57 protein-coding genes, 4 tRNA genes and 2 rRNA genes are annotated in these 47653 nt (G+C 50.4%); 7 read left to right on the top strand and 56 right to left on the bottom strand.

The annotated features are described in order from the left end of the window. Positions 1–629: 629 nt before the first annotated feature. Genes FCL42_RS20525 through FCL42_RS20540 form a run of 4 tightly spaced genes read right to left on the bottom strand, consistent with a single transcriptional unit; the run spans position 630 to position 4191 of the window. Positions 630–1172 carry a TlpA family protein disulfide reductase gene (locus tag FCL42_RS20525; protein WP_136865304.1) on the bottom strand — a complete coding sequence of 181 codons (543 nt, stop codon included), beginning with the start codon at positions 1170–1172 and terminating at the stop codon, positions 630–632. Between the two features lie 4 nt (positions 1173–1176). Beyond that, positions 1177–1659, bottom strand: a complete 483-nt coding sequence (gene nrfF / locus FCL42_RS20530) for a heme lyase NrfEFG subunit NrfF (protein ID WP_136865305.1) — start codon at positions 1657–1659, stop codon at positions 1177–1179. Further along, complete coding sequence (locus FCL42_RS20535) at positions 1659–2216, bottom strand: DsbE family thiol:disulfide interchange protein (RefSeq protein WP_136865306.1); 558 nt, start codon at positions 2214–2216, stop codon at positions 1659–1661. Before FCL42_RS20535 ends, nrfF begins: the two co-directional genes overlap by 1 nt. Before the next feature lie 10 nt (positions 2217–2226). Continuing rightward, positions 2227–4191: a heme lyase CcmF/NrfE family subunit gene (locus FCL42_RS20540; RefSeq protein ID WP_136865307.1), complete on the bottom strand. Its 1965-nt coding sequence runs from the start codon at positions 4189–4191 to the stop codon at positions 2227–2229. A gap of 404 nt (positions 4192–4595) precedes the next feature. Here FCL42_RS20540 and ccmI point away from each other — a divergent pair, with 404 nt between their 5' ends. After that, positions 4596–5837 carry a c-type cytochrome biogenesis protein CcmI gene (gene ccmI / locus FCL42_RS20545; protein WP_136865308.1) on the top strand — a complete coding sequence of 414 codons (1242 nt, stop codon included), beginning with the start codon at positions 4596–4598 and terminating at the stop codon, positions 5835–5837. Positions 5838–5902: 65 nt separating this feature from the next. On the opposite strand, the gene FCL42_RS20550 is transcribed toward ccmI, so the two are convergent. Then, positions 5903–6199 carry a c-type cytochrome gene (locus tag FCL42_RS20550; protein WP_136865309.1) on the bottom strand — a complete coding sequence of 99 codons (297 nt, stop codon included), beginning with the start codon at positions 6197–6199 and terminating at the stop codon, positions 5903–5905. Between the two features lie 315 nt (positions 6200–6514). Here FCL42_RS20550 and ccmA point away from each other — a divergent pair, with 315 nt between their 5' ends. Genes ccmA through ccmE form a run of 5 tightly spaced genes read left to right on the top strand, consistent with a single transcriptional unit; the run spans position 6515 to position 9294 of the window. Further along, positions 6515–7156, top strand: coding sequence for a cytochrome c biogenesis heme-transporting ATPase CcmA (gene ccmA / locus FCL42_RS20555; RefSeq protein WP_136865310.1), 642 nt, complete (start codon positions 6515–6517; stop codon positions 7154–7156). Between the two features lie 9 nt (positions 7157–7165). Continuing rightward, entirely contained in the window at positions 7166–7852 is a 687-nt protein-coding gene (ccmB, locus tag FCL42_RS20560) for a heme exporter protein CcmB (RefSeq protein WP_136865311.1), read from the top strand. Position 7853: 1 nt separating this feature from the next. Beyond that, positions 7854–8600, top strand: a complete 747-nt coding sequence (locus FCL42_RS20565; RefSeq protein WP_136865312.1) for a heme ABC transporter permease — start codon at positions 7854–7856, stop codon at positions 8598–8600. Beyond that, positions 8600–8812, top strand: a complete 213-nt coding sequence (gene ccmD, locus FCL42_RS20570; protein WP_136865313.1) for a heme exporter protein CcmD — start codon at positions 8600–8602, stop codon at positions 8810–8812. Before FCL42_RS20565 ends, ccmD begins: the two co-directional genes overlap by 1 nt. Then, positions 8809–9294, top strand: a complete 486-nt coding sequence (gene ccmE / locus FCL42_RS20575; protein ID WP_136865314.1) for a cytochrome c maturation protein CcmE — start codon at positions 8809–8811, stop codon at positions 9292–9294. The genes ccmD and ccmE overlap by 4 nt, the downstream gene beginning before the upstream one ends. Before the next feature lie 36 nt (positions 9295–9330). Here the strand turns inward: ccmE and FCL42_RS20580 are convergent, their stop codons facing one another. The 47 genes from FCL42_RS20580 to FCL42_RS20810 form a co-directional block, all read right to left on the bottom strand. Further along, entirely contained in the window at positions 9331–10101 is a 771-nt protein-coding gene (locus FCL42_RS20580; protein WP_136865315.1) for a slipin family protein, read from the bottom strand. Beyond that, positions 10098–11417 carry an NfeD family protein gene (locus tag FCL42_RS20585; RefSeq protein ID WP_136865316.1) on the bottom strand — a complete coding sequence of 440 codons (1320 nt, stop codon included), beginning with the start codon at positions 11415–11417 and terminating at the stop codon, positions 10098–10100. Before FCL42_RS20585 ends, FCL42_RS20580 begins: the two co-directional genes overlap by 4 nt. A gap of 103 nt (positions 11418–11520) precedes the next feature. Beyond that, positions 11521–11916: a 50S ribosomal protein L17 gene (gene rplQ / locus FCL42_RS20590; protein ID WP_136865317.1), complete on the bottom strand. Its 396-nt coding sequence runs from the start codon at positions 11914–11916 to the stop codon at positions 11521–11523. A 38-nt stretch (positions 11917–11954) separates the two neighbouring features. Beyond that, on the bottom strand, positions 11955–12947 hold the full coding sequence (locus tag FCL42_RS20595; protein ID WP_136865318.1) for a DNA-directed RNA polymerase subunit alpha: 993 nt from the start codon (positions 12945–12947) through the stop codon (positions 11955–11957). A 25-nt stretch (positions 12948–12972) separates the two neighbouring features. Further along, positions 12973–13593, bottom strand: a complete 621-nt coding sequence (gene rpsD / locus FCL42_RS20600) for a 30S ribosomal protein S4 (RefSeq protein ID WP_136865319.1) — start codon at positions 13591–13593, stop codon at positions 12973–12975. A 30-nt stretch (positions 13594–13623) separates the two neighbouring features. Next, positions 13624–14013, bottom strand: a complete 390-nt coding sequence (gene rpsK / locus FCL42_RS20605) for a 30S ribosomal protein S11 (RefSeq protein ID WP_028110678.1) — start codon at positions 14011–14013, stop codon at positions 13624–13626. Positions 14014–14026: 13 nt separating this feature from the next. Next, positions 14027–14383 carry a 30S ribosomal protein S13 gene (gene rpsM / locus FCL42_RS20610; RefSeq protein WP_136865320.1) on the bottom strand — a complete coding sequence of 119 codons (357 nt, stop codon included), beginning with the start codon at positions 14381–14383 and terminating at the stop codon, positions 14027–14029. Between the two features lie 141 nt (positions 14384–14524). Continuing rightward, complete coding sequence (rpmJ, locus tag FCL42_RS20615; RefSeq protein WP_083938388.1) at positions 14525–14638, bottom strand: 50S ribosomal protein L36; 114 nt, start codon at positions 14636–14638, stop codon at positions 14525–14527. A gap of 22 nt (positions 14639–14660) precedes the next feature. Next, entirely contained in the window at positions 14661–15983 is a 1323-nt protein-coding gene (gene secY / locus FCL42_RS20620; protein ID WP_136865321.1) for a preprotein translocase subunit SecY, read from the bottom strand. A gap of 14 nt (positions 15984–15997) precedes the next feature. After that, entirely contained in the window at positions 15998–16432 is a 435-nt protein-coding gene (gene rplO, locus FCL42_RS20625; protein ID WP_136865322.1) for a 50S ribosomal protein L15, read from the bottom strand. 3 nt (positions 16433–16435) lie between these two features. Further along, positions 16436–16615, bottom strand: a complete 180-nt coding sequence (gene rpmD / locus FCL42_RS20630; protein ID WP_136865323.1) for a 50S ribosomal protein L30 — start codon at positions 16613–16615, stop codon at positions 16436–16438. 6 nt (positions 16616–16621) lie between these two features. Then, a complete protein-coding gene (gene rpsE, locus FCL42_RS20635) occupies positions 16622–17122 on the bottom strand; it encodes a 30S ribosomal protein S5 (RefSeq protein WP_028110673.1) in 501 nt (166 codons plus the stop codon). 14 nt (positions 17123–17136) lie between these two features. Further along, positions 17137–17487: a 50S ribosomal protein L18 gene (gene rplR / locus FCL42_RS20640; protein WP_136865324.1), complete on the bottom strand. Its 351-nt coding sequence runs from the start codon at positions 17485–17487 to the stop codon at positions 17137–17139. Positions 17488–17496: 9 nt separating this feature from the next. Next, the gene (gene rplF, locus FCL42_RS20645) at positions 17497–18030 is read right to left on the bottom strand and encodes a 50S ribosomal protein L6 (protein ID WP_136865325.1); all 534 of its coding nucleotides are present in this window, start codon (positions 18028–18030) and stop codon (positions 17497–17499) included. Between the two features lie 11 nt (positions 18031–18041). Beyond that, positions 18042–18434 (bottom strand): 30S ribosomal protein S8, encoded by a 393-nt coding sequence (gene rpsH / locus FCL42_RS20650; RefSeq protein WP_136865326.1) that lies wholly within the window; start codon positions 18432–18434, stop codon positions 18042–18044. Positions 18435–18454: 20 nt separating this feature from the next. Next, positions 18455–18760, bottom strand: a complete 306-nt coding sequence (rpsN, locus tag FCL42_RS20655; RefSeq protein ID WP_136865327.1) for a 30S ribosomal protein S14 — start codon at positions 18758–18760, stop codon at positions 18455–18457. A gap of 9 nt (positions 18761–18769) precedes the next feature. Next, the gene (rplE, locus tag FCL42_RS20660) at positions 18770–19309 is read right to left on the bottom strand and encodes a 50S ribosomal protein L5 (RefSeq protein WP_136865328.1); all 540 of its coding nucleotides are present in this window, start codon (positions 19307–19309) and stop codon (positions 18770–18772) included. Between the two features lie 16 nt (positions 19310–19325). After that, the gene (gene rplX, locus FCL42_RS20665) at positions 19326–19637 is read right to left on the bottom strand and encodes a 50S ribosomal protein L24 (RefSeq protein WP_136865329.1); all 312 of its coding nucleotides are present in this window, start codon (positions 19635–19637) and stop codon (positions 19326–19328) included. An 11-nt stretch (positions 19638–19648) separates the two neighbouring features. Further along, complete coding sequence (gene rplN / locus FCL42_RS20670; protein WP_136865330.1) at positions 19649–20017, bottom strand: 50S ribosomal protein L14; 369 nt, start codon at positions 20015–20017, stop codon at positions 19649–19651. A gap of 167 nt (positions 20018–20184) precedes the next feature. Beyond that, a complete protein-coding gene (gene rpsQ / locus FCL42_RS20675; protein ID WP_136865331.1) occupies positions 20185–20436 on the bottom strand; it encodes a 30S ribosomal protein S17 in 252 nt (83 codons plus the stop codon). Further along, complete coding sequence (gene rpmC / locus FCL42_RS20680; protein WP_136865332.1) at positions 20436–20627, bottom strand: 50S ribosomal protein L29; 192 nt, start codon at positions 20625–20627, stop codon at positions 20436–20438. The genes rpsQ and rpmC overlap by 1 nt, the downstream gene beginning before the upstream one ends. Further along, a complete protein-coding gene (rplP, locus tag FCL42_RS20685; RefSeq protein WP_136865333.1) occupies positions 20627–21040 on the bottom strand; it encodes a 50S ribosomal protein L16 in 414 nt (137 codons plus the stop codon). The genes rpmC and rplP overlap by 1 nt, the downstream gene beginning before the upstream one ends. Positions 21041–21051: 11 nt before the next feature. Further along, positions 21052–21738 carry a 30S ribosomal protein S3 gene (gene rpsC, locus FCL42_RS20690; RefSeq protein WP_136865334.1) on the bottom strand — a complete coding sequence of 229 codons (687 nt, stop codon included), beginning with the start codon at positions 21736–21738 and terminating at the stop codon, positions 21052–21054. Positions 21739–21750: 12 nt separating this feature from the next. Then, on the bottom strand, positions 21751–22083 hold the full coding sequence (gene rplV / locus FCL42_RS20695) for a 50S ribosomal protein L22 (RefSeq protein WP_028110661.1): 333 nt from the start codon (positions 22081–22083) through the stop codon (positions 21751–21753). Positions 22084–22093: 10 nt separating this feature from the next. Continuing rightward, positions 22094–22375 carry a 30S ribosomal protein S19 gene (gene rpsS, locus FCL42_RS20700; RefSeq protein ID WP_028115027.1) on the bottom strand — a complete coding sequence of 94 codons (282 nt, stop codon included), beginning with the start codon at positions 22373–22375 and terminating at the stop codon, positions 22094–22096. 19 nt (positions 22376–22394) lie between these two features. Further along, on the bottom strand, positions 22395–23219 hold the full coding sequence (gene rplB, locus FCL42_RS20705; protein WP_136865335.1) for a 50S ribosomal protein L2: 825 nt from the start codon (positions 23217–23219) through the stop codon (positions 22395–22397). An 18-nt stretch (positions 23220–23237) separates the two neighbouring features. After that, a complete protein-coding gene (rplW, locus tag FCL42_RS20710; protein WP_136865336.1) occupies positions 23238–23540 on the bottom strand; it encodes a 50S ribosomal protein L23 in 303 nt (100 codons plus the stop codon). After that, complete coding sequence (gene rplD / locus FCL42_RS20715; RefSeq protein WP_136865337.1) at positions 23537–24142, bottom strand: 50S ribosomal protein L4; 606 nt, start codon at positions 24140–24142, stop codon at positions 23537–23539. The genes rplW and rplD overlap by 4 nt, the downstream gene beginning before the upstream one ends. Before the next feature lie 17 nt (positions 24143–24159). Beyond that, positions 24160–24798, bottom strand: a complete 639-nt coding sequence (rplC, locus tag FCL42_RS20720; protein ID WP_136865338.1) for a 50S ribosomal protein L3 — start codon at positions 24796–24798, stop codon at positions 24160–24162. A 29-nt stretch (positions 24799–24827) separates the two neighbouring features. Then, complete coding sequence (gene rpsJ / locus FCL42_RS20725; RefSeq protein ID WP_028110655.1) at positions 24828–25139, bottom strand: 30S ribosomal protein S10; 312 nt, start codon at positions 25137–25139, stop codon at positions 24828–24830. A 313-nt stretch (positions 25140–25452) separates the two neighbouring features. Beyond that, positions 25453–26637, bottom strand: coding sequence for an elongation factor Tu (tuf, locus tag FCL42_RS20730; protein ID WP_136865339.1), 1185 nt, complete (start codon positions 26635–26637; stop codon positions 25453–25455). Between the two features lie 60 nt (positions 26638–26697). Beyond that, a complete protein-coding gene (gene fusA, locus FCL42_RS20735) occupies positions 26698–28797 on the bottom strand; it encodes an elongation factor G (RefSeq protein WP_136865340.1) in 2100 nt (699 codons plus the stop codon). Positions 28798–28877: 80 nt separating this feature from the next. Beyond that, the gene (gene rpsG / locus FCL42_RS20740; RefSeq protein WP_136865341.1) at positions 28878–29348 is read right to left on the bottom strand and encodes a 30S ribosomal protein S7; all 471 of its coding nucleotides are present in this window, start codon (positions 29346–29348) and stop codon (positions 28878–28880) included. Positions 29349–29430: 82 nt separating this feature from the next. After that, positions 29431–29805 carry a 30S ribosomal protein S12 gene (gene rpsL / locus FCL42_RS20745; protein ID WP_028110710.1) on the bottom strand — a complete coding sequence of 125 codons (375 nt, stop codon included), beginning with the start codon at positions 29803–29805 and terminating at the stop codon, positions 29431–29433. Between the two features lie 224 nt (positions 29806–30029). Further along, positions 30030–34229 (bottom strand): DNA-directed RNA polymerase subunit beta', encoded by a 4200-nt coding sequence (rpoC, locus tag FCL42_RS20750; protein ID WP_136865342.1) that lies wholly within the window; start codon positions 34227–34229, stop codon positions 30030–30032. Between the two features lie 77 nt (positions 34230–34306). After that, positions 34307–38335, bottom strand: coding sequence for a DNA-directed RNA polymerase subunit beta (gene rpoB / locus FCL42_RS20755; RefSeq protein ID WP_136865343.1), 4029 nt, complete (start codon positions 38333–38335; stop codon positions 34307–34309). 227 nt (positions 38336–38562) lie between these two features. Beyond that, a complete protein-coding gene (rplL, locus tag FCL42_RS20760; protein ID WP_136865344.1) occupies positions 38563–38931 on the bottom strand; it encodes a 50S ribosomal protein L7/L12 in 369 nt (122 codons plus the stop codon). Between the two features lie 51 nt (positions 38932–38982). Next, positions 38983–39486: a 50S ribosomal protein L10 gene (rplJ, locus tag FCL42_RS20765; RefSeq protein ID WP_136865345.1), complete on the bottom strand. Its 504-nt coding sequence runs from the start codon at positions 39484–39486 to the stop codon at positions 38983–38985. 237 nt (positions 39487–39723) lie between these two features. Beyond that, positions 39724–40428 (bottom strand): 50S ribosomal protein L1, encoded by a 705-nt coding sequence (gene rplA, locus FCL42_RS20770; RefSeq protein ID WP_136865346.1) that lies wholly within the window; start codon positions 40426–40428, stop codon positions 39724–39726. Positions 40429–40432: 4 nt separating this feature from the next. Beyond that, the gene (gene rplK, locus FCL42_RS20775; RefSeq protein WP_136865347.1) at positions 40433–40861 is read right to left on the bottom strand and encodes a 50S ribosomal protein L11; all 429 of its coding nucleotides are present in this window, start codon (positions 40859–40861) and stop codon (positions 40433–40435) included. A 116-nt stretch (positions 40862–40977) separates the two neighbouring features. Then, the gene (gene nusG, locus FCL42_RS20780; protein WP_136865348.1) at positions 40978–41523 is read right to left on the bottom strand and encodes a transcription termination/antitermination protein NusG; all 546 of its coding nucleotides are present in this window, start codon (positions 41521–41523) and stop codon (positions 40978–40980) included. Positions 41524–41526: 3 nt separating this feature from the next. Then, positions 41527–41898, bottom strand: coding sequence for a preprotein translocase subunit SecE (secE, locus tag FCL42_RS20785; protein WP_136865349.1), 372 nt, complete (start codon positions 41896–41898; stop codon positions 41527–41529). A 217-nt stretch (positions 41899–42115) separates the two neighbouring features. After that, positions 42116–43300, bottom strand: coding sequence for an elongation factor Tu (tuf, locus tag FCL42_RS20790; protein ID WP_136865339.1), 1185 nt, complete (start codon positions 43298–43300; stop codon positions 42116–42118). Between the two features lie 112 nt (positions 43301–43412). After that, positions 43413–43488, bottom strand: a tRNA-Thr gene (locus FCL42_RS20795). 11 nt (positions 43489–43499) lie between these two features. Beyond that, positions 43500–43574: transfer RNA gene (locus tag FCL42_RS20800), tRNA-Gly, on the bottom strand. Between the two features lie 35 nt (positions 43575–43609). Next, positions 43610–43694: transfer RNA gene (locus FCL42_RS20805), tRNA-Tyr, on the bottom strand. An 18-nt stretch (positions 43695–43712) separates the two neighbouring features. Beyond that, a tRNA-Thr gene (locus tag FCL42_RS20810) sits at positions 43713–43788 on the bottom strand. A gap of 199 nt (positions 43789–43987) precedes the next feature. Between FCL42_RS20810 and coaA the strand changes: the two genes are divergently transcribed. Beyond that, positions 43988–44935, top strand: a complete 948-nt coding sequence (gene coaA / locus FCL42_RS20815) for a type I pantothenate kinase (protein ID WP_136865350.1) — start codon at positions 43988–43990, stop codon at positions 44933–44935. Position 44936: 1 nt separating this feature from the next. On the opposite strand, the gene birA is transcribed toward coaA, so the two are convergent. The 4 genes from birA to rrf (FCL42_RS20835) all read right to left on the bottom strand — a co-directional run bounded on the left by birA (position 44937) and on the right by rrf (FCL42_RS20835) (position 47649). After that, entirely contained in the window at positions 44937–45881 is a 945-nt protein-coding gene (birA, locus tag FCL42_RS20820; protein ID WP_136865351.1) for a bifunctional biotin--[acetyl-CoA-carboxylase] ligase/biotin operon repressor BirA, read from the bottom strand. Further along, complete coding sequence (gene murB / locus FCL42_RS20825) at positions 45881–46924, bottom strand: UDP-N-acetylmuramate dehydrogenase (protein WP_229359923.1); 1044 nt, start codon at positions 46922–46924, stop codon at positions 45881–45883. Before murB ends, birA begins: the two co-directional genes overlap by 1 nt. A gap of 433 nt (positions 46925–47357) precedes the next feature. Beyond that, positions 47358–47472: ribosomal RNA gene (gene rrf / locus FCL42_RS20830) — 5S ribosomal RNA — on the bottom strand. Positions 47473–47534: 62 nt separating this feature from the next. Further along, positions 47535–47649: ribosomal RNA gene (gene rrf, locus FCL42_RS20835) — 5S ribosomal RNA — on the bottom strand. Positions 47650–47653 lie beyond the last annotated feature (4 nt).

Below are 47653 nucleotides of genomic sequence, written 5' to 3' on the forward strand. Positions count from 1 at the left end.
CGCTCGACGCCCAGTAAATCCACCGAAGCTTCAATACTGTCGTTTCCGCTCGACTTGCATGTGTTAGGCCTGCCGCCAGCGTTCAATCTGAGCCATGATCAAACTCTTCAATTAAAAAGTTTTTTGATTCCGAAGAATCGACTCAATGAATTACTGAATTAACTTGTTATAGTCACTCAGTGCAACATTGATATATGAGATATCAATCCTGCGCGAGTGCCCACACAGATTGTCTGATAAATTTTTAAAGAGCGTTGCTTCATTCGAAGCGAGGTGCGTATCTTACGCTTTCCTCATTGTCCGTCAAGCAGAATTTCAAATTATTTTCGAAGTTCTTAACTTGGCGAACACTTAAAGTTTTGAGCCTTTCGAATCAATCTTTAAGCGAGAGCGGCATTTTAGTTATTTAACTTAATAAGTCAAGGACTCTTTTCTCTAAGTTAGCTTACTTGATGTCGCTTTGCTGACCACCGCCATTTCTGGCTGAGAGCGTTTGCCCCGTCAACGAGGAGCGCATTATAGAGATCCGATTCTGGTTCGCAACCCCTAAAACGATCTTTTTTGATCGCTTGCACGGAATATAAACAAAAGCACCCAAATGGGTGCTTTTATCATCTAAATCTGTGGATTTATTCGCTAGGAAGGTATTTCTCTACTAACTCTTGTACTTTTGCGTTATCCCAATCAACAACACTACGCACAAAAGCAACCAGTTCACCCTTGTCATTCAAGATAAAAGTGGCTGGCACTAGATCCGTTGGCAACACTTGGCCCACTGCATTCGTAGTGTCATACCAAGTACTGAACTCAGGCAATCCCAAATCTTTTAAGAAAGGCACAACGATGCTTGGGTCACGATCAATGGCGACAGGCAGAACGATGGCGCCTTGAGATTCCAACTTATCACGGAATCGAGCCAGGGACGGCAGTTCATGCACACATGGTGGACACCAGGTCGCCCATAGATTCAGAACGACCAACTTGCCTTGGTACTTCTCAATGCTAAATGGGTTGCCATCAACATCGGTAATCTCGAAAGCATCAAGCTCTTGGGGGAATGTGAGTTCCACAAAGCGCTCAATCGCTGGATCGGAACCGGCTTTATTCATTCCTGGATACGCAAAGGCGTTGCTCGAAAGCAACGCCAATACCAGGATCATCATACTACGCATGAAGTTAATCCCGTTCCTCTTTCAGCATCTTAGCCAAGCGTTCACGGTCTGCATCACTCATTTGAGGCGCAGCCGCTTTTGAAGTTTGGCGCTGTTTGCGAACGAAGATCAACCCGATACCAATACCTAATACAGCGAAGGCTACAGGTCCTAGCCACAACACCAAAGTACGGTTATCAAACGCTGGACGGTAACGAACAAAGTCACCATAGCGATCGGTCATGAACTTAACGATCTCTTCGTCTGACTTACCTTCGTCCACCATGGTGTAAACCTGAATGCGCAGATCTCTTGCCACTGGGGAGTTGGAATCGATTAGGTTTTGGTTCTGACACTGAGGACAACGAAGCTCGTTGGCCAATTGCAGGCCTCGCTCTTTATTGTCATCATTTTTAAACTCATAGGTGTCAATCGGTGTCGCGTGCAAGCTGAAAGACAGCATGACGAGCGCACATAAAGACACAATGCCTTTAGCGAATGCCTTCATTATGCACCTCCTTTCGCAGCTTGAGCTTCTTTTCGCAGATCAGAGATAAGCGGCATGAAAGTATCCGCCCAGTTCTGAGGACCCAGAACACCAGCAAAACGGTAACGGATCACACCTTTATGATCGACAACAAAAGTCTCAGGTGCACCATACACACCCAGATCCAAACCTAACTTTCCGTTCGGATCGTAAATGTTCTTGGTGTATGGGTCGCCACTTTTCGCTAGGTAGCGCAGTGCCGGACCGCGCTCGTCACGATAGTTGATGCCATAAATAGGAACGTCACCTTTGGCGCGAAGACGGTTTAAGAACGGGTGCTCGTATTTACAAGACGGACACCACGTCGCCCAAACGTTCAGCAGGTACACTTCGCCCTCAAGATCCTTATTGGTGATCTTGAGCTGAGCGTCTTCCAAGGTCTCCAGCGCGAACGCTGGGACCGGCTTGCCTTCTAAGGCTGAATCAAGCTCTTTGGGGTTGAGAAACAACCCCTTGTAGAGAAACACTGCCATGCCGATAAAGATCAGCAGCGGCAAAAATAGTAATGCGCGTTTCATCGTTACCCTCTTACGCGGCCGCTGGCTGCGCAGATTTGGCGTCAGCGGTCTTGCGACTGCGAGCACGCTTATCTGTTGCGGCCAAGGTACCACCGATCATCATTAACAGACCACCAATCCAAATCCAGCGCACGAATGGCTTATAGTTCAAGCGCACGGCGTAATCTTTGGAGTCCAGTGGGTCACCCATTGTAACGTACAAGTCACGGAAGAAGCCCCAATCGATACCCGCTTCGGTCATGTCCATAGTACGAACATTGTACTTACGACGATCTGGGTACAGGGTAGTTACTTCCTCACCATCTTTGGTGACGACAATTCGAGCCTGCTCAGCCGTGTAGTTAGGTCCCTGCACCATACGAGTATCTTTGTAGGTGAAGGTGTAACCCGCCAATTCGTGTGCTCGGCCAGGGCCCATACGCACGGATTTCTCTTCAGCATAGTGAGACACCACCGCACCACCGATGATCGCCATGGCGATACCGAAGTGAGCAATCTGCATGCCCCAATAACTGCGACTGAAGCGTTTAGTGGAGTAACCGCCCTGAGGCTCTTTGGCTTTCTTGAAGATATCAATCACCAGAGTTAGGGAGATCCAAGATGCAGTGGCGACTGCAGCTGACACCCACAGGTTCATTTCGCCCTTAACGATGAATGGAACCGCTAGGCCCAATACCAGAGCAATAACCGCAGGGATCATCAACTGACGCAATTCACTGTCTTTCGCTTTTTTCCAGCGAATGAACGGCCCGATGCCCATCAAGACGAACATCACCAAGACAATAGGGTTAAACACGGTGTTGAAGTACGGAGGACCTACGGAGATCTTACCTAAGCCAAGGGCGTCGCCCAGCAGTGGGTATAGCGTACCTAGCAATACCGAGCCGGTTGCTACTACCAGCAACACGTTACAGCCCAGCATCATGGTCTCTTTGGACATTAACTCAAATTTAGCCGGGCTCGCGAACTCTGTGGCGCGAACCGCAAACAGGGTCAACGACCCGCCAATGGCCAAGCCGAGTAAGCCTAGAATCGCCATACCTCGAGTTGGGTCAGCCGCGAATGAGTGTACAGAGGTCAGCACACCAGAGCGAACCAAGAAGGTGCCCAGCAAACTCAAAGAGAAGGTGAAGATGGCCAGTAGGATGGTCCAGTTACGGAAGGTACCGCGCTTCTCGGTCACAATCAGCGAGTGCACCAAAGCAGTCCCCACCAGCCAAGGCATGAAGGACGCGTTCTCTACTGGGTCCCAGAACCACCAGCCGCCCCAGCCTAGCTCGTAGTACGCCCACCAAGAGCCCAGTGCGATACCACCGGTCAGGAATACCCAAGCAGCCAGGGTCCAAGGACGAGACCAGCGGGCCCATGCGGAGTCAAGACGACCGCTCATCAGGGCAGCAATCGCAAATGCGAACGCTACAGAGAAGCCAACATAGCCTAGGTACAGCATTGGTGGGTGGAAAATCAGACCCACGTCTTGCAGCATCGGGTTCAAGTCACGACCTTCCATCGGCACGTTCGGCAGAATACGCTCGAACGGGCTAGAGGTCAGCAACATAAACAGGCTGAAGCCTAAAGTAATCATGCCCATTACCGCCAATACGCGAGCGGTAAAGTCATCATCCAGATTACGGCTAAACAGAGCAACCGCAGCAGCCCACACAGCCATGGAGAACACCCAGAATAACAGGGAGCCTTCGTGACCACCCCAGATGGCGGCGATCTTAAATTCTGTTGGCAGGTGACTGTTGGAGTTTGACGCCACATACATCACCGAAAAATCGTCGGTTACGAATGCGTAGCCAAGACAGATGACAGAAAGTGCCATAAACACAAACATGCCATAAGCCAGCGGTCGAGAGTAACTCACCAAAAACGCATCGCGTTTTGCCACCCCGATTAGGGGGACGATCGACATAATGGCAGCGAAAGCCATGCCGATGATGAGTGCATAATGTCCTAGTTCCGGAACCATGAAGTACCTCTGTGAGGAAATAAAGTCTGCGTCCCGATGTCGGCTCTCCGGCCGATATCGAATAAAGCTCATTGACGCCATTTTAAGCAGAGAACGGCGTTTTGTCTGCTTAAAATAGTGCTGAAAACGATATAGCTCACACCCACGCGTTATTACGCATGCCCTGACGGTGCCCAGCCTTGGAGCGCCGATCTTACAAAAAGTTGCCTATGATTTGGGTTTTTAAATTTAATATGTGACCCTGACCCCAAATGCAGTGGCTTTCCAATTGAACACGACAGTGACACTAGCCAATGAACGTCGTTGTCGTATAATCCTTCTGCAATTTCAAGCTGGTGTGCCGCCTCCCCTGACCGCGATTCACGCCATAACCGTTACCTAAGAGAACATATTTAGAAGCAGCTATGACAACATTTTGGATCGGAATCGCGGGCTTAACCGTACTGGCCTTACTGTTGGTTTGGATCCCCTTTTTCAGAAGTGGCAAAAAGGGAGCCGAACAGGCAGAACTACGCAAACAAACCAACGTAAAGCTGTTCAACGAACGACTTGGGGAGTTTGAAGAGGACCTGAAAGAGGGTCGCATCAGTAATGAAGAGTTTGACACTCTGAAGCAGGAGCTTGAGCTTAACCTGCTGCAAGACGTGAGCACAGCCTCAGAAGCTGAATCCCAATTCCAGCGCAGCGCCCTGTGGCCAGTGCTGATCAGCGTCGCCATTGTGACCATGTCCGCCTACTTCTATGTGGACTTAGGGCGCATGAGCGATTGGCAAACCGCTCGCCAAGAAAGCCCTCAAGACAGCAACCCACATCAGGGGATGACGCCAGAGCAGATGCAACAGATGCGCATCGCGCAGCTTGAAAAGGCGGTCATGGCAGAGCCTGAAAACAGCCAAGCTTGGTTTACTCTGGGTCACGCTTACATGTCTGGAGGTCAATACCCACAGGCGATTGCAGCCTTTGATACGGTAATGGATCTGGTTGGCGAGCATGCTGAGCTGCTTGGCCCTAAAGCGACTGCGATGTACTACATGGCGGGCGAAAAGATCACCCCAGAAATTCAGAAAATTATCGACCAGGCTCTGGAAAGCGACTTCAAAGATCCTTCCACTCGCCTGCTTCTGGGCATGAATGCCTTCTTTAGCTCAGATTACGAAGACGCCATTCGTCACTGGGAAATTTTGTTGACTAGCCCTCGTGATGACTTCGATCGTCAAGCGATTCAGCAGGCGATTCAACAAGCTAAGAGCTTCCTAGGTACTGATGCAGTAGACAACCCTGAGCTAAACAAAGACGTGGAGGCCAAAGCGAAGAGCATCAGCATCACCGTTGAGCTAGACCAAGCGTTGAATGCTGAAGTAGGCGATGCCATGGTTCTGGTAATGGCTCGTCCAGTTAGCGGTGCAGCAATGCCCGTTGCCATCAAGCGCTTTAAAGCCTCACTGCTTCCAAAAGAAGTGGTATTGCGTGACAGTGATGCCATGACGCCAGAAATGGTGCTGAGCCAGCAAGCTGAAGTGAACATCGATGTGGTGATCAACTTTGACAGCAACCCTGCTCCGACTGCCGGCGACCTGCTTGGCCAAGCCAAAGGCGTGAAGCTAGGCAGTGACACCACCATCATTATCGATACCAAGGTTCAGTAAAACCGCAGTATCAGATACAAAAAGACCCGCATGATGCGGGTCTTTTTTTATTCGGTGCTTGGCGATTACTTGCCAGACATGTACTCGATTGCTGCCTTGTAATCTTCGTCGGAGCAATCCATGCACATACCACCAGGAGGCATCGCATTCAGGCCAGTTTTAACGCTCTCTACCAGTTTATCAATACCTTTAGCCATGCGAGGTTCCCAGGCTGCGGCATCCTTCAGTTTAGGAGCACCAGCCACACCCGCGGCATGACATACTTGGCAGGCTTTGGTGTACACAGCTTCACCGTCTTGAGCCATAACATTGGTAGCAGAAGCCAACATAGCTACTGCAGCAAAAGCAATCATCTTTTTCATGCTACTTGGTTCCATTTTCATTGAATTTTTATTCGCCTGACTGCGTTCCAACCTATGTCAAGCGAAGCTAAAAATAACACATTCATCACAGCCAATCATTCTTTTTTGATATTAATCACCTTCCTAATCGAAAATCTGCAACTTATTGCAGCCTGTTGTAGTCCTAATATAGTGAAGACTATGTGGGTCACAGAACCAAACTTTGACGCCCTAACACAAAGTGAAAAGTCTTCATAATGGGAGCCATACCCAATTAACCCAGTAGGGGTATGGTAGAATCCCCTTCACCTAATTTAGACGCGATTAAAGTAGAGCATGCAGGAAAGCGAATTATTGCTTCGAGCTGAAGAACTCACGTGTATCCGCGAAGAGCGGATCCTCTTCGACGGCTTGAGTTTCGATGTCAAAAGTGGCGACATCATCCAAATCGAAGGCCCAAATGGTGCAGGAAAGACCAGCCTACTCCGGATCCTCGCGGGTCTCTCTCGCCCCTATGCCGGCGATGTGCTGTTCAAAGGACAGCCCACCTCTGAGGTACGAGACGATTTTCATGCGGCCCTGCTCTACTTAGGGCACCTTCCCGGTGTAAAAAGCGAACTGACTGCGGAAGAAAATCTGAGTTTTAATCTGTCCATGTCCGGATACAATGACGTGGATATTCGCAGCACCCTAGCGAAAGTGAACCTCACCGGATTCGAGGAACACCCCGCTGGGCACCTTTCTGCGGGACAGCATCGTCGCATTGCGCTAGCCAGACTGTGGCACAGCGATGCTAAAATTTGGATTTTGGATGAACCGCTTACGGCAATCGATAAAAAGGGTGTCGCAGAGTTGGAACAGTTGTGTTTAGATCACGCGGATCGAGGCGGTTGCGTGATTCTCACCACACACCAGGACCTACAACTTGTGGGCCCAGACCGGCTTAAGAAAGTTCGCCTTGAGTATCAGTTCGATTAAGGAAGCACAATGAACAGAGACGTAAGCTACAGCCGTGCTTTCAATACGGTACTCAAGCGAGACCTGCAGGTGGCCTTCCGCCACCGCAATGACATTTTTAACCCCCTGATGTTCTTCTTCATTGTGGTTAGCTTGTTTCCTTTAGGAATCGGCCCAGAACCTCAGGTACTCAGTCGTATTGCGCCGGGGATCATCTGGGTTGCGGCCTTGCTGTCGGCCATGTTGTCCCTCGAACGATTGTTTAAAACCGATTATGCCGACGGCTCACTGGAGCAAATGATGCTGTCTCCGCAACCGTTGGCCTTGATGGTTCTCGCGAAGGTATTGGCTCACTGGTTGGTGACCGGCGTGCCGCTGATCATCGCCTCGCCGCTGCTAGCCACCCTGCTGCACTTGGAGAGCAACAGCTACAGTGCATTGATCGCCACCTTGAGTCTCGGTACTCCGATTCTGAGCTTGCTCGGTGCCATCGGCGCCGCGCTTACTGTTGGCCTGCGTAAAGGCGGCGTATTGATCAGTTTGCTGATACTACCGTTATATATCCCTGTTCTTATTTTTGCCACCAGCGCCATTGATGCTGCTGGTATGAACTTGCCTTTCAGTGGTCACCTGTCAATACTGGCAGCGTTGTTGATTGGCGCCTTGGTCTTAGCTCCTGTGGCAATTGGAGCATCATTGAGAGTGAGTACTAACTAATATGTGGAAATGGCTTCACCCCTACGCTAACCCTGAGCGAGCCTATAACCTCGCCGGTAAGTTCCTGCCATGGTTTTCAATATTGGCAATTCTGCTGATTGCGACAGGCACCATTATCGGTCTGGGTTTTGCCCCTGTGGATTATCAACAAGGTAACTCCTACCGCATTATTTTCGTTCACGTTCCCGCGGCATCCATGTCGATGTCTGCCTACTTCGCCATGGCAGTTTGTGCCTTCATCGGCTTAGTTTGGCAGATCAAACTTGCTGACATCGCTGCAGCGGCCATTGCGCCTATCGGGGCTACCCTAACCTTTATCGCACTGTTTACCGGTGCCACTTGGGGTAAACCAATGTGGGGCACTTGGTGGGTGTGGGATGCTCGCCTGACCTCCGAACTGGTGCTGCTGTTTTTATACCTTGGCGTGATTGCACTTTATGCCTCTTTTGAGGACAAAGTATTGGCAGCCAAAGCGGCTGGCATCTTGGCCATTGTCGGTTCCATTAACCTGCCAATCATCAAGTACTCCGTTGAATGGTGGAATACCCTGCACCAACCAAACGCCATCACCGTAGGTAAGAGCAACTCCATGCCTGCAGAGATGCTGTTGCCACTACTGTGCAATATCTTTGGCTTTATGATGATGGTCGCTGCGCTAACCACAGTACGTTTCCGCGCTGAAGTATTGGCTCGAAACGCCATGCGCCCTTGGGTAAAAGACATTGTTGCCGCTGAGGAGGCCAAATAATGGACTACCAGTTTCAATTTAGTAGCCTAAGCGACTTCTTCGCCATGGGCGATTACGCATTCTTCGTTTGGTTGGCTTATGGTGTATCCTTCACCGCGCTGGGCATTTTGGTCGCCAGCTGCTTAACTCAACGTAAACGTGTTATTAAACAGATTAGTCAAAAGCAGGCTCGCGAAGCTCGCTTAAAGCAACACAGGAGTAAATCCTCATGAATCCACGTCGTAAAAAACGACTCGTCTTCGCTTCAGCGTTAGTTGGCGGTGTTGCTGCCATCGCATCTTTGCTGCTTTATGCGCTGAACAGCAACCTTGACCTGTTCTACACCGCGACCGAAATCCACATGGGGAAAGAGGACACCGGTATCAAACCTGAGATCGGCCAACGCCTGCGTATCGGTGGCATGGTGGTTCCAGGCAGTGTGAAACGGGATCCAGACAGCCTGAAAGTTGAATTTCAGATTGCCGATACTGGCCCGGCGGTGACCATTCGCTACGATGGCATGCTTCCGGATCTATTCCGAGAAGGCCAAGGCATTGTGGCCCAAGGGCCAATGACTGAATTCGCCGTAATTGACGCCACCGAAGTACTGGCCAAGCACGACGAAAACTACATGCCGCCTGAAGTGGCTGAAGCCATGGGCAAAAAGCATGAAAAGATGAACTACGATACCAAGGCAGAAGGCGCAACTTACTAAGCCCTCAAGCCAATGGTAACGATTCAAGGCCGGCGACTAGTCGGCCTTTTTATTGTCTTTTATCCACTGCAGCAGTTCCGTTGGCAGAGGAAAAACGATGGTAGAGGACTTATCACCTGCGATCTCTGTTAAGGTCTGCAGATACCGCAGTTGTAACGATCCTGATTGTCGCCCTAGGATCTCCGCCGCCTTGGCCAGTTTGTCTGCTGCCTCCTGTTCACCGGTCGCATGAATCACCTTAGCCCTTCGAACCCGCTCGGCCTCTGCCTGCCTTGCTATCGCGCGTACCATGCTTTCATCGAGATCCACATGCTTAATCTCTACATTGGACACCTTGATGCCCCAAACGTCCGTTTGCTTGTCCAAAATTCGCTGAATATCAACATTAAGCACTTCTCGCTGTGACAACATCTCGTCAAGTTCATGTTGGCCTAATACCGACCTAAGTGTGGTTTGAGACAATTGGCTGGTCGCCTCATGATAAGCCTCGACTTGATTGATCGCTTTTTCTGGATCGATAACGCGGTAGTAAACCACCGCGTTCACTCGAACTGAGACATTATCTTTTGAGATCACATCCTGAGTGGGTACGTCCATAACCAACGTACGCAGATCCACCCTAACCATCTGCTGTACGATGGGCACAATGATCACCAGACCAGGGCCCTTAACTCGATAGAACCGGCCTAATAGAAACACTACGCCTCGCTCGTACTCCCGCAATATGCGAAACATGCTGACTAATAGCACCACCACTAACAGCAGCGTGACTATTGGAAAATAGGCAACGAAAGCATCTGGATTCATGAGGTGTCCTCCTTATTCGCCAAAATGAGCACAAGCCCATCCACCCTAACGACCGTTGCACTCATCCCGGTAATGGGCTCGAAGGATTGTGCATGCCAGAGCGCCCCGTCTAGCTCAACCAAACCTTGCTCCCAATAGTGCCGCTCAAGTCGCACTTCAGCACCAACCAGTCGATTCATTCCCGTCACTACGGGGCGCTTACGACTCTTTATCGCTAAGCGGATCACCACAACCATAAATATCAGCGACACCGTCGCCACTGCCGCTACGAGAGGGAATGCCATTTTCAGCTCCGGCAGTTCCGTGTCCATTAAAAGCATTGCGCCAAAACCAAATGCCACCAAGCCCCCAACCCCAAACAGCCCGAAGCTAGGCACCACAGCTTCGGCTATCATCAGCACGACTCCGAGCAGCATCAATGCAGCGCCAGCGATATTGATCGGCAACAAATTCAGCGCGTATAAGCCCAACAGCAATGAAATCCCCCCTAAAATGGCGGGTAAACCCACCCCTGGGCTATAGAATTCGAACACCAACCCATAGAATCCGATCATCAATAACATCAACGCTACATTAGGGTTGGTAAGGGCCTTAAGAAGCCCGTGGCGCCAACCTGGGGTGATATGCTCAATATGAGGGTCGGATAACCGGAGTTCTTCCCCTAAGTGCGTTTGGCCGTCGACATAAGCCAGCAGATCATTTCGATCGTTGACCACGGCATCGATAACGCCGAGCGATAGCGCTTCATTGGCCGCTACACTAGCGCCATCTCTAACCGCCAATTCTGCCCAGTCCCCATTTCGGCCTCTGAGCTCGGCCAGTCCGCGGATGTATGCCACGGCATCATTCACGACCTTGTTACGCATACTCTGTTCGTTAGAAGGTGCCTGTGATTCAGGCTCATTGGGTGCCGAGTTCGATGAAGGGGCAAGTGACACCGGTGTAGCCGCTCCCAGATTGGTTGCCGGAGACATTGCGGCGATATGGCAAGCGTAGAGCAGATAGGTTCCAGCACTGGCTGCACGAGCACCGGATGGGGTTACGAAACAGGCAATAGGAACCGAGCTAGACAGAAGACGCTGAATCATCTCACGCATTGACGTATCGAGACCGCCGGGCGTGTCCAATTCCACGATTAACAGATCCGCATCGACTTCAATACTTCTCGCAATAGATTGAGATAACAGCTCTGCACTGGCTGGGCCGATGACACCGGTAATTGGCACCACCAAAACATGAGCGGTCTCAGGCCTCTCCCCATAACTAAGGGGCGAAATGAATAACAAGGCTAACCACAGAAGTACTTTACCCGACATAGGCACCGCCTAGAGAGCAAACCTATCTAAGTATAGCGAAAGGTGTTTTTGAAGGTATTCGGAGGGGGAAATAAAAAGGCCGGTCTAAGACCGGCCTTTCTTATTACTCTTCAGAAGCGGCTGCTTCTTCAGTAGATGCCTCAGGGCGATCTACTAGCTCGATGTACGCCATAGGGGCGTTATCACCGGCACGGAATCCACACTTAAGAATGCGGGTGTAACCACCAGCACGCTCTTGGTAACGTGGACCCATTTCATTGAATAGCTTGCTAACTACATCGTTGTCACGAGTACGAGCAAACGCCAAACGACGGTTTGCAACGCTGTCAGTCTTAGCAAGTGTAATCAGGGGCTCAACTACGCGACGCAGTTCTTTCGCCTTTGGCACAGTAGTCTTGATGATCTCATGACGTACTAGTGAACATGCCATGTTACGGAACATAGCTTGGCGGTGGCTGCTGTTGCGGTTCAGTTGACGACCACTCTTACGATGGCGCATGACCTTATCCTTTTAACCTAAATCTTGACCAGACCGGATTACATGTTGTCGGCTAGTGAAGCTGGCGGCCAGTTTTCCAACCGCATACCGAGGGACAGACCGCGTGAAGCAAGTACGTCCTTAATCTCAGTAAGAGACTTCTTACCCAGGTTAGGGGTTTTAAGAAGTTCAACTTCAGTACGCTGAACCAGATCGCCAATATAGTGAATGGCTTCTGCTTTCAGACAGTTTGCCGAGCGAACAGTCAATTCCAAGTCATCGACAGGACGCAGCAGAATCGGATCGAATTCTGGCTTCTCTTCTTTCTCTTCTGGCTCGCTTACGTCACGCAGCTCAACAAAGGCATCCAGTTGTTCAGCCAGAATAGTGGCTGAACGGCGGATCGCTTCTTCAGGATCCAAGGTGCCGTTGGTATGCATGTCGATAATCAGCTTGTCCAGGTCAGTACGCTGCTCTACACGCGCCGCTTCAACATTGTAAGCGATGCGTACCACAGGACTGAAGGACGCATCAACCAGAAGACGACCGATAGGACGCTCGTCTTCTTCGGATTGAGCACGAGCGGACGCTGGCACATAGCCGCGACCAGTCTCAACCTTGATGCGCATGCTGATTTCAGCATCATCACCAGTCAGAGTACAGATGAGGTGTTCAGGATTCATGATCTCCACATCACCACTGTGGGTAATGTCACCTGCGGTAACAGGGCCTGAACCAGACTTGCTCAGTGTCAGCGTCACTTCGTCCTTGCCCTCGAGCTTAACCGCCAAACCTTTCAGGTTCAGCAGAATCTCAAGTACATCTTCCTGCACACCTTCTTTGCTGCTGTACTCGTGTAACACGCCGTCGATTTCGACTTCGGTTACTGCACAACCAGGCATAGAAGAGAGCAGAATGCGACGAAGCGCATTACCTAAAGTGTGCCCAAAACCACGCTCAAGTGGCTCCAAAGTCACTTTAGCCCGAGTTGGGTTGACTTGCACGACATCGACAAGACGTGGCTTAAGAAAATCGGTAACGGAACCCTGCATTGTGTCCTCTCTTTACGGTTAAGCCTTACTTAGAGTAAAGCTCGACGATCAGCTGTTCATTGATGTCAGCAGACAGATCGCTACGTTCTGGTAGGCGCTTGAAAGTGCCAGCCATTTTAGCGTTATCTACTTCTACCCAAGTCGGCTTCTCACGTTGTTCTGATAGCTCAAGAGCACCCTTAATACGGGCTTGCTTCTGTGCTTTTTCGCGGATGCTTACTACGTCATCAGCGGAAACAACGAAAGATGGAATGTTAACAACACGGCCATTAACCATGATTGCTTTGTGGCTTACCAGCTGACGTGCTTCAGCGCGAGTAGCACCGAAACCCATGCGGTAAACAACGTTATCCAAACGACTTTCTAGCAGCTGCAACAGGTTTTCACCAGTATTGCCTTTCTTGCTAGCAGCAGTTTTGTAGTAGTTGCGGAATTGCTTTTCCAGGATGCCGTAAATACGACGAACCTTTTGCTTTTCACGCAGCTGCAGACCGTAGTCAGACAGACGAGCTTTACGAGCGCCGTGCTGACCAGGTGCATTATCGATCTTACATTTAGAATCGATTGCTCGTACGCCGCTTTTCAGGAACAGGTCTGTTCCTTCACGACGGCTTAGCTTGAGCTTAGGACCCAAATATCTTGCCATGTTCTTTCTCCAACTATCCCGAAACGAGCGTTATACGCGACGTTTCTTAGGCGGACGACAACCGTTGTGCGGGATTGGAGTCACATCGGTGATGTTGGTGATGCGGAAACCCGCAGCATTCAACGCACGAATGGAAGACTCACGACCCGGACCCGGACCCTTAACTTCAACTTCTAGGTTCTTCAAACCGTACTCTTTGGCCATTTCGGCACAACGCTCAGCAGCAACCTGTGCAGCGAACGGAGTAGATTTACGAGAACCACGGAAGCCGGAGCCGCCTGCGGTAGCCCATGCAAGAGCATTACCTTGGCGATCGGTGATGGTCACGATTGTGTTGTTGAAAGATGCGTGCACGTGGGCCACACCGTCTGCAACCTGCTTACGTACCTTTTTACGGGTACGAGAAGGAGTTTTAGCCATTGCTTATTTCCCCTTACTTCTTGATCGGCTTACGCGGACCCTTACGGGTACGAGCGTTAGTCTTAGTACGTTGACCACGAAGTGGCAGACTACGACGATGACGCAGGCCGCGGTAGCAACCTAGGTCCATCAGACGCTTGATGTTCATAGAGATCTCACGACGCAGGTCACCTTCAACAGTGAACTGACCAACTACGTCACGAACTTTGTCGATGGTAGTTTCGTCTAGATCTTTAATCTTCACATCTTCAGCGATACCGGCCTCAGCGCAGATGGCTTGTGCGCGAGTACGACCGATGCCGAAAATGGCGGTCAGAGCAACAACCGCATGTTTATGCTCAGGAATGTTAATGCCAGCGATACGGGCCACTATAGCACTCCTCAATTCCAGTGAGTCAATTGCGAAAAGCCCGGTAGGATACCCAACAATCGACTAGTTTGCAACAACGTATAGGCTGACCGAGGTCAGCCTAACGCTACGTTTTTGGTTTTCTTACCAGAGAATCTGGTATTAACCTTGACGTTGCTTGTGCTTCGGCTCAGAGCAGATTACACGTACAACGCCGTGACGCTTGATAACTTTGCAGTTACGACACATCTTTTTTACGGACGCACGAACTTTCATTTTGTTACTCCGTCAGAGCGACTTAACGGCTATAACCCTTAAGATTCGCTTTTTTCAGAACAGAATCATATTGATGAGACATCATATGGGTCTGTACTTGAGCTATGAAATCCATGATTACAACAACCATAATCAACAGCGAAGTACCACCGAAGTAGAACTGCACGTTGAGGCCGATCATCATGAATTCCGGAATCAAACAGATAAACGTGATATAGGCAGCACCTGCTAGTGTCAGGCGAGTCATCACTTTATCGATATAACGGGCGGTTTGTTCACCTGGACGATAGCCAGGAATGAACGCTCCAGATTTCTTCAAGTTGTCTGCTGTCTCACGAGGGTTAAACACCAACGCAGTATAGAAGAAACAGAAGAAAACAATTGCTACAGCGTAGATCATCACGTATAGCGGCTGTCCTGGGGACAACACTACCGAGATGTCTGACAACCAACGCAGGCCTTCATTGTTACCAAACCACTGTGCCAGTGTGCCTGGGAACAAGATGATGCTCGATGCGAAGATTGGTGGAATCACACCAGCCATGTTCACTTTTAGTGGTAAGTGAGTGCTTTGCTGCGCGAATACCTGGCGGCCTTGCTGACGCTTGGCGTAGTTTACCACGATTCGGCGCTGACCGCGCTCCATGAATACCACAAAGTAAGTGACGGCAAAGATGATGACTGCCAACACCAGTAGCAACAATACGTGCAATTCACCTTGACGCGCTTGTTCTGCTGTCTGACCAATTGCTGAAGGCAAACCTGCTACGATACCTGCAAAAATCAGGATCGAGATACCGTTACCAATGCCGCGCTCGGTGATCTGCTCACCCAGCCACATCAGGAACATGGTACCAGTAACCAACGAAACCACAGCGGTAAAATAAAACGCTGGGCCCGGGGCCACTACCAAGTTGGACACCATATTTGGTAAGCCAGTGGCAATACCAAACGATTGGAAGGTAGCCAATACCAAAGTCCCGTAACGGGTGTATTGGCTAATCTTACGGCGTCCCGCCTCACCTTCTTTCTTAAGCTCAGCCATAGTTGGGTGAACCACAGTAAGAAGCTGCATGATGATCGATGCCGAAATGTACGGCATGATGCCCAATGCAAAGATGGAGGCGCGCTCCAGAGCACCACCGGAGAACATGTTAAACATGCTCACAATAGTACCCTGTTGCTGCTTCATCAGCTCGGCCAGTACAGCGGCGTCAATACCAGGAATTGGCACGAAAGAACCTGCACGGAAGACGATAATTGCGCCCAATACAAACAATAGACGCGCTTTCAGCTCCGAAAGGCCTCCCTTCGCACTATTTAAATCAACACCTGGCTTAGCCATATTGTACTATCCCGTTATTCTTCGATTTTGCCGCCTGCAGCCTCGATGGCTTCACGCGCACCTTTGGTTGCTTTTAGACCTTTAATGGTCACAGGGCGCTCGATTTTACCTGAAAGCACAACTTTCGCAAACTTAATGTTTGCAGAAATGATGTTGGCATCGCGCAGAGTTTCCAGAGAAACTACGTCGCCTTCAACTTTAGTCAGTTCAGACAGACGAATTTCAGAGGTAACCATCGCTTTGCGAGAGGTAAAACCAAACTTTGGCAGACGCTGTTTCATTGGCATTTGACCGCCTTCGAAACCTGGACGTACGCCACCGCCAGAACGGGACTTCTGACCTTTGTGACCACGGCCACCAGTCTTACCCAGACCGGAACCGATACCACGACCTACACGCTTAGCGGCTTTTTTAGCACCTGGTGCAGGAGACAAAGTATTCAGACGCATAGCTTAGTCCTCCACCTTAACCATGTAGTAAACCTTGTTAACCATACCGCGAACAGAAGGAGTATCTTCCAGTTCTACGGTGTGGCCGATTTTGCGCAGACCTAGACCTACCAGAGTTGCCTTATGCTTAGGCAGACGACCGATAGAGCTCTTGATCTGAGTAACCTTGATAGTTTTAGCCATGTCAGATTACCCCAAGATTTCGTCGATGCTTAGGCCACGCTTCGCTGCTACCTGATCAGGAGCGTGCATTGACGTCAAAGCGTCGATGGTTGCACGAACGATGTTGATCGGGTTAGTAGAACCGTATGCCTTAGACAGTACGTTATGTACACCAACAACTTCCAGAACAGCGCGCATTGCACCGCCGGCAATAATACCGGTACCTTCTGAAGCAGGTTGCATGTATACCTTAGAGCCGGAATGACGACCTTTAACAGGGTGCTGCAAGGTACCATTGTGCAGACGCACGGTAACCAGATTGCGGCGAGCCTTTTCCATTGCTTTCTGGATAGCGGCAGGCACTTCACGTGCTTTACCGTAACCGAAACCAACGCGACCGTTGCCATCACCAACCACAGTAAGAGCGGTGAAGCTAAAGATTCGGCCACCCTTTACTACTTTAGAAACACGGTTTACTGCAATCAATTTCTCTTGCAGATCACCGGCTTGCTTTTCAATATTAGCCATGTCCACTCCTAACCTTAGAACTGGAGACCAGCTTCACGGGCAGCATCTGCCAGTGCAGCTACACGGCCGTGATACTTAAAGCCGCTGCGGTCGAAAGACACAATCTTCACACCCTTTTCCAGAGCGCGCTCGGCTACCAGCTTACCAACTGCCTTAGCAGCGTCGGCGTTACCGGTGCTCTTCAGTTCGCCAGCAACTGCTTTTTCAACAGTAGAGGCAGCAACCAGAACCTGAGATTCTGCGTTGATAACTTGAGCGTAGATGTGACGTGGCGTACGGTGCACAACCAGGCGAGTAGCACCTTGTTCTTGCATTTGCTTACGAGCGCGAGTAGCGCGACGTAGACGAGCTGCTTTCTTGTCCATCGTATTACCTTACTTCTTCTTGGCTTCTTTACGACGCACATTTTCGTCAGCGTAGCGAACACCTTTGCCTTTGTAAGGCTCTGGAGCACGGTATGCGCGAATTTCAGCAGCTGTTTGACCAACAGCTTGCTTATCTGCACCGGAAAGAACGATTTCAGTTTGGCTTGGGCATTCTGCTTTAACACCTTCTGGTAGAACGTGTTCTACAGGGTGAGAAAAGCCCAGGGTCAGGTTAACTGCGTTGCCTTTAACGGCCGCGCGGTAACCAACGCCGTTCAGTTGCAGTTTCTTAACGAAACCTTCGCTTACGCCGATTACCATGTTGTTAACTACTGCACGAGCAGTACCAGCTTGAGCGTTAGCTTTAGCGATACCTTCGCGAGGAGCGAATTTCAGCTCGTTCTCTTCTTTAACAACTTCAACAGCAGCGTTGATGTTGTGAGACAGAGTACCCTTGCCACCTTTAATGACGATCTCTTGACCGTTCAGAGTCACCTCTACGCCGGCAGGGATGGTAACTGGTGCCTTTGCAATTCTAGACATTGTTACTCTCCTTATGCCACGTAGCAGACGATCTCGCCGCCCATACCCAGTTTACGGGCTGCACGGTCGGTCATCACGCCTTGAGAAGTGGACACGATAGCGACACCCAGACCACCCATAACCTTTGGAAGCTCATCTTTTTTCTTGTAGATGCGCAGGCCAGGACGGCTGATTCGCTCGATTTTCTCAACAACTGGCTTACCTTCGAAGTACTTCAAAGTAATTTCCAGTTCTGGTTTAACGTCGCCAGAAGTAGCGTAATCAGCGATGTAACCTTCTTTTTTCAGGACATCGGCGATAGATACTTTCAGCTTTGAAGACGGCATCTTAACTGCAACTTTGTTGGCAGCCTGGCCGTTACGGATGCGCGTTAGCATATCCGCGATCGGATCTTGCATGCTCATATTGGCTTACTCCAGTTGGCTTACCAAGAGGCCTTTTTAAGGCCAGGGACTTCACCACGCATGGCGGCTTCACGCAGTTTAATACGGCTCAGGCCGAACTTGCGAAGTACACCGTGCGGACGACCAGTGATGTTACAGCGGTTACGCTGACGTGAGGCACTGGAGTCACGTGGAAGTTGTTGCAGTTTCAGAACGGCGTCCCAACGAGCTTCGTCAGTTGAGTTAACGTCGTTGATGATTGCTTTAAGAGCAGCACGCTTCTCAGCATACTTAGCAACCAACTTAGCGCGCTTAACTTCGCGCTGCTTCATCGATACTTTAGCCATAACCCTACCTTACTTACGGAATGGGAAGTTAAAGGCAGCCAGCAGAGCACGACCTTCTTCGTCTGAGTTAGCAGTGGTAGTGATGGTAATATCCATACCACGGATTTTGTCTACTTTGTCGTAGTCAATCTCAGGGAAGATGATTTGCTCACGAACGCCCATGCTGTAGTTACCGCGACCGTCAAACGACTTCGGGTTCAAACCACGGAAGTCACGGATACGAGGTACAGCGATAGAAACTAGGCGTTCTAGGAACTCCCACATACGCTCGCCACGTAGGGTTACTTTACAGCCGATCGGATAGCCCTCACGAATCTTGAAGCCAGCAACAGATTTGCGAGCTTTGGTTACCAGTGGCTTCTGGCCAGCGATAGCAGTCATATCTGCTACAGCGGCGTCCAGAACTTTCTTGTCTGCCACGGCTTCACCAACACCCATGTTCAGGGTGATCTTTTCGACCCGAGGGACTTGCATGATACTTTTGTAATCGAACTGTTTGGTCAGTTCTGCTACTACAGTATCTTTGTAGTAATCATGCAGTTTCGCCATCGTTTACTCCAATTACTTAAACAAGTTCACCATTAGACTTGAAGAAACGGACTTTTTTGCCGTCTTCCAGTCTAAAGCCAACGCGATCTGCCTTGCTAGTAGCAGGGTTGAAGATCGCAACGTTTGATGCGTCGATAGCGGCTTCTTTTTCAATAATGCCACCAGCCACACCCATGTGAGGGTTTGGCTTCTGGTGTTTTTTCACCAGGTTAACGCCTTCAACGATTACTTTGCCGTTAGACAATACTTGGGTAACCTTAGCGCGCTTACCCTTGTCCTTACCGGCTAGTACAACAACTTCGTCATTTTGACGGATTTTTGCTGCCATCTCTTTGCTCCTTACAGTACTTCTGGTGCCAGAGACACGATTTTCATGAACTGCTCATTACGCAATTCACGAGTAACCGGGCCAAAGATACGAGTACCAATCGGCTGGTTGCTGGCATTCAGCAGTACAGCCGCATTGCGGTCAAAGCGAATAACAGAACCGTCAGGACGACGTACGCCCTTCTTGGTACGAACTACCACCGCGTTATATACATCGCCTTTCTTCGCTTTACCGCGAGGAATCGCTTCTTTAACAGAAACTTTAACGATATCGCCAATATGGGCGTAACGACGGTGAGAGCCACCCAAGACCTTAATACACTGTACGCTGCGAGCGCCGGAGTTATCGGCAACATCCAGCACAGATTGCATTTGGATCATTTCAGTGCTCCGCTGTTTTTTACAACAATATACCCCAAAATTGGGGCCTGGCTGCCTTCAAAAGGCGCGAAATTATAACACCACTTGCAGCCATAAAGTAAACAAAAAATAGCCGGTCCAGAAAAAAATCTGGTCCGGCTATCCATTAGGTATGTAAAAGTCTGATATTACAGAGCTTTTTCGATTACGTTAACCAGAGTCCAAGATTTGGTCTTAGACAGTGGACGACATTCGCGGATTTCTACCACGTCGCCGATACCACATTGGTTAGTTTCATCGTGGGCGTGCAACTTAGTTGTACGCTTTACATACTTACCGTAGATCGGGTGCTTAACTTTGCGCTCGATGGCTACGGTGATGGACTTGTCCATCTTGTCGCTGATTACACGACCTTGAAGAGTACGGATAGTCTCGCTCATTACGCACCTGCCTTCTGAGTCAGAATGGTTTTAACACGCGCGATGTTGCGACGTACCTTCTTCAGCTCGTGAGTCTGCTTCAGCTGACCAGTCGCGTTCTGCATACGCAGGTTGAACTGTTCACGCAGCAGGCTTAGCAGCTCCGCGTTCAGATCTTCAACGCTTTTTTCACGTAGTTCAGTAGCTTTCATCACATAACCTTCCGAGTTACAAAGGTGGTCTGTACAGGAAGTTTAGCAGCAGCCAGAGCGAAGGCTTCACGAGCCAACTCTTCAGATACGCCTTCCATTTCATACAGAACACGGCCAGGTTGAATCTGGGCAACCCAGTACTCAACGTTACCTTTACCTTTACCCATACGCACTTCAAGCGGCTTTTCAGTAATAGGCTTGTCTGGGAAAATACGGATCCAGATTTGACCTTGACGCTTGATGTGACGGGTCATAGCACGACGCGCCGCTTCGATTTGGCGAGCTGTGATACGGCCACGAGAGGTAGACTTCAGTCCGAAAGAACCGAAGCTAACCTTATCACCAGTGGTAGCCATACCACGGTTACGACCTTTATGAACCTTGCGGAACTTGGTACGTTTCGGTTGTAGCATTTCGGTTCCCCTTACTTACCACGACCTTTGCGCTTAGCCGGCTTCGGCTGCTCCTGAGCAATTGGCATTGCGCCTAGAACTTCACCTTTGAAGATCCAAACTTTAATGCCGATCACACCGTATTGGGTGTGTGCGTCAGAAGTAGCGTAGTCGATGTCAGCACGCAAAGTATGCAGAGGCACGCGACCTTCACGGTACCATTCGGTACGTGCGATCTCAGCGCCACCCAGACGACCAGAAACCTCGATCTTGATACCCTTGGCACCAAGACGCATGGCGTTCTGTACCGCACGCTTCATAGCGCGACGGAACATAACACGACGCTCTAGCTGAGAGGCAACAGAGTCACCAACCAGTTGTGCGTCCAGTTCTGGTTTACGAACTTCGGAGATGTTGATCTGAGCAGGAACACCAGTCAGTTTTGCAACTTTCTGACGCAGCTTCTCAACATCTTCGCCTTTCTTACCGATAACAACACCAGGACGAGCAGTGTGAATGGTCACACGGATGCTCTTCGCTGGGCGTTCGATGGTGATTTTAGACACAGAAGCGCTCTTCAGTTCCTTTTTCAGGAAAGTGCGAACTTCGTGGTCACCGATCAGGTTATCAGCGTAATCTTTCTTTTCCGCGTACCAGGTAGAAACCCAAGGCTTGGTAATACCAAGGCGGATACCGTTAGGATGTACTTTCTGTCCCATTGGAGCTTCCCCTTACTTGTCAGCCACAACCACAGAGATGTGGCTGGAACGTTTCAGGATGCGGTCAGCACGGCCTTTAGCGCGAGGCATAATGCGCTTCATGGTCGGGCCCTCGTCAACGAAGACTTTGGCAACTTTCAGGTCATCGATATCGAGACCTTCGTTGTGCTCCGCGTTAGCAATGGCAGACTCCAGCACTTTCTTAACCAGAACAGCAGCTTTTTTAGGGCTGTAGGTCAAGATTTCCAGAGCGCGGTCAACTGGCAGACCACGGATCTGGTCAGCAACTAGACGCGCTTTCTGTGGAGAAGTGCGGGCGAAACGGTGTTTAGCTAAAACTTCCATCATCTACCCCTTAACGCTTCTTCTTCGCTTTCTTATCAGCAGCGTGGCCGCGATAAGTGCGAGTTGGCGCGAACTCACCCAGTTTGTGACCGATCATATCTTCGGTAACGAAAACTGGAACGTGCTGACGACCATTATGGACAGCGATGGTCAGACCAATCATATCTGGAATGATCATAGAACGACGGGACCAAGTCTTAACAGGCTTTTTGTCTCCGCTTTCCACCGCTTTCTCTACCTTCTTCAGCAAGTGCAGGTCAATAAATGGACCTTTCTTGAGAGAACGTGGCATGGTGAATCCTCAATAAAAATTATTTGGTACGACGACGTACAATGTACTTGTCGGTACGCTTATTGGAGCGGGTCTTCTTACCTTTGGTAGGAACGCCCCATGGAGATACTGGATGACGGCCACCAGAGGTACGACCTTCACCACCACCGTGTGGGTGATCTACCGGGTTCATGGCAACACCACGAACGGTAGGACGAACACCACGCCAGCGGCTTGCACCAGCTTTACCCAGTGAACGAAGCATATGCTCAGCATTGCCTACTTCACCCAGGGTAGCGCGACAATCCGCAGGGATCTTACGCATTTCACCAGAACGCAGACGCAGGGTCACGTAGGCACCGTCACGGGCTACGATCTGTACGTATGCACCAGCAGAACGAGCAATCTGACCGCCCTTGCCTGGTTTCATTTCTACGTTGTGAACGGTAGAACCAACTGGGATGTTACGCATAGGCATAGCATTACCAGCTTTGATTTCAGCTTCCGCGCCGGACATGATCTTGTCACCAGCAGTCAGGCCCTTAGGAGCCAGAATGTAGCGACGCTCACCATCAGCGTACAGAACCAGAGCGATGTTAGCGCTGCGGTTTGGATCGTATTCGATGCGCTCTACGGTCGCAGGGATACCATCTTTGTTACGCTTGAAATCTACGATACGGTAGTGTTGCTTGTGACCACCACCGATGTGACGGGTAGTGATGCGACCAGCATTGTTACGACCACCGGACTTAGACTTCTTGTCCAGAAGAGCTGCAAAAGGCTTACCTTTGTGCAGTTCTTTGTTAACCACCTTAACTACGTGGCGACGGCCCGCGGAGGTAGGCTTACATTTAACAATAGCCATTTATATAACTCCTCGTCCTTATTCAGCGCCGCCGACGAAGTCGATGTCTGCGCCTTCAGCTAGAGTAACGTACGCTTTCTTCCAGTCGGAACGACGGCCGAAACGGGCGCCGGTACGTTTAGTCTTGCCTTTAACGTTTACGGTGCGAACACCGGTAACTTCAACTTCGAACAGCTTTTCAACAGCAGCTTTCACTTCAGCTTTAGTAGCGTCGGTGGTCACCTTGAACACGATAGTGTTGTTCAGTTCAGCGGCCATGGTGCTCTTTTCAGAGATGTGCGGAGCAAGCAGCACTTTCAGCAAACGTTCTTCACGGATCATGCCAGCATCTCCTCAATCTGCTTAACTGCGTCAGCAGTCATCAGCACCTTGTCGAATGCGATCAGGCTAACTGGATCGATTGCTGCAACGTCGCGAGCGTCAACTTTGTACAAGTTGCGAGAAGCCAGGAACAGGTTCTCATCAACTTCACCAGTAACGATCAGAACGTCTTCTACAGACAGATCTTTCAGCTTAGCTACCAATTCTTTGGTCTTTGGTGCTTCAACGCCAAACTTCTCAACCACGATCAGACGGTCTTGACGTACCAGCTCAGACAGAATGCTCTGCAGGGCTGCGCGGTACATCTTCTTGTTAACCTTCTGAGAGTGATCTTGCGGCTTAGCAGCAAAAGTCACACCACCAGAGCGCCAGATTGGGCTCTTAACAGTACCGGCACGCGCACGGCCAGTACCTTTCTGACGCCATGGCTTTTTGCCAGTGCCAGTTACCTCAGCGCGGGTCAACTGAGCACGGGTACCTTGACGGGCGTTAGCTGCGAAAGCAGTAACAACCTGGTGTACCAGAGCTTCGTTGAACTCACGTCCGAAGGTAGTTTCGGAAACTTCAAGAGCGCTCTGCGCGTCTTTCATTACCAATTCCATTACTATCTCCTCAGACGTTACGCTTTAACGGCAGGTTTAACGATAACGTTGCCGCCATTTGAGCCAGGTACCGCACCTTTGATAAGGAGCAGGTTGCGCTCGGCGTCTACGCGAACTACTTCCAGATTCTGGGTAGTTACACGCTCGTCACCCATGTGACCAGCCATTTTTTTGCCTTTGAACACTTTACCTGGGCTCTGGTTCTGACCGATAGAACCAGGAGCACGGTGGCTCAAAGAGTTACCGTGAGTCATATCTTGAGTACGGAAGTTCCAGCGCTTAACGCCGCCTTGGAAACCCTTACCTTTTGATTGACCAGTAACGTCTACAATTTGACCGTTCTCGAAAGTTTCAACTTTCAGCTCAGCACCAACTTCGATGCTTTCGCCTTCACCTTCACCCAGACGGAACTCAAACAGACCACGACCGGCTTCTACACCAGCTTTTGCAAAGTGACCTGCTTCAGGCTTGGTAACGCGATTTGCTTTCTTGCTACCTACAGTAATCTGCAGTGCACGATAGCCGTCGTTTTCCAAGGTCTTAACCTGAGTTACGCGGTTCGGTTCAACTTCGATAACAGTAACTGGAATGGACGCACCATCTTCAGCGAAGATGCGAGTCATTCCTACTTTACGACCTACAAGACCGATTGCCATCTATCTAACCTCTATTCCGAAACTGGGGATTAGCCCAGACTGATCTGCACGTCAACGCCGGCAGCCAGATCTAGACGCATCAGCGCGTCAACAGTCTTATCGGTAGGCTCAACGATGTCCACCATGCGTTTGTGAGTACGGATTTCATACTGATCACGTGCATCTTTGTTCACGTGAGGAGAAATCAGAACTGTGTAACGCTCTTTACGGGTGGGCAGCGGGATTGGACCCCGTACTTGAGCCCCTGTGCGCTTCGCAGTCTCAACGATTTCCGCAGTCGACTGGTCGATCAGACGGTGATCAAAAGCCTTCAAGCGGATACGGATTCTTTGGTTCTGCATGAACAGAGCTCCAACCAATAATTACGCAAAAACAAATCCTCCATGAACCCCCTTTATAGATTGGGTCATAGAAGACGACTTTCGCAACCATTCGACTCCAAATCGGAGTCGCTGTTAATGTAATGCCAATTGCATTACGGCGTATTTTACGCGCCCACACTATGTGTGAGCCGGATGAATTATACCCATCCGTTGTGGCATTGCAAGCTTTTCTGCCGCTTTAATGACGACAAGCTTAGCTGCCCAAATTTGTGCGGCGTAGGATACAAAAAAAGGGCGCCAAATGGCACCCTTTTTTAGCAAGAGGTAGAAATTATTCTACGATCTTAGCTACAACACCAGCACCTACGGTACGGCCACCTTCACGGATTGCGAAGCGCAGACCTTCGTCCATAGCGATTGGAGCAATCAGAGTTACTACCATCTTGATGTTGTCACCAGGCATTACCATCTCTACGCCTTCTGGCAGCTCGATGGTACCGGTTACGTCAGTTGTACGGAAGTAGAACTGTGGACGGTAGCCTTTGAAGAATGGAGTGTGACGACCGCCTTCATCTTTAGACAGTACGTATACTTCAGACTCAAACTTGGTGTGTGGAGTGATTGAACCAGGCTTAGCCAGTACTTGACCACGCTGTACTTCATCACGCTTAGTACCACGCAGAAGAACACCACAGTTCTCACCTGCACGACCTTCGTCAAGCAGCTTACGGAACATTTCAACACCGGTACAAGTAGTCTTGGCAGTCTCTTGGATACCAACGATTTCTACTTCTTCACCTACTTTGATGATACCGCGCTCTACACGACCGGTAACTACAGTACCACGGCCGGAGATGGAGAATACGTCTTCGATTGGCAGAATGAAGTCACCGTCGATTGCACGCTCTGGCTCTGGGATGTAAGAATCCAGTGCTTCAGCTAGCTCAACAATCTTCTTCTCCCACTCTTCTTCACCTTCCAGTGCTTTCAGAGCTGAACCCTGAATTACTGGCAGGTCATCACCTGGGAATTCGTACTCAGACAGAAGTTCACGAACTTCCATTTCTACCAGCTCTAGCAGCTCTTCGTCATCTACCATGTCGCACTTGTTCATGAATACGATGATGAAAGGTACGCCTACCTGACGAGACAGCAGGATGTGCTCACGAGTCTGTGGCATTGGGCCATCAGTCGCAGCTACTACCAGAATCGCGCCGTCCATCTGAGCAGCACCGGTGATCATGTTTTTAACGTAATCAGCGTGTCCTGGGCAGTCTACGTGGGCGTAGTGACGGGTAGGAGTATCGTACTCTACGTGAGAGGTAGAGATGGTGATACCACGCTCACGCTCTTCTGGAGCGTTATCGATAGAAGCGAAGTCTTTTGCTTCACCACCGTATACTTTTGCAAGTACGTTGGTGATTGCAGCGGTCAGAGTGGTTTTACCGTGGTCAACGTGGCCAATGGTACCAACGTTTACGTGCGGTTTCGAACGTTCAAATTTTTCTTTAGACACGTCGTGTTCCTTTCAATGTTCAAAGGACTCGAACCCTTATTGATTCGAGTCGAAGTGAAATTAGCCAATACGGCCATCGATTACAGCTTGAGCTACGTTTTGCGGTGCTTCGTTATACTCTAGGAATTCCATAGAGTAGGAAGCGCGACCTTGGGTAGCTGAACGCAGATCGGTAGCATAGCCAAACATTTCAGCCAGTGGTACCTTAGCGCGGATGATCTTAAGACCCGCTGGGCCATCATCCATACCGTCGATCATACCGCGGCGACGGTTAACGTCACCGACGACGTCACCCATCCAGTCTTCTGGAGTGGTAACCTCAACCTTCATCATCGGCTCGAGCAGAACCGGATTCGCTTCCATGGCACCTTTTCTAAAGCCCATAGACCCCGCAATCTTAAACGCCATTTCGTTGGAGTCAACATCGTGGAACGAACCATCAAACAGAGTGACCTTAACGTCCAGCATTGGGTAGCCGGCAAGGACACCTGCGTCCATCTGCTCTTTACAGCCTTTTTCAACCGCAGGGATGTATTCACGAGGAATGACACCACCAACGATTTCGTTAACGAATTCAAAGCCTTCGCCAGCTTCTTTTGGCTCCATTTTAAGCCAAACGTGTCCGTATTGACCACGGCCACCAGACTGACGAACAAACTTACCTTCCACTTCCACCGCAGAGCGGATGGTTTCACGGTAGGCAACCTGAGGCTTACCAACGTTACAATCAACGCTGAACTCACGTTTCATTCGGTCAACGATAATATCTAGGTGCAGCTCACCCATGCCGGAGATCAGGGTTTGGCCAGATTCTTCATCGGTTTCCACGCGGAACGATGGATCTTCAGCAGCCAATTTGCCTAGGGCGATACCCATCTTCTCTTGGTCGGCCTTGGTACGAGGCTCCACCGCGATCTGAATCACTGGCTCAGGAAACTCCATGCGCTCAAGAATCACTTTGTGGTTCATGTCGCACAGGGTGTCACCTGTAGTCACTTCTTTCAGACCGATGGCAGCAGCGATGTCACCGGCACGAACTTCTTTCAGTTCTTTACGGTCGTTAGAGTGCATCTGCACAATTCGACCGAAGCGTTCACGTTTCTCTTTGACAGAGTTGTAAACGGTGTCACCAGTGTTCACTACGCCAGAGTAAACTCGGAAGAAGGTCAAGGTGCCAACAAATGGGTCGGTCGCAATCTTAAATGCCAATGCCGCGAACGGTTCATTGTCATCAGAATGGCGCTCAACTTCGTTGTCACGCTCATCCACACCCTTAATGGCTGGAACGTCAATCGGCGCAGGCAGATACTCGATTACGGCATCCAACACCGCTTGCACGCCTTTGTTCTTAAATGCAGAACCACAGGTCGCAAGGACGATCTCATTGTTCAGGGTACGAATGCGTAGCGCTTGTTTGATCTCCTGCTCGGACAGTTCACCTTCTTCAAGGTACTTGTCCATCAGCTCATCAGAAGCCTCAGCAGCAGATTCAACTAAGTACTCACGCCACTCAGCCGCTTGATCAGCGAGTTCAGCTGGGATCTCATCGTAAGTGAAGGTCATCCCCTGGTCTTCTTCATTCCAGTTGATGGCTTTCATCTTGATCAGATCAATAACGCCTTTGAACTCATCTTCCGCGCCAATGTTCAATTGAATTGGCACACAGGTCGCACCCAAGCGGTTGCGAATCTGGTCGATTACGCGTTCAAAGTCGGCACCAGCACGGTCCATCTTATTGACGAATACCATGCGAGGAACGCTGTACTTGTCAGCCTGACGCCATACGGTCTCAGACTGAGGCTCAACGCCAGAAGCGCCACAGAAAACAACCACGGCACCGTCAAGCACACGCAAAGAGCGCTCTACCTCAATGGTAAAGTCTACGTGTCCAGGGGTGTCGATGATGTTTACGCGGTGCTCAGGGAATTGGCCTTCCATGCCGCGCCAGAAGGTGGTGGTAGCCGCAGAGGTAATGGTAATACCACGCTCCTGCTCCTGCTCCATCCAATCCATAGTGGCGGCGCCATCGTGTACTTCACCAATCTTATGAGAAAGACCGGTGTAGAACAGTACGCGCTCAGTTGTGGTGGTTTTGCCAGCGTCTACGTGAGCACAGATACCAATGTTACGGTAGCGCTCAAGTGGAGTAGTACGAGCCACGATCTCTTCCTCTTACCTCAGGCTACGCCCGAGGGAAAATGCAAAACAGGCGCAGTGCATAAAGCACTGCGCCAGCCAGCTTACCAACGGTAGTGGGCAAACGCCTTGTTGGCTTCGGCCATACGGTGAACGTCTTCACGCTTCTTAACCGCAGAACCTTTGTTTTCGGCAGCGTCTAGCAGTTCACCTGCCATACGCAGAGCCATCGATTTTTCGCCACGCTTACGAGCAGCTTCCACCAACCAGCGCATGGCCAGGGTGTTACGACGAACTGGACGAACTTCAACCGGCACCTGATAGGTTGAACCACCTACACGACGAGATTTAACCTCGACTGCTGGGCGGATGTTCTCCAGTGCAGTTTCAAACATTTCGATGTGGTCTTTACCGGACTTGGCAGCAGCAGCTTCCAGAGCACCGTATACGATACGCTCAGCGGTAGACTTCTTACCGTCCAGCATTACCACGTTTACGAATTTAGCTAGCAGCTCTGATCCGAACTTAGGATCAGGCAGGATTTTACGTTGACCTACGACGCGACGTCTTGGCATGGTATTTCTCCGAATATCTTCAGGTTAATCCAAAACTGGATAACAAATTTAAAAAAGTTTGGCCTTACTTAACGGAGAACCATTAAGACTTAGGACGCTTAGCACCGTACTTAGAACGACCTTGACGACGATCGCTCACGCCAGCGGTGTCTAGTGCGCCACGAACGGTGTGATAACGCACACCTGGCAAATCTTTAACACGACCACCACGGATAAGAACAACGGAGTGCTCTTGCAGGTTGTGACCTTCACCACCAATGTAGGAAGTCACTTCAAAACCGTTGGTCAGGCGAACACGGCATACTTTACGCAGTGCTGAGTTCGGCTTTTTAGGGGTAGTGGTGTACACACGAGTACATACACCACGCTTTTGTGGACACGCTTCCAGGGCCGGAACGTTAGTCTTAACGACTTTCGATTGGCGAGGCTTGCGTACCAACTGGTTAACAGTAGCCATTGATTACTCCAATAGATGAATTACTACTCATTTTCAGGTGCGAAAAATCGACCCCCAACAAAGGGGACGCGGAATTTTAGCACCTGCCGCACAGGTGTCAAGAATTAGCCAATCGTAATCGATCATTTCGATCAACGGGCGATCCTCCTTGTTGCTGTACAATCTGAGTAAAGGGAAAAAGAAAGGGGCGCCGTAGCGCCCCTTTTTGTTTTTAGCTCAGAGGCTTAGTCGTCAGCTGCGTTAAGCAGGTCAGCCAAGTTCTGCTCGGCTTCAGAAGCCGTCACAACCGGAGCCACAGGCTCCTCTTTGGCATTACGCTGCTCGTGGTACGCGTAACCGGTACCCGCAGGGATCAGGCGACCCACGATAACGTTCTCTTTCAGACCACGCAGATCGTCCTGCTTGCCACTTACTGCCGCTTCGGTCAGTACGCGGGTGGTTTCCTGGAACGATGCCGCAGAGATGAAGGATTCGGTCGCCAAGGAAGCCTTGGTGATACCCAACAACTCGAGCTCGTAAGTAGCAGGCTGTTTGCCTTCGGCAATCAGGTTACGGTTAATGATATTAACGCGTGCTACTTCGGCTTGCTCGCCTGCCAACAGATCAGAGTCACCAGCGCTGGAGATGATGCACTTACGCAGCATCTGGCGAATGATCACCTCGATGTGCTTATCGTTAATCTTCACGCCCTGCAGACGGTAAACTTCCTGAACTTCGTTAACGATGTAGTTGGCAACAGCACGGATGCCACGCAGACGCAGAATGTCATGCGGAGCCTCTGGGCCGTCAGCGATCACTTCGCCGCGCTCAACCTTCTCACCTTCAAACACGTTCAGGTTACGCCACTTAGGAATCATCTCTTCGTAAGGCTTAGCGCCATCATGAGGAGTGATTACCAGACGACGCTTACCTTTGGTCTCTTTACCGAAGGAGATGGTACCAGTGATTTCAGCCAGAATCGCAGGCTCTTTAGGCTTACGGGCTTCGAATAGGTCGGCCACTCGTGGCAGACCACCGGTAATATCTTTCGTACCGCCGGACTCTTGTGGAATACGCGCCAGCGCGTCACCCACGTTCACCACGGCGCCATCATCGATACCAACAATCGCGTTACCAGACAGGAAGTACTGAGCTGGAACTTCGGTGCCAGGGATCAAGATGTCGTTGCCGTTGCTATCAAGCAGTTTGATCGCTGGACGCATCTCTTTACCGGCGCTGGTACGCTGGTTAGGGTCCAGAACCACGATGCTGGACAAGCCGGTCAGCTCATCGGTTTCGCGCTTCATGGTTACGCCGTCGATCATGTCAACGAACTTAATCACACCCTGTACTTCGGTGATGATTGGGTGCGTGTGCGGATCCCAATTCGCGATGATGTCGCCAGCAGCAACCGCATCGTCTTCACCTTTCTCAAGTACCGCACCGTATGGCAGTTTGTAACGCTCTTTCTCACGACCCAGCTCATCGATGATGGCCAGCTCGGTAGAACGAGAGGTAATTACAATCTTACCTTCGTTGTTGGTTACGAACTTAGCGTTGTGCAGTTTCAGGCTGCCTGCGTTCTTAACTTGAACGTTGTTTTCTGCAGACGCACGAGATGCCGCACCACCAATGTGGAAGGTACGCATGGTCAGCTGGGTTCCCGGCTCACCAATGGACTGTGCTGCAACAACACCAATCGCTTCACCCTTACCTACGATGTGGCCACGGGCCAGATCGCGACCGTAACAGTTGGCACAAACACCAAAGTCGGTTTCACAGGTAATAACAGAGCGAACCAGTACTTCATCCACAGAGTGCTCTTCAAGGATGTCACACATCTTCTCGTCAAGCAGAGTGTTACGAGGCAGCAGCACTTCGTCTTCGGTACCTGGCTTGATTACGTCCTTCGCAACCACGCGGCCCAGAACACGTTCGCGCAGCGGCTCAACTACGTCACCACCTTCAATTAGCGGCTTAACAGTCAGACCTTCTTCGCTACCACAATCGCTCTCGATGATCACCAGATCCTGAGCTACGTCTACCAGACGACGGGTCAGGTAACCGGAGTTCGCAGTCTTCAATGCCGTATCGGCCAGACCCTTACGAGCACCGTGAGAGGAGATAAAGTAATCCGCTACCGACAGACCCTCTTTAAAGTTCACTTTAATTGGGGTTTCGATAATGGAGCCATCTGGCTTAGCCATCAGGCCACGCATACCAGCTAGCTGACGAATCTGTGCTGCACTACCACGAGCACCGGAGTCGGCCATCATGTAGATGCTGTTGAAGGAGCCCTGCTCTTCCTCTTCGCCATCACGGTTGATAACGGTTTCGGTCTTCAGGTTCTCCATCATCGCCTTAGAGACTTTCTCGTTGGCGCTGGCCCAGATATCGATAACTTTGTTGTATCGCTCACCTGCGGTTACCAGACCTGCTTGGAACTGTTCCTGAATTTCAGTAACTTCTTCTTCGGCAGACTCAATGATGGTCTTCTTGGCTTCTGGCACAACCATGTCGTTAATACCCACAGAGGTACCGGACAGAGTCGCGTAGTGGAAACCGGTGTACATCAGTTGGTCAGCAAAGATGACGGTTGGCTTCAGGCCCAGAATACGGTAGCAGCTGTTCAGCACGCCAGAGATCTGCTTCTTGCCCATGTCTTTGTTGACGTGGTCGAAGGACATACCCTTCGGCAGAATCATAGACAGGATGGCACGACCCACCGTGGTGTCGACAACTTTGGTCTCTTCTACGATCTCACCAGCTTCGTTCTTGTAAGAGTCGTTCAGACGAACTTTTACGCGAGCGTGCAGGTTAGCGGTCTTGGTGCGGTAGGCTTTTTCGGCTTCTTCTACAGAAGCGAACGCCATGCCTTCACCCTTGTCGTTGATCTTTTCACGGGTCATGTAGTACAGACCCAGTACCACGTCCTGAGACGGTACGATGATAGGATCACCGGAAGCTGGCGACAGGATGTTGTTGGTAGACATCATCAGGGCACGAGCTTCAAGCTGAGCTTCCAGAGTCAACGGTACGTGTACCGCCATCTGGTCACCATCGAAGTCAGCGTTATAGGCCGCACACACAAGAGGGTGCAGTTGAATCGCTTTACCTTCAATCAGTACTGGCTCAAACGCCTGAATACCCAAACGGTGCAGAGTCGGTGCACGGTTCAGCAGTACAGGGTGCTCACGAATCACTTCGTCAAGAACGTCCCATACCTCAGGTACTTCACGCTCTACCATCTTCTTAGCTGCTTTGATGGTGGTGGCCAGGCCACGACCTTCCAGCTTGCCGTAGATGAATGGCTTGAACAGTTCCAGAGCCATCTTCTTAGGCAGACCGCACTGATGCAGACGCAGAGTAGGACCTACGGTAATTACCGAACGACCGGAGTAGTCAACACGCTTACCCAGCAAGTTCTGACGGAAACGACCCTGCTTACCTTTGATCATGTCAGCCAAAGATTTCAGAGGACGCTTGTTAGAACCGGTAATGGCGCGGCCACGACGACCGTTGTCCAGCAGCGCATCCACAGATTCCTGCAGCATACGCTTTTCGTTACGTACGATGATGTCTGGCGCAGCCAGATCCAACAGACGCTTCAGACGGTTGTTACGGTTAATCACACGACGGTACAGATCATTCAGATCCGAAGTCGCGAAACGGCCGCCGTCTAGAGGTACCAGTGGGCGCAGATCCGGTGGCAGAACTGGCAGTACAGCCAGAATCATCCACTCTGGCTTGTTGCCAGACTGGTGGAACGCTTCCATCAGCTTCAGACGCTTAGTCAGCTTCTTACGCTTAGTCTCAGAGTTGGTTTGAGGCAACTCTTCACGCATTTCGTTGATCTCAGCTTCAAGATCGATGGCGCGCAGCAGTTCTAGAACCGCTTCAGCACCCATGCGTGCGTCAAACTCATCACCGTGCTCTTCCAGTGCATCCAGGTACTCCTCTTCGGTCAGCATCTGACCTTTTTCAAGAGAAGTCATGCCGGTTTCGATCACTACGTAGCTTTCGAAGTACAGCACGCGCTCGATGTCACGCAGAGTCATATCCAGCAGCAAGCCGATACGAGAAGGCAGTGACTTCAAGAACCAAATGTGGGCAACTGGGCTCGCCAGTTCGATGTGACCCATACGCTCACGACGTACTTTGGTTTGGGTTACTTCAACGCCACACTTTTCACAAATAACACCACGGTGCTTCAGGCGCTTGTACTTACCGCACAAACACTCATAGTCTTTTACAGGACCGAAGATACGTGCACAGAACAGGCCATCACGCTCAGGCTTGAAGGTACGGTAGTTGATGGTTTCCGGCTTCTTAACTTCACCGAAAGACCAAGAACGGATCATGTCTGGGGACGCCAGACCGATCTTGATACCGTTAAACTCTTCAGACTTGTTCTGCTTCTTCAGAAACTGGAGTAAGTCTTTCACATTCGTCTCCTAGTGGAGGTTTAACTTCGGTGCCCCGCCCGCAGGCGGGACACGCTTAAGTTCCGCGATGCGGATGCTTATTCCTGGTCCAACTCGATGTTGATACCCAGTGAGCGGATCTCTTTCAGCAATACGTTGAAAGACTCTGGCATGCCCGGCGTCATGGAGTGGTTACCGTCAACGATGTTCTTATACATCTGGGTACGACCGTTTACGTCATCCGACTTCACAGTCAACATCTCCTGCAGGGTGTATGCAGCACCGTATGCTTCCAGTGCCCACACTTCCATCTCACCGAATCGCTGACCACCGAACTGAGCCTTACCACCCAGCGGCTGCTGAGTTACTAGGCTGTAAGAACCGGTAGAACGAGCGTGCATCTTGTCATCAACCAAGTGGTTCAGCTTCAGCATGTACATGTAACCCACGGTTACAGGACGCTCGAAGGAATCACCGGTACGACCGTCAAACAGAGTGATCTGGCCGGAATCAGGCAGACCGGCTAGGGTCAGCAGTTCCTTAACTTCAGACTCTTTGGCACCGTCGAACACAGGGGTCGCGATTGGCATACCACCCTGCATGTTCTTCGCCATACGCAGAACTTCTGCGTCGGTCCAAGTGCTCAGATCAACTTGCTGTTGAGTTTCGCCCAGATCGTAAGCTTGCTGCATGTAGTCACGCAGTTCCGCTACGGCCTTCTGCTGCTCCAGCATGGCGGTGATTTGAGTACCAACGCCACGTGCCGCAGCACCTAAGTGAACTTCCAGAATCTGACCGATGTTCATACGCGACGGTACACCCAGCGGGTTCAGAACGATGTCCACCGGAGTACCGGTTTCATCGTGTGGCATGTCTTCTACAGGAACAATGGTGGAGATTACACCCTTGTTACCGTGACGACCCGCCATCTTATCACCAGGCTGGATGCGACGTTTAACGGCCAGGTAAACCTTAACGATCTTCAGAACGCCAGGTGCCAGGTCATCGCCTTGAGTGATCTTGCGACGCTTGATTTCGAACTTCTTGTCGAACTCAGCGCGCAGCTCTTCGTGCTGTTCAGCCAACTGCTCCAGAGCGGTTTGGTTAGCTTCGTCATCCAGCGGCAGTTCCAGCCACTTAGCACGATCCATCTTGTCCAGCTGAGCTTCGGACATGCCGGAAGCCAACAGCAGAGTGCGAGCACGATCAAAGACGCCATTTTCCAGAATGCTGAACTCTTCGGTCAGATCCTTCTTGGCTTCTTTCAGCTGCATCTCTTCGATTTCGATGGCACGCTTGTCTTTCTCAACGCCGTCACGGGTAAATACCTGAACGTCGATAACGGTACCGTACACAGAGTTAGGTACACGCAGAGAAGAGTCTTTCACGTCAGACGCTTTCTCACCGAAGATGGCACGCAATAGCTTCTCTTCTGGAGTCAGCTGGGTTTCGCCTTTCGGAGTAACCTTACCTACCAGAATGTCGCCAGGCTTCATCTCAGCACCAACGTAAACGATGCCGGACTCGTCCAACTTGGACAGCGCGGACTCACCTACGTTAGGAATATCAGCAGTGATCTCTTCGGAGCCCAGCTTGGTATCACGAGCAATACAGGACAGTTCCTGAATGTGGATGGTAGTCAGGCGATCTTCCTGAACCACACGCTCGGACAGCAGGATGGAATCCTCAAAGTTGTAACCGTTCCAGGTCATGAACGCTACGCGTAGGTTCTGACCCAGTGCCAAGTCACCCAGATCGGTAGACGGGCCATCAGCCAGTACGTCACCACGGGTTACCGGCTCACCAACGTTACAGATAGGACGCTGGTTGATGCAGGTGTTTTGGTTAGAACGGGTGTACTTGGTCAGGTTGTAGATGTCGATACCGGCTTCGCCTGGTACCAGCTCATCTTCGTTAACCTTGATCACGATGCGAGACGCATCCACGTAATCAACCACACCACCACGCTTAGCTACGGCGGTTACACCGGAGTCAACGGCTACATTGCGCTCCATGCCGGTACCAACCAGAGGCTTATCCGCCTTCAGGGTAGGAACGGCCTGACGTTGCATGTTCGCACCCATCAAGGCGCGGTTAGCATCATCGTGCTCCAGGAATGGAATCAAGGATGCCGCCACAGATACGATCTGCTGCGGGGAGATGTCCATGTACTGGATCTGGTCAGCGCTCATGAAGCCTGGTTCGCCTTTGTGACGGCTAGCAATCAGCTCGTCAGTTGGCAGACGACCATCTTCATCCAGAGTGGCGTTCGCCTGTGCAATCACGAAGTTACCTTCTTCGATTGCAGACAGGTAATCGATCTCTTCGGTGGCCACACCATCAACAACGCGACGGTAAGGAGTTTCCAGGAAGCCGTACTCGTTGGTACGAGAGTAGCTTGCCAAAGAGTTGATCAAACCAATGTTTGGACCTTCAGGGGTCTCAATTGGACACAGACGACCGTAGTGAGTTGGGTGTACGTCTCGAACTTCGAAGCCCGCACGCTCACGAGTCAAACCACCAGGGCCCAAAGCGGAGATACGACGCTTGTGGGTCACTTCTGACAGTGGGTTGTTCTGGTCCATAAACTGGGACAGCTGAGAGGAACCGAAGAACTCTTTCACCGCCGCCGAAATTGGCTTGGCGTTGATCAGGTCCTGAGGCATCAGGCTGTCCAGATCACCCAGAGACAGACGCTCACGTACTGCACGCTCAACACGCACCAAACCAACACGGAATTGGTTCTCGGCCATTTCGCCAACAGAACGGATACGACGGTTACCCAGGTGATCGATATCGTCAACTTCATCCAGACCGTTACGGATCTCGATGATCTTCTGCATTACTGCAACGATATCTTCTTTATCTAGGATGCCGGCACCTGTGGACTCTTGACGGCCCAGGCGACGGTTAAACTTCATACGACCTACGGTAGACAGATCGTAACGCTCTTCAGAGAAGAATAGATTCTCGAACAGCGCTTCGGCAGCTTCACGCGTTGGTGGCTCACCAGGGCGCATCATGCGGTAGATCTCAACCAGAGCTTCCATACGCTCTTGAGAGGAATCCACATTCAGCGTGGTGGAGATGTAGGCGCCGTGATCCAGTTCGTTGGTGTACAGAACGTTGAACGCTTTGATACCAGACTGGGACAGCTTCGCTACGTCTTCCAGGGTCAGCTCTTGGTTGGCTTCAACCAGAACTTCACCGGTGCTCTCATCGATGTACTGCTTATCAACCACTTTGCCTACCAGATACTCAACTGGAACTTCCAGCTCAGTCTGACCAGCTTTATCCATAGCACGGATGTGGCGAGCAGTAACGCGGCGACCGGTTTCTACCAGAACGTCACCGTTGACATCTTTGATGTCAAACACGGCGGTTTCACCGCGCAGGCGTTCTGGGATAAGGGCCATTACCAGCTTGTCCTTCTTGATTGCAAACTCAATCTTTTCGAAGAACATATCCAGCATCTCTTCGGTGCTGTAACCCAGCGCGCGAAGCATGATGGTGGCAGGCAGCTTACGACGACGGTCGATACGAACAAACAGGTTGTCCTTTGGATCGAACTCGAAGTCCAGCCAGGAACCACGGTAAGGGATTACACGCGCGTTGTAGAGCACTTTACCTGAGGAGTGAGTCTTACCACGGTCGTGGTCGAAGAACACACCTGGGCTACGGTGCAACTGGGAAACGATTACACGCTCAGTACCGTTAACGACAAAGGTGCCGTTCTCGGTCATCAGCGGGATGTCACCCATGTACACTTCTTGCTCTTTGATGTCTTTAACGGCGCCGCCGTTTTCTTTGTCCATCAGAACAAGGCGTAGTTTTACGCGCAATGGTGCGGAATAAGTGATGCCGCGAATTTGACACTCTTTAACGTCAAAGACTGGCTCGCCCAGTTTGTAGCTTACGTACTGCAGCTCAGAGTAGCCGGAGAAGCTCTTGATTGGGAAAACACTGCGGAATGCAGCTTCCAATCCACGCTCGCCATCTACATCTTGCTCCAGGAAGTTTTGGAACGAGTCCAACTGGATCGACAGCAGGTAAGGGATGTCCAATACTTTAGGACGCTTACCAAAGTCTTTGCGGATGCGTTTTTTCTGAAAATCGGAGTAAACCATTTGGTTCCTCTGCTTCTTGGTGACCCATCTGTGCCCACTCGACTTGCAACACGCCACTCTCGGGGTGCAAGAACCCAACCAATAATCTCTGTTAGGTCCGCGATCCTATGATCGGCGACAAACGGTGGGAAGTTTGTCAGCGCTTTTTATAGCGCAAAAAGGCCGGTGATTAAAAAATCACCAGCCTTACCTAAGCCGAAGCTTAGGCTAGTAAACTATAGGATAGCTTACTTGATCTCAACAGAACAACCGGCTTCTTCCAGTTGAGCTTTCAGACCTTCTGCTTCTTCTTTAGAAACAGCTTCTTTAACTGCTACTGGAGCAGATTCAACCATAGCTTTGGCTTCTTTCAGGCCCAGGCCAGTTGCGCCACGAACGGCTTTAATAGCACCAACTTTGTTGGAACCAGCACCGGTCAGCATTACGTCGAATTCAGTTTGCTCTTCAGCAGCTTCGCCAGCGCCAGCGCCACCAGCTACAACAGCAGCAGCAGCAGAAACGCCGAATTTTTCTTCCATAGCTTCGATCAGCTCAACAACGTCCATTACGGACATTTCAGCTACGGCTTCGATGATTTGGTCTTTAGTGATAGACATTACTAACAATCCTAAAAAATTAGTTTAAAAAAGTTTAAGCAGCGAGCCGAATTAGGCAGCTTGCTCTTCTTTTTGGGCGCGCAGAGCAGCCAGAGTACGTACCAGCTTGCCAGCAGATGCTTCCTTCATGGTCATCATCAGCTGTGCAATTGCTTCGTCGTAAGTTGGCAGCTTGGCCAAACGGTCAATTTGATCCGCAGGGATCAGTTCGCCTTCGTAAGCTAGTGCTTTAACTTCGAACGCTTCTTCTTGCTTAGCAAAGTCTTTGAACAGACGAGCCGCAGCACCTGGGTGCTCATTAGAGAAAGCGATCAGAGTTGGACCACTGAATGCGTCGGTCAGGCACTCGTAAGCAGTACCTTCAACAGCACGCTTAGCTAGGGTGTTACGCACAACGCGCATAGTTACACCAGCTTCACGAGCTTCTTTACGCAGAGCAGTCATGCTGCCTACAGTAACGCCGCGAGAATCGGCAACTACAGCAGACAGAGCACCTTTGGCAGCTTCGTTGACCTCAGCGACAATTGCTTTCTTGTCTTCGAGTCCTAATGCCATTGGCTTTTACTCCTGGATTCCACCTAGGTTTTAACACCTAGAAATTAACAACCCCATTACTGGGGAGCGATAACGGTGGGTAAGGTTCCAGAAGATTAAAAATCTTCTCAGGTCCTAATTACACCGTCTACGTAGGGGATTAAGCCTTGCGGCACCTACGGTCTCGGACGAAAGCTGGTAAACCAGCTTCGACCTTTAAGGCGGCGAATTATACAGATAACCCGCCACCCTGTAAACTTAAGCGGTCTGAGTTTCCAGAGTCGCTTGGTCTACGGCAACGCCGGCACCCATAGTGGTAGAGATAGCTACCTTCTGGATGTACTGACCTTTAGCAGAAGCAGGCTTAGCCTTCTTCAGAGCGATCAGCAGGCTTTCCAGGTTTTCTTTCAGCTGGTCAGCTTCGAAAGATACCTTACCGATAGTGGTGTGGATGATGCCGTTCTTGTCGGTACGGTAGCGAACCTGACCTGCTTTAGCGTTCTTAACCGCTTCAGCAACGTTAGGAGTAACAGTACCAGTCTTAGGGTTAGGCATCAGGCCACGTGGACCAAGGATCTGACCCAGTTGACCAACAACGCGCATTGCATCCGGAGAAGCAACAACTACGTCGAAGTTCATTTCGCCTTTCTTAACCTGAGCAGCTAGCTCATCCATGCCAACTAGGTCAGCACCGGCTTCTTTAGCCGCTTCGGCGTTAGCGCCTTGGGTGAACACAGCAACACGTACTTCACGACCAGTACCGTGTGGCAGTACAGTTGCACCGCGAACGTTTTGGTCAGATTTACGTGGGTCTACGCCCAGGTTTACAGCAACGTCAACGCTCTCAACGAACTTGGCAGTAGCCAGTTCTTTCAGAAGAGCAACGGCTTCGTTGATTTCGTACTCACGAGTCGCGTCAACTTTTTCGCGGATTACGCGCATGCGCTTAGACAGTTTAGCCATCGTCTTATCCCTCAACTACCAGGCCCATGGAACGAGCAGTACCAGCAATTGAACGCTTCATAGCTTCAATGTCGGCACCAGTCATGTCAGCAGCCTTAGTCTCGGCGATCTCTTGCAGCTGAGCGTCGGTAACTTTACCTACTTTCTCAGTGTTAGGACGGCCAGAACCAGACTTAAGACCAGCAGCTTTCAGCAGCAGAACTGCAGCTGGTGGAGTCTTGGTTACGAAGGTGAAGGAACGATCTGCGTATACAGTGATAACAACAGGGATCGGCAGACCTTTTTCAACTTTCTCAGTACGAGCGTTGAATGCCTTACAGAATTCCATGATGTTTACACCGTGCTGACCCAGAGCTGGACCAACTGGTGGTGACGGGTTAGCAGAACCAGCTGCTACTTGCAGCTTGATATAAGCTGTAACTTTCTTAGCCATTATTAATACCTCATTTGGGTTCGAGCGTCAGGGCTACTGACTCCCCGTGAAAAAGGGGCAGCGGATTATATACAAATCTTCTGCCCCTCAACAAATGTTTTTTGCTGATTTTATACTCAGGACTTCTCAACCTGAGAAAACTCCAGTTCAACCGGAGTAGAACGACCAAAGATCAGAACCGACACTTTCACGCGGCTCTTCTCGTAGTCCACCTCTTCAACGGTACCGTTGAAGTCAGCAAATGGACCGTCGTTAACGCGAACCACTTCACCCGGCTCAAACAGAGTACGTGGGCGCGGAGACTCAGTAGACTCCTGTAGACGGTTCAAGATAGCGTTAGCCTCTTTCTCGGTAATCGGTGCAGGACGATCAGAAGTACCGCCAATAAAGCCCATTACGCGAGGGGTGTTACGTACCAGGTGCCACGATGCATCGTTCATCACCATCTGTACCAACACGTAGCCAGGGAAGAACTTGCGCTCACTCTTACGGCGTTGACCAGCACGCATTTCAACCACTTCTTCGGTAGGCACCAAAACCTCACCGAACAGGTCTTCCATACTGTGCATCTTAATGTGCTCTTTCAGCGTCTTGGCCACACGACCTTCGAAGCCAGAGAAAGCTTGCACAACATACCAGCGCATGTTTTGTTCTTCAGACATGAATTAAACCCCAGTGATAAAGCTGACCAGACGAACCAAGACTGCGTCCAGACCCCATAGGAACAACGCCAAGATTGCAGTTACAACGAACACAATCAGCGTAGTCTGCATGGTTTCTTGGCGAGTTGGCCATACAACCTTGCGTACTTCGAGGCGAGACTCTTGAGCAAATTCCCAAGCGTTCTTACCTTTAACTGTTGTTGCAGCAATACCCAGTGCAGCAGCAATAGCCACTACCACACCAATGGCACGAACAAGAACAGACACAGTATCAAAATAGTAGTTACCTACCACGGCAGCCAGTAAAACCAGCACAACCACACCCCATTTCAGGGAGTCCATAGCGCCGCCTTGATTTTCAATATTGGTACTCATTACAACAATCCTGTTAGCCAAGCCACTCTGCGTAGCCTGTTGTTGCGATGACAGCTGTGCCAAAGGCCGACCAGCGGGTGAGCTACCGCACCCAAGCTACCACCGTTAAAAAAGCAGCCCTAGATTCTATTCTTTATGAATACTGCTTACAAGCCGCACAGCCACACAAATACAAAAAGGGCGCCACTAGGCGCCCCTTTTTAGCAAGAGGTAGAAATTATTCTACGATCTTAGCTACAACACCAGCACCTACGGTACGGCCACCTTCACGGATTGCGAAGCGCAGACCTTCGTCCATAGCGATTGGAGCAATCAGAGTTACTACCATCTTGATGTTGTCACCAGGCATTACCATCTCTACGCCTTCTGGCAGCTCGATGGTACCGGTTACGTCAGTTGTACGGAAGTAGAACTGTGGACGGTAGCCTTTGAAGAATGGAGTGTGACGACCGCCTTCATCTTTAGACAGTACGTATACTTCAGACTCAAACTTGGTGTGTGGAGTGATTGAACCAGGCTTAGCCAGTACTTGACCACGCTGTACTTCATCACGCTTAGTACCACGCAGAAGAACACCACAGTTCTCACCTGCACGACCTTCGTCAAGCAGCTTACGGAACATTTCAACACCGGTACAAGTAGTCTTGGCAGTCTCTTGGATACCAACGATTTCTACTTCTTCACCTACTTTGATGATACCGCGCTCTACACGACCGGTAACTACGGTACCACGACCGGAGATTGAGAATACGTCTTCGATTGGCAGAATGAAGTCACCGTCGATTGCACGCTCTGGCTCTGGGATGTAAGAATCCAGTGCTTCAGCTAGCTCAACAATCTTCTTCTCCCACTCTTCTTCACCTTCCAGTGCTTTCAGAGCTGAACCCTGAATTACTGGCAGGTCATCACCTGGGAATTCGTACTCAGACAGAAGTTCACGAACTTCCATTTCTACCAGCTCTAGCAGCTCTTCGTCATCTACCATGTCACACTTGTTCATGAATACGATGATGAAAGGTACACCTACCTGACGAGACAGCAGGATGTGCTCACGAGTCTGTGGCATTGGGCCATCAGTCGCAGCTACTACCAGAATCGCGCCGTCCATCTGAGCAGCACCGGTGATCATGTTTTTAACGTAATCAGCGTGTCCTGGGCAGTCTACGTGGGCGTAGTGACGGGTAGGAGTATCGTACTCTACGTGAGAGGTAGAGATGGTGATACCACGCTCACGCTCTTCTGGAGCGTTATCGATAGAAGCGAAGTCTTTTGCTTCACCACCGTATACTTTTGCAAGTACGTTGGTGATTGCAGCGGTCAGAGTGGTTTTACCGTGGTCAACGTGGCCAATGGTACCAACGTTTACGTGCGGTTTCGAACGTTCAAATTTTTCTTTAGACATGATTTTGCCTCAATCCAAACTAAGGTGGTGGTTTTCCACGTTTGACGGTAGTAATACTCGCTAGGAGTATGAGTATAAACAAGGATTGAGGCAGCGTGAAGAGAGGAAGAAATGGTGCTAATACCCAGATTCGAACTGGGGACCTCACCCTTACCAAGGGTGCGCTCTACCAACTGAGCTATATCAGCACTAAATTTCTTGGAGCGGGCAGCGGGAATCGAACCCGCATCATCAGCTTGGAAGGCTGAGGTAATAGCCATTATACGATGCCCGCTAAAACTATCTTAGGCTACCTCGAACCGAGAATAATGGTGGAGGGGGAAGGATTCGAACCTTCGAAGGCGGAGCCGTCAGATTTACAGTCTGATCCCTTTGGCCACTCGGGAACCCCTCCACAGCTACAAAACAAAAATGGTGCCGACTGCCGGAATCGAACTGGCGACCTACTGATTACAAGTCAGTTGCTCTACCTACTGAGCTAAGTCGGCATTGCTTTGTGCGGAGCGCATAATAGGAAATTGCCCGAGGCAACGCAAGCCTCTTTCAAAAAAAATCTGTCAATTTCGTTTATTTGAGCAAGTTTCACGCACCCTGACGCGTCATCGAACAAAATCTAAGGGAAACAAGCGGGTGCTGTACCTTTCTGTGTCGATAGTGTAGTTTTGCGATCCTACCCAAGGAGTCAGTATGCAAGACAACATCGCCGGTCAAAGTAGCGCCTATCTCGAATTTGGCCGAGATCACTGGTCCGCCCTAAGAGACGCAGTTCCACTTCCCTTAAGCCAAGGGGAGTTAAATAAGCTCAAAGGGATCAATGAAAATATCTCCTTGGAAGAGGTAGAGGCGATCTATCTACCGTTATCCCGTCTTCTCAATCTGTATGTAAAAACCAATCAACGCCGCGGCCGAGTCGTCGAAGACTTTCTTGGCCAACGTCCTGAGAAAGGCCCCTACATCATCAGCGTAGCCGGTTCGGTAGCCGTGGGCAAAAGCACCACGTCTCGTATTCTGCAAGCCCTACTGCAGCGGTGGCCTGAACACCCAAGAGTGGAACTTATCACCACCGATGGCTTTCTTTACCCACTAGCTGAACTGAAACAAAAGCAGCTGCTACAAAAGAAGGGATTCCCACAAAGCTACGACGGCCAGATGTTGCTGGACTTCCTAAAAGCCGTTAAGGCCGGTCATAAAACCGTAGAAGCACCAGTGTACTCTCACCTGACTTACGATCGGCTGCCAGAGATGCAGAAAATCAACAAGCCGGACATCTTGATTCTAGAGGGGCTGAATGTGCTGCAGACCGCGGTGGATTATCGCGAGCCGGGAAATCGTCTATTCGTATCTGACTTTGTGGATTTTTCACTATATGTGGATGCAGACACACCACTGCTGAAACATTGGTATATCGAACGGTTTGAGAGCTTCCGCAAAGGTTCGTTTACCGATCCAAACAGCTACTTCCATCATTACGCACAGCTGTCAGAAAGTGAAGCAAAGAAGACGGCCACTAAAATTTGGGATGAAATTAACGGTCCGAATCTGGAAGAGAATATCCTTCCCACTCGAGAGCGGGCCAACCTGATTCTCTGCAAGGGTGAAAACCATCTAGTAAGGCGAATTTGGCTACGCCAATAATCTACGCCGGTCGCAAGCTGACTTCACCGCCATTATAGAGCTCAATGCCGACGTCGGTTTTGAGCTTAAGCGCCCCCGTCTCATCAATACCTTCGCATACACCGACCACCTGCTTATCCCCCATGGTTAACGCAACCTCTTTGCCACGATAACGATCGAATCGGTCCCAGCGCGACAAGAACGGCGTTAACCCTTGATGTTCAAACTGAGATAACGCCGCCTGAAGGACCTTAATCAATTCAGATGCTAAAGCATTACGGTTAACCACGCCGCCCTGGCTATTTAGATTGATCCAAGGTTGGTCGATGTTCTGTTGCTCAGGCAATTGAACATTAATGCCAACGCCAATCACCATATCCGCAGCCTCGCCAAATTGACCACGCATCTCTATCAAGATGCCACCGAGTTTTCGACCACCAATAAGAAGATCGTTAGGCCACTTCAATGAAACCTGTTGATGGCCCAAATTGTCCAGCGCCTCAGCCAACGCAACTCCAACGGCCAAACTCATACCCGCGGTTTGGGCAATGCCGCTCCCTAACTGCCAGTACATCGACAGATAGATGGCACTACCATAAGGAGATACCCATTGACGACCTCGACGCCCTCGTCCCTGAGTCTGATATTCGGCCAAGCAACAATCACCCGTAGCAAGCGTACCAATTTTGCTTAGGAGATATTCGTTCGTGGAATCAACGTCCTCTAAAACAAACAGAGTTCCACGTGGTATCGGACCAATCAGATCCTTATCAAGTAAGTCCATGGGAGCGGCCAATCGATACCCTTTGCCTTTGACGCTGTAAATATCCACACCCATCTCTTGAAGCTGCTTAATGTGGTTATTAATGGCTGTACGGCTCAATGCCAGCGCATCAGCTAGCTGAGAACCAGAGTGGAACTCACCATTGGCGAGCAAGGACAATAAATTTCGATTCAGATTGGTCATTACGACTTCCAGCAAAGGTTACCTTGGTTGTCCAAGAGGCGTACTTCAGGCTCAAGAGTAACACCAAAACGTTGTTTAACTTCCGCCACAATAAAGCCTGCCAGCTCAACTAACTCGCTCGCGGTACCTTCACCATGATTGACAAGCACTAACGCCTGATCGATGTGAACACCTACGCCATTAAAGCGCTTTCCTTTTAGGCCAGCCTTATCAATAAGCCACCCAGCCGCCAGTTTAGATTGCCCTTGAACCCCAGTAGGATAAACGGGTACCACTTCGAATTCCGCCTCTAACGCATCGACGACCGACTGCGGCACTACGGGGTTTTTAAAGAAGCTACCTGCATTACCCAATACCGCAGGATCGGGTAATTTAGCATCCCGCTGCTTAATGACATGCTCCGCAACCTGCTCGGCATCTAGCTCACTCAATTGCGCCAATTCAGCCAATGCGCCATAACCAAGGTTAGGTCGCCACTGTTTGCTCAACTTAATGCCGACACCAACGATGACAACGCGCCCCTTAAGCTCGCCTTTAAAAATGGAATCACGATAAGCAAACTGACACGCATCCTGGGATAGCCTGCGAACCTCGCCAGTCGCGATACATAATGCATCCACGTAGTCACATACCGTGCCAAACTCAACACCATAGGCACCGATGTTTTGCACCGGAGCTGCACCAACGGTACCTGGAATGAGTGCCAGATTTTCCAAACCAAAGATCTGCTGCTGCAACGACCACATCACCAAGTCATGCCAATTCTCACCTGAGCCAACATGAATCGTCCATGCCGAATCGGTTTCGGTCACTTGCTTACCCATGATGCGATTTACGATCACCAGTCCCTCGAAAGACTCAGTGAATACCGTATTGCTGCCTCCACCCAATACCACCTTGGGCGTGGCGAGGTAATTTGGATGCGAATAAGCCAGTTTCAACTCTTCAATACTGTGTACTTCAACTAACGCTTTAGCACGGCAATCAAATCCAAAGCTGTGAAACGGCATTAAACTGCTATTTTCGCGGATATCCAGAGACACAAAGGCTCCTAGGGTAAGGGTGGAACAGATCAAGGACGCAGAGTGTATAGAACTCGATGCCAGAGATCGAGGAGGTGTGTGAAATTTGTGCGCCTGATGTAGAGAAAGACTAGTAACGATTGCGACGTTCGCGAAGGAAGCGCCTCAATGTCCAGATTCAACATAAAAAAGCCCATTGCGCTAACAGCGGACTTTTTCAATTGACCGTTGATGAGGCCTACTCTCACATGGACTCTCTCCAGCACTGGCCACACTAGCATCGGCGCAACTGCGTTTCACTTCTGGGCGCCAGCGGCGCGCTCTTTCAAAATCTGGAGCGCATGGTGTCAGATTGTTTACCTTATCTGAGGTTAAGAACCACCATTCGAGATTTTGGGTATCGGCACATACGAAAAAGCCCGTTGCATTCGCAACGGGCTCTCTCTTAATTGGCGTCTGATGATGACCTACTCTCACATGGGAACTCCCACACTACCATCGGCGCAACTGCGTTTCACTTCTGAGTTCGGCATGGGATCAGGTGGGACCACAGCGCTATTGTCATCAGACAAAGCTGGATTGATGCATTTCAGCATCATTACCGTTATTTGAACGGTAACGTTAAATTGGCGTCTGACGATGACCTACTCTCACATGGGAACTCCCACACTACCATCGGCGCAACTGCGTTTCACTTCTGAGTTCGGCATGGGATCAGGTGGGACCACAGCGCTATGGTCGTCAGACAAA

Source organism: Ferrimonas aestuarii (assembly GCF_005116665.1).
Taxonomy (GTDB): domain Bacteria; phylum Pseudomonadota; class Gammaproteobacteria; order Enterobacterales; family Shewanellaceae; genus Ferrimonas; species Ferrimonas aestuarii.

Coding starts and splice junctions, on each gene's coding strand:
- FCL42_RS20525 (WP_136865304.1), bottom strand. CDS start 1,172: ATGCGTAGTATGATGATCCTGGTATTGGCGTTGCTTTCGAGCAACGCC.
- nrfF (WP_136865305.1), bottom strand. CDS start 1,659: ATGAAGGCATTCGCTAAAGGCATTGTGTCTTTATGTGCGCTCGTCATG.
- FCL42_RS20535 (WP_136865306.1), bottom strand. CDS start 2,216: ATGAAACGCGCATTACTATTTTTGCCGCTGCTGATCTTTATCGGCATG.
- FCL42_RS20540 (WP_136865307.1), bottom strand. CDS start 4,191: ATGGTTCCGGAACTAGGACATTATGCACTCATCATCGGCATGGCTTTC.
- ccmI (WP_136865308.1), top strand. CDS start 4,596: ATGACAACATTTTGGATCGGAATCGCGGGCTTAACCGTACTGGCCTTA.
- FCL42_RS20550 (WP_136865309.1), bottom strand. CDS start 6,199: ATGAAAAAGATGATTGCTTTTGCTGCAGTAGCTATGTTGGCTTCTGCT.
- ccmA (WP_136865310.1), top strand. CDS start 6,515: ATGCAGGAAAGCGAATTATTGCTTCGAGCTGAAGAACTCACGTGTATC.
- ccmB (WP_136865311.1), top strand. CDS start 7,166: ATGAACAGAGACGTAAGCTACAGCCGTGCTTTCAATACGGTACTCAAG.
- FCL42_RS20565 (WP_136865312.1), top strand. CDS start 7,854: ATGTGGAAATGGCTTCACCCCTACGCTAACCCTGAGCGAGCCTATAAC.
- ccmD (WP_136865313.1), top strand. CDS start 8,600: ATGGACTACCAGTTTCAATTTAGTAGCCTAAGCGACTTCTTCGCCATG.
- ccmE (WP_136865314.1), top strand. CDS start 8,809: ATGAATCCACGTCGTAAAAAACGACTCGTCTTCGCTTCAGCGTTAGTT.
- FCL42_RS20580 (WP_136865315.1), bottom strand. CDS start 10,101: ATGAATCCAGATGCTTTCGTTGCCTATTTTCCAATAGTCACGCTGCTG.
- FCL42_RS20585 (WP_136865316.1), bottom strand. CDS start 11,417: ATGTCGGGTAAAGTACTTCTGTGGTTAGCCTTGTTATTCATTTCGCCC.
- rplQ (WP_136865317.1), bottom strand. CDS start 11,916: ATGCGCCATCGTAAGAGTGGTCGTCAACTGAACCGCAACAGCAGCCAC.
- FCL42_RS20595 (WP_136865318.1), bottom strand. CDS start 12,947: ATGCAGGGTTCCGTTACCGATTTTCTTAAGCCACGTCTTGTCGATGTC.
- rpsD (WP_136865319.1), bottom strand. CDS start 13,593: ATGGCAAGATATTTGGGTCCTAAGCTCAAGCTAAGCCGTCGTGAAGGA.
- rpsK (WP_028110678.1), bottom strand. CDS start 14,013: ATGGCTAAAACTCCTTCTCGTACCCGTAAAAAGGTACGTAAGCAGGTT.
- rpmJ (WP_083938388.1), bottom strand. CDS start 14,638: ATGAAAGTTCGTGCGTCCGTAAAAAAGATGTGTCGTAACTGCAAAGTT.
- secY (WP_136865321.1), bottom strand. CDS start 15,983: ATGGCTAAGCCAGGTGTTGATTTAAATAGTGCGAAGGGAGGCCTTTCG.
- rplO (WP_136865322.1), bottom strand. CDS start 16,432: ATGCGTCTGAATACTTTGTCTCCTGCACCAGGTGCTAAAAAAGCCGCT.
- rpmD (WP_136865323.1), bottom strand. CDS start 16,615: ATGGCTAAAACTATCAAGGTTACTCAGATCAAGAGCTCTATCGGTCGT.
- rpsE (WP_028110673.1), bottom strand. CDS start 17,122: ATGGCTAATATTGAAAAGCAAGCCGGTGATCTGCAAGAGAAATTGATT.
- rplR (WP_136865324.1), bottom strand. CDS start 17,487: ATGGACAAGAAAGCAGCTCGTCTACGTCGCGCTACTCGCGCTCGTAAG.
- rplF (WP_136865325.1), bottom strand. CDS start 18,030: ATGTCTAGAATTGCAAAGGCACCAGTTACCATCCCTGCCGGCGTAGAG.
- rpsH (WP_136865326.1), bottom strand. CDS start 18,434: ATGAGCATGCAAGATCCGATCGCGGATATGCTAACGCGCATCCGTAAC.
- rpsN (WP_136865327.1), bottom strand. CDS start 18,760: ATGGCTAAAGTATCGATGAAGCAGCGCGAAGTTAAGCGCGCTAAGTTG.
- rplE (WP_136865328.1), bottom strand. CDS start 19,309: ATGGCGAAACTGCATGATTACTACAAAGATACTGTAGTAGCAGAACTG.
- rplX (WP_136865329.1), bottom strand. CDS start 19,637: ATGGCAGCAAAAATCCGTCAAAATGACGAAGTTGTTGTACTAGCCGGT.
- rplN (WP_136865330.1), bottom strand. CDS start 20,017: ATGATCCAAATGCAATCTGTGCTGGATGTTGCCGATAACTCCGGCGCT.
- rpsQ (WP_136865331.1), bottom strand. CDS start 20,436: ATGAGCGAGACTATCCGTACTCTTCAAGGTCGTGTAATCAGCGACAAG.
- rpmC (WP_136865332.1), bottom strand. CDS start 20,627: ATGAAAGCTACTGAACTACGTGAAAAAAGCGTTGAAGATCTGAACGCG.
- rplP (WP_136865333.1), bottom strand. CDS start 21,040: ATGCTACAACCGAAACGTACCAAGTTCCGCAAGGTTCATAAAGGTCGT.
- rpsC (WP_136865334.1), bottom strand. CDS start 21,738: ATGGGACAGAAAGTACATCCTAACGGTATCCGCCTTGGTATTACCAAG.
- rplV (WP_028110661.1), bottom strand. CDS start 22,083: ATGGAAGTTTTAGCTAAACACCGTTTCGCCCGCACTTCTCCACAGAAA.
- rpsS (WP_028115027.1), bottom strand. CDS start 22,375: ATGCCACGTTCTCTCAAGAAAGGTCCATTTATTGACCTGCACTTGCTG.
- rplB (WP_136865335.1), bottom strand. CDS start 23,219: ATGGCTATTGTTAAATGTAAGCCTACCTCCGCGGGCCGTCGCCACGTA.
- rplW (WP_136865336.1), bottom strand. CDS start 23,540: ATGATCCGTGAAGAACGTTTGCTGAAAGTGCTGCTTGCTCCGCACATC.
- rplD (WP_136865337.1), bottom strand. CDS start 24,142: ATGGAATTGGTAATGAAAGACGCGCAGAGCGCTCTTGAAGTTTCCGAA.
- rplC (WP_136865338.1), bottom strand. CDS start 24,798: ATGGCAATCGGTCTTGTAGGTCGTAAAGTAGGAATGACTCGCATCTTC.
- rpsJ (WP_028110655.1), bottom strand. CDS start 25,139: ATGCAGAACCAAAGAATCCGTATCCGCTTGAAGGCTTTTGATCACCGT.
- rpsG (WP_136865341.1), bottom strand. CDS start 29,348: ATGCCAAGACGTCGCGTCGTAGGTCAACGTAAAATCCTGCCTGATCCT.
- rpsL (WP_028110710.1), bottom strand. CDS start 29,805: ATGGCTACTGTTAACCAGTTGGTACGCAAGCCTCGCCAATCGAAAGTC.
- rpoB (WP_136865343.1), bottom strand. CDS start 38,335: ATGGTTTACTCCGATTTTCAGAAAAAACGCATCCGCAAAGACTTTGGT.
- rplL (WP_136865344.1), bottom strand. CDS start 38,931: ATGTCTATCACTAAAGACCAAATCATCGAAGCCGTAGCTGAAATGTCC.
- rplJ (WP_136865345.1), bottom strand. CDS start 39,486: ATGGCATTAGGACTCGAAGACAAGAAAGCAATTGTCGCTGAGGTCAAC.
- rplA (WP_136865346.1), bottom strand. CDS start 40,428: ATGGCTAAACTGTCTAAGCGCATGCGCGTAATCCGCGAAAAAGTTGAC.
- rplK (WP_136865347.1), bottom strand. CDS start 40,861: ATGGCTAAGAAAGTTACAGCTTATATCAAGCTGCAAGTAGCAGCTGGT.
- nusG (WP_136865348.1), bottom strand. CDS start 41,523: ATGTCTGAAGAACAAAACATGCGCTGGTATGTTGTGCAAGCTTTCTCT.
- secE (WP_136865349.1), bottom strand. CDS start 41,898: ATGAGTACCAATATTGAAAATCAAGGCGGCGCTATGGACTCCCTGAAA.
- tuf (WP_136865339.1), bottom strand. CDS start 43,300: ATGTCTAAAGAAAAATTTGAACGTTCGAAACCGCACGTAAACGTTGGT.
- coaA (WP_136865350.1), top strand. CDS start 43,988: ATGCAAGACAACATCGCCGGTCAAAGTAGCGCCTATCTCGAATTTGGC.
- birA (WP_136865351.1), bottom strand. CDS start 45,881: ATGACCAATCTGAATCGAAATTTATTGTCCTTGCTCGCCAATGGTGAG.